At 62.7% G+C, this 55,014-nt stretch carries 58 protein-coding genes and 2 pseudogenes (1 of these 60 only partly in view); 26 read left to right on the top strand and 34 right to left on the bottom strand.

The features are described 5' to 3' along the window. Positions 1 to 39: 39 nt before the first annotated feature. Together GYA94_RS27840 and GYA94_RS27845 are read left to right on the top strand one after the other, a co-directional pair. A pseudogene (locus tag GYA94_RS27840) lies at positions 40 to 618 on the top strand (GNAT family N-acetyltransferase); the annotation flags it as partial. A 27-nt stretch (positions 619 to 645) separates the two neighbouring features. After that, positions 646 to 1,005, top strand: coding sequence for a cupin domain-containing protein (locus GYA94_RS27845; RefSeq protein WP_174824177.1), 360 nt, complete (start codon positions 646 to 648; stop codon positions 1,003 to 1,005). A 31-nt stretch (positions 1,006 to 1,036) separates the two neighbouring features. Here the strand turns inward: GYA94_RS27845 and GYA94_RS08685 are convergent, their stop codons facing one another. The 3 genes and pseudogenes from GYA94_RS08685 to GYA94_RS08695 all read right to left on the bottom strand — a co-directional run bounded on the left by GYA94_RS08685 (position 1,037) and on the right by GYA94_RS08695 (position 2,848). Next, a complete protein-coding gene (locus GYA94_RS08685) occupies positions 1,037 to 1,453 on the bottom strand; it encodes a DUF6691 family protein (RefSeq protein ID WP_110677190.1) in 417 nt (138 codons plus the stop codon). 1 nt (position 1,454) lies between these two features. Further along, positions 1,455 to 1,880: a YeeE/YedE family protein gene (locus GYA94_RS08690; protein ID WP_110677192.1), complete on the bottom strand. Its 426-nt coding sequence runs from the start codon at positions 1,878 to 1,880 to the stop codon at positions 1,455 to 1,457. Positions 1,881 to 2,027: 147 nt separating this feature from the next. Beyond that, a pseudogene (locus GYA94_RS08695) lies at positions 2,028 to 2,848 on the bottom strand (universal stress protein). Positions 2,849 to 3,206: 358 nt separating this feature from the next. Here GYA94_RS08695 and GYA94_RS08700 point away from each other — a divergent pair. Continuing rightward, entirely contained in the window at positions 3,207 to 3,443 is a 237-nt protein-coding gene (locus tag GYA94_RS08700) for a hypothetical protein (protein WP_110677194.1), read from the top strand. 187 nt (positions 3,444 to 3,630) lie between these two features. Then, positions 3,631 to 4,323 (top strand): DUF421 domain-containing protein, encoded by a 693-nt coding sequence (locus GYA94_RS08705; protein WP_110677196.1) that lies wholly within the window; start codon positions 3,631 to 3,633, stop codon positions 4,321 to 4,323. A gap of 24 nt (positions 4,324 to 4,347) precedes the next feature. Here the strand turns inward: GYA94_RS08705 and GYA94_RS08710 are convergent, their stop codons facing one another. Next, on the bottom strand, positions 4,348 to 5,895 hold the full coding sequence (locus GYA94_RS08710) for a sensor histidine kinase (RefSeq protein WP_161892138.1): 1,548 nt from the start codon (positions 5,893 to 5,895) through the stop codon (positions 4,348 to 4,350). 248 nt (positions 5,896 to 6,143) lie between these two features. Then, entirely contained in the window at positions 6,144 to 6,326 is a 183-nt protein-coding gene (locus tag GYA94_RS08715; RefSeq protein WP_009685512.1) for a hypothetical protein, read from the bottom strand. 368 nt (positions 6,327 to 6,694) lie between these two features. Here GYA94_RS08715 and GYA94_RS08720 point away from each other — a divergent pair, with 368 nt between their 5' ends. After that, positions 6,695 to 7,702, top strand: coding sequence for a zinc-binding alcohol dehydrogenase family protein (locus GYA94_RS08720; RefSeq protein WP_110677200.1), 1,008 nt, complete (start codon positions 6,695 to 6,697; stop codon positions 7,700 to 7,702). Positions 7,703 to 7,841: 139 nt separating this feature from the next. Beyond that, the gene (locus GYA94_RS08725; RefSeq protein WP_161892139.1) at positions 7,842 to 8,699 is read left to right on the top strand and encodes an SDR family oxidoreductase; all 858 of its coding nucleotides are present in this window, start codon (positions 7,842 to 7,844) and stop codon (positions 8,697 to 8,699) included. A gap of 28 nt (positions 8,700 to 8,727) precedes the next feature. Here the strand turns inward: GYA94_RS08725 and GYA94_RS08730 are convergent, their stop codons facing one another. Continuing rightward, positions 8,728 to 10,800, bottom strand: a complete 2,073-nt coding sequence (locus GYA94_RS08730; RefSeq protein ID WP_167524217.1) for a hybrid sensor histidine kinase/response regulator — start codon at positions 10,798 to 10,800, stop codon at positions 8,728 to 8,730. A 206-nt stretch (positions 10,801 to 11,006) separates the two neighbouring features. Continuing rightward, positions 11,007 to 12,605, bottom strand: coding sequence for a histidine kinase famiy protein (locus tag GYA94_RS08735; protein ID WP_110677304.1), 1,599 nt, complete (start codon positions 12,603 to 12,605; stop codon positions 11,007 to 11,009). Positions 12,606 to 12,817: 212 nt separating this feature from the next. Between GYA94_RS08735 and GYA94_RS08740 the strand changes: the two genes are divergently transcribed. After that, a complete protein-coding gene (locus GYA94_RS08740; protein ID WP_161892141.1) occupies positions 12,818 to 14,041 on the top strand; it encodes a zinc-dependent alcohol dehydrogenase in 1,224 nt (407 codons plus the stop codon). Positions 14,042 to 14,068: 27 nt separating this feature from the next. Here the strand turns inward: GYA94_RS08740 and GYA94_RS08745 are convergent, their stop codons facing one another. The 3 genes from GYA94_RS08745 to GYA94_RS08750 form a co-directional block, all read right to left on the bottom strand. After that, entirely contained in the window at positions 14,069 to 14,593 is a 525-nt protein-coding gene (locus GYA94_RS08745) for a hypothetical protein (RefSeq protein ID WP_110677204.1), read from the bottom strand. A 59-nt stretch (positions 14,594 to 14,652) separates the two neighbouring features. Beyond that, entirely contained in the window at positions 14,653 to 14,811 is a 159-nt protein-coding gene (locus tag GYA94_RS27640; protein ID WP_167524218.1) for a hypothetical protein, read from the bottom strand. A 119-nt stretch (positions 14,812 to 14,930) separates the two neighbouring features. Continuing rightward, positions 14,931 to 15,227, bottom strand: coding sequence for a DUF6555 family protein (locus tag GYA94_RS08750; RefSeq protein ID WP_009685521.1), 297 nt, complete (start codon positions 15,225 to 15,227; stop codon positions 14,931 to 14,933). A gap of 188 nt (positions 15,228 to 15,415) precedes the next feature. Here GYA94_RS08750 and GYA94_RS08755 point away from each other — a divergent pair, with 188 nt between their 5' ends. After that, complete coding sequence (locus tag GYA94_RS08755; protein ID WP_009685522.1) at positions 15,416 to 15,880, top strand: PA2171 family ribosome-binding persister protein; 465 nt, start codon at positions 15,416 to 15,418, stop codon at positions 15,878 to 15,880. 41 nt (positions 15,881 to 15,921) lie between these two features. On the opposite strand, the gene GYA94_RS08760 is transcribed toward GYA94_RS08755, so the two are convergent. Then, entirely contained in the window at positions 15,922 to 17,031 is a 1,110-nt protein-coding gene (locus GYA94_RS08760) for a Gfo/Idh/MocA family protein (protein ID WP_110677206.1), read from the bottom strand. A 138-nt stretch (positions 17,032 to 17,169) separates the two neighbouring features. Beyond that, a complete protein-coding gene (locus GYA94_RS08765; protein ID WP_110677208.1) occupies positions 17,170 to 17,394 on the bottom strand; it encodes a hypothetical protein in 225 nt (74 codons plus the stop codon). 193 nt (positions 17,395 to 17,587) lie between these two features. On the opposite strand from GYA94_RS08765, the gene GYA94_RS08770 reads away from it, so the two are divergent. From GYA94_RS08770 to GYA94_RS08780, 3 genes are all read left to right on the top strand, one after another. After that, on the top strand, positions 17,588 to 17,737 hold the full coding sequence (locus GYA94_RS08770) for a hypothetical protein (RefSeq protein ID WP_156089064.1): 150 nt from the start codon (positions 17,588 to 17,590) through the stop codon (positions 17,735 to 17,737). A gap of 91 nt (positions 17,738 to 17,828) precedes the next feature. Further along, the gene (locus GYA94_RS08775) at positions 17,829 to 18,170 is read left to right on the top strand and encodes a hypothetical protein (RefSeq protein WP_110677210.1); all 342 of its coding nucleotides are present in this window, start codon (positions 17,829 to 17,831) and stop codon (positions 18,168 to 18,170) included. A 116-nt stretch (positions 18,171 to 18,286) separates the two neighbouring features. Beyond that, positions 18,287 to 20,074: a thiamine pyrophosphate-requiring protein gene (locus tag GYA94_RS08780; RefSeq protein ID WP_161892142.1), complete on the top strand. Its 1,788-nt coding sequence runs from the start codon at positions 18,287 to 18,289 to the stop codon at positions 20,072 to 20,074. A gap of 78 nt (positions 20,075 to 20,152) precedes the next feature. Here the strand turns inward: GYA94_RS08780 and xth are convergent, their stop codons facing one another. The 3 genes from xth to GYA94_RS08795 form a co-directional block, all read right to left on the bottom strand. Further along, on the bottom strand, positions 20,153 to 20,947 hold the full coding sequence (gene xth, locus GYA94_RS08785) for an exodeoxyribonuclease III (protein ID WP_161892143.1): 795 nt from the start codon (positions 20,945 to 20,947) through the stop codon (positions 20,153 to 20,155). Further along, positions 20,944 to 21,186: a hypothetical protein gene (locus GYA94_RS08790; RefSeq protein ID WP_009685528.1), complete on the bottom strand. Its 243-nt coding sequence runs from the start codon at positions 21,184 to 21,186 to the stop codon at positions 20,944 to 20,946. Before GYA94_RS08790 ends, xth begins: the two co-directional genes overlap by 4 nt. Positions 21,187 to 21,364: 178 nt before the next feature. After that, positions 21,365 to 21,637: a PepSY domain-containing protein gene (locus tag GYA94_RS08795; RefSeq protein ID WP_047149911.1), complete on the bottom strand. Its 273-nt coding sequence runs from the start codon at positions 21,635 to 21,637 to the stop codon at positions 21,365 to 21,367. 178 nt (positions 21,638 to 21,815) lie between these two features. Here GYA94_RS08795 and GYA94_RS08800 point away from each other — a divergent pair, with 178 nt between their 5' ends. Continuing rightward, a complete protein-coding gene (locus GYA94_RS08800; RefSeq protein ID WP_054903842.1) occupies positions 21,816 to 22,355 on the top strand; it encodes a type 1 glutamine amidotransferase domain-containing protein in 540 nt (179 codons plus the stop codon). 73 nt (positions 22,356 to 22,428) lie between these two features. Here the strand turns inward: GYA94_RS08800 and GYA94_RS08805 are convergent, their stop codons facing one another. After that, positions 22,429 to 23,316 (bottom strand): MerR family transcriptional regulator, encoded by an 888-nt coding sequence (locus GYA94_RS08805; protein WP_110677219.1) that lies wholly within the window; start codon positions 23,314 to 23,316, stop codon positions 22,429 to 22,431. A 153-nt stretch (positions 23,317 to 23,469) separates the two neighbouring features. Between GYA94_RS08805 and GYA94_RS08810 the strand changes: the two genes are divergently transcribed. From GYA94_RS08810 to GYA94_RS08840, 7 genes are all read left to right on the top strand, one after another. Then, positions 23,470 to 23,916: a PAS sensor domain-containing protein gene (locus GYA94_RS08810; protein WP_054903840.1), complete on the top strand. Its 447-nt coding sequence runs from the start codon at positions 23,470 to 23,472 to the stop codon at positions 23,914 to 23,916. A gap of 100 nt (positions 23,917 to 24,016) precedes the next feature. Further along, positions 24,017 to 24,439: a nuclear transport factor 2 family protein gene (locus tag GYA94_RS08815; protein WP_029887149.1), complete on the top strand. Its 423-nt coding sequence runs from the start codon at positions 24,017 to 24,019 to the stop codon at positions 24,437 to 24,439. Next, on the top strand, positions 24,436 to 25,188 hold the full coding sequence (locus GYA94_RS08820) for an SDR family NAD(P)-dependent oxidoreductase (protein WP_009685534.1): 753 nt from the start codon (positions 24,436 to 24,438) through the stop codon (positions 25,186 to 25,188). Before GYA94_RS08815 ends, GYA94_RS08820 begins: the two co-directional genes overlap by 4 nt. Positions 25,189 to 25,191: 3 nt before the next feature. Then, positions 25,192 to 26,439 (top strand): NAD(P)/FAD-dependent oxidoreductase, encoded by a 1,248-nt coding sequence (locus GYA94_RS08825; protein WP_161892144.1) that lies wholly within the window; start codon positions 25,192 to 25,194, stop codon positions 26,437 to 26,439. Further along, complete coding sequence (locus GYA94_RS08830; protein ID WP_161892145.1) at positions 26,436 to 27,245, top strand: DUF1365 domain-containing protein; 810 nt, start codon at positions 26,436 to 26,438, stop codon at positions 27,243 to 27,245. The genes GYA94_RS08825 and GYA94_RS08830 overlap by 4 nt, the downstream gene beginning before the upstream one ends. Next, a complete protein-coding gene (locus GYA94_RS08835) occupies positions 27,220 to 28,482 on the top strand; it encodes an SAM-dependent methyltransferase (protein WP_054914215.1) in 1,263 nt (420 codons plus the stop codon). The genes GYA94_RS08830 and GYA94_RS08835 overlap by 26 nt, the downstream gene beginning before the upstream one ends. Next, the gene (locus GYA94_RS08840; protein ID WP_161892165.1) at positions 28,482 to 28,970 is read left to right on the top strand and encodes a DUF2878 domain-containing protein; all 489 of its coding nucleotides are present in this window, start codon (positions 28,482 to 28,484) and stop codon (positions 28,968 to 28,970) included. The genes GYA94_RS08835 and GYA94_RS08840 overlap by 1 nt, the downstream gene beginning before the upstream one ends. Here the strand turns inward: GYA94_RS08840 and GYA94_RS08845 are convergent. The 12 genes from GYA94_RS08845 to GYA94_RS08900 form a co-directional block, all read right to left on the bottom strand. Next, positions 28,911 to 29,090, bottom strand: coding sequence for a DUF2256 domain-containing protein (locus GYA94_RS08845; protein WP_080709259.1), 180 nt, complete (start codon positions 29,088 to 29,090; stop codon positions 28,911 to 28,913). The two genes, GYA94_RS08840 and GYA94_RS08845, sit on opposite strands and share 60 nt — an antisense overlap. Next, positions 29,087 to 30,613 carry a cryptochrome/photolyase family protein gene (locus GYA94_RS08850; RefSeq protein WP_161892164.1) on the bottom strand — a complete coding sequence of 509 codons (1,527 nt, stop codon included), beginning with the start codon at positions 30,611 to 30,613 and terminating at the stop codon, positions 29,087 to 29,089. Before GYA94_RS08850 ends, GYA94_RS08845 begins: the two co-directional genes overlap by 4 nt. Before the next feature lie 8 nt (positions 30,614 to 30,621). After that, positions 30,622 to 30,927: a DUF6482 family protein gene (locus GYA94_RS08855; RefSeq protein ID WP_161892146.1), complete on the bottom strand. Its 306-nt coding sequence runs from the start codon at positions 30,925 to 30,927 to the stop codon at positions 30,622 to 30,624. Next, positions 30,924 to 31,466, bottom strand: coding sequence for a DUF3833 domain-containing protein (locus GYA94_RS08860; RefSeq protein WP_029887143.1), 543 nt, complete (start codon positions 31,464 to 31,466; stop codon positions 30,924 to 30,926). Before GYA94_RS08860 ends, GYA94_RS08855 begins: the two co-directional genes overlap by 4 nt. A 1-nt stretch (position 31,467) precedes the next feature. Then, positions 31,468 to 32,010, bottom strand: coding sequence for a chalcone isomerase family protein (locus GYA94_RS08865; RefSeq protein WP_054912790.1), 543 nt, complete (start codon positions 32,008 to 32,010; stop codon positions 31,468 to 31,470). A gap of 83 nt (positions 32,011 to 32,093) precedes the next feature. Then, positions 32,094 to 33,458, bottom strand: coding sequence for a sensor histidine kinase (locus GYA94_RS08870; RefSeq protein ID WP_161892147.1), 1,365 nt, complete (start codon positions 33,456 to 33,458; stop codon positions 32,094 to 32,096). Continuing rightward, complete coding sequence (locus GYA94_RS08875) at positions 33,455 to 34,117, bottom strand: response regulator (RefSeq protein WP_009685546.1); 663 nt, start codon at positions 34,115 to 34,117, stop codon at positions 33,455 to 33,457. Before GYA94_RS08875 ends, GYA94_RS08870 begins: the two co-directional genes overlap by 4 nt. Positions 34,118 to 34,119: 2 nt before the next feature. Beyond that, positions 34,120 to 34,761 carry a tetratricopeptide repeat protein gene (locus GYA94_RS08880; RefSeq protein ID WP_029887140.1) on the bottom strand — a complete coding sequence of 214 codons (642 nt, stop codon included), beginning with the start codon at positions 34,759 to 34,761 and terminating at the stop codon, positions 34,120 to 34,122. After that, positions 34,758 to 35,564 carry an SDR family oxidoreductase gene (locus GYA94_RS08885; RefSeq protein ID WP_029887139.1) on the bottom strand — a complete coding sequence of 269 codons (807 nt, stop codon included), beginning with the start codon at positions 35,562 to 35,564 and terminating at the stop codon, positions 34,758 to 34,760. Before GYA94_RS08885 ends, GYA94_RS08880 begins: the two co-directional genes overlap by 4 nt. Continuing rightward, positions 35,551 to 36,231, bottom strand: a complete 681-nt coding sequence (locus GYA94_RS08890) for an iron-containing redox enzyme family protein (protein WP_161892148.1) — start codon at positions 36,229 to 36,231, stop codon at positions 35,551 to 35,553. The genes GYA94_RS08885 and GYA94_RS08890 overlap by 14 nt, the downstream gene beginning before the upstream one ends. Positions 36,232 to 36,239: 8 nt before the next feature. After that, the gene (locus GYA94_RS08895; protein ID WP_161892149.1) at positions 36,240 to 37,691 is read right to left on the bottom strand and encodes an AMP-binding protein; all 1,452 of its coding nucleotides are present in this window, start codon (positions 37,689 to 37,691) and stop codon (positions 36,240 to 36,242) included. Then, complete coding sequence (locus GYA94_RS08900; protein ID WP_009685551.1) at positions 37,681 to 38,358, bottom strand: thermostable hemolysin; 678 nt, start codon at positions 38,356 to 38,358, stop codon at positions 37,681 to 37,683. Before GYA94_RS08900 ends, GYA94_RS08895 begins: the two co-directional genes overlap by 11 nt. A 168-nt stretch (positions 38,359 to 38,526) precedes the next feature. Here GYA94_RS08900 and GYA94_RS08905 point away from each other — a divergent pair, with 168 nt between their 5' ends. Both GYA94_RS08905 and GYA94_RS08910 read left to right on the top strand, forming a co-directional pair. Beyond that, the gene (locus GYA94_RS08905; RefSeq protein ID WP_161892150.1) at positions 38,527 to 39,582 is read left to right on the top strand and encodes a HEAT repeat domain-containing protein; all 1,056 of its coding nucleotides are present in this window, start codon (positions 38,527 to 38,529) and stop codon (positions 39,580 to 39,582) included. 77 nt (positions 39,583 to 39,659) lie between these two features. After that, positions 39,660 to 41,276, top strand: a complete 1,617-nt coding sequence (locus GYA94_RS08910; protein WP_161892151.1) for an ATP-binding protein — start codon at positions 39,660 to 39,662, stop codon at positions 41,274 to 41,276. A gap of 5 nt (positions 41,277 to 41,281) precedes the next feature. On the opposite strand, the gene GYA94_RS08915 is transcribed toward GYA94_RS08910, so the two are convergent. Continuing rightward, positions 41,282 to 43,354 carry an ATP-binding protein gene (locus tag GYA94_RS08915; protein WP_161892152.1) on the bottom strand — a complete coding sequence of 691 codons (2,073 nt, stop codon included), beginning with the start codon at positions 43,352 to 43,354 and terminating at the stop codon, positions 41,282 to 41,284. 240 nt (positions 43,355 to 43,594) lie between these two features. Here GYA94_RS08915 and GYA94_RS08920 point away from each other — a divergent pair, with 240 nt between their 5' ends. Then, complete coding sequence (locus GYA94_RS08920; protein ID WP_161892153.1) at positions 43,595 to 44,401, top strand: CSS-motif domain-containing protein; 807 nt, start codon at positions 43,595 to 43,597, stop codon at positions 44,399 to 44,401. Positions 44,402 to 44,423: 22 nt separating this feature from the next. On the opposite strand, the gene hppD is transcribed toward GYA94_RS08920, so the two are convergent. Further along, positions 44,424 to 45,500 (bottom strand): 4-hydroxyphenylpyruvate dioxygenase, encoded by a 1,077-nt coding sequence (hppD, locus tag GYA94_RS08925; protein ID WP_161892154.1) that lies wholly within the window; start codon positions 45,498 to 45,500, stop codon positions 44,424 to 44,426. A 311-nt stretch (positions 45,501 to 45,811) separates the two neighbouring features. Here hppD and GYA94_RS08930 point away from each other — a divergent pair, with 311 nt between their 5' ends. Further along, entirely contained in the window at positions 45,812 to 47,398 is a 1,587-nt protein-coding gene (locus GYA94_RS08930; RefSeq protein ID WP_110677242.1) for an EAL domain-containing protein, read from the top strand. A gap of 33 nt (positions 47,399 to 47,431) precedes the next feature. Next, positions 47,432 to 48,319, top strand: a complete 888-nt coding sequence (rarD, locus tag GYA94_RS08935; RefSeq protein WP_029887129.1) for an EamA family transporter RarD — start codon at positions 47,432 to 47,434, stop codon at positions 48,317 to 48,319. Here rarD and GYA94_RS08940 read toward each other — a convergent pair. Then, positions 48,282 to 49,853, bottom strand: coding sequence for a TerC family protein (locus GYA94_RS08940; RefSeq protein WP_054903822.1), 1,572 nt, complete (start codon positions 49,851 to 49,853; stop codon positions 48,282 to 48,284). The two genes, rarD and GYA94_RS08940, sit on opposite strands and share 38 nt — an antisense overlap. Before the next feature lie 309 nt (positions 49,854 to 50,162). On the opposite strand from GYA94_RS08940, the gene GYA94_RS08945 reads away from it, so the two are divergent. Then, positions 50,163 to 50,744 (top strand): LysE family translocator, encoded by a 582-nt coding sequence (locus GYA94_RS08945; protein WP_110677244.1) that lies wholly within the window; start codon positions 50,163 to 50,165, stop codon positions 50,742 to 50,744. A 37-nt stretch (positions 50,745 to 50,781) separates the two neighbouring features. On the opposite strand, the gene GYA94_RS08950 is transcribed toward GYA94_RS08945, so the two are convergent. The 3 genes from GYA94_RS08950 to GYA94_RS08960 form a co-directional block, all read right to left on the bottom strand. Continuing rightward, complete coding sequence (locus GYA94_RS08950) at positions 50,782 to 51,582, bottom strand: AraC family transcriptional regulator (RefSeq protein ID WP_161892155.1); 801 nt, start codon at positions 51,580 to 51,582, stop codon at positions 50,782 to 50,784. A 38-nt stretch (positions 51,583 to 51,620) separates the two neighbouring features. After that, positions 51,621 to 52,739: a glycosyltransferase 61 family protein gene (locus GYA94_RS08955; RefSeq protein WP_110677246.1), complete on the bottom strand. Its 1,119-nt coding sequence runs from the start codon at positions 52,737 to 52,739 to the stop codon at positions 51,621 to 51,623. A gap of 70 nt (positions 52,740 to 52,809) precedes the next feature. Continuing rightward, complete coding sequence (locus tag GYA94_RS08960; RefSeq protein ID WP_161892156.1) at positions 52,810 to 53,964, bottom strand: GNAT family N-acetyltransferase; 1,155 nt, start codon at positions 53,962 to 53,964, stop codon at positions 52,810 to 52,812. A gap of 323 nt (positions 53,965 to 54,287) precedes the next feature. Here GYA94_RS08960 and GYA94_RS08965 point away from each other — a divergent pair, with 323 nt between their 5' ends. Continuing rightward, positions 54,288 to 55,014 carry the 5' portion of a dermonecrotic toxin domain-containing protein gene (locus tag GYA94_RS08965; protein WP_161892157.1) on the top strand. The gene runs 3,098 nt beyond the window's last position, so the window shows 727 of its 3,825 coding nt (coding positions 1–727); the start codon lies at positions 54,288 to 54,290; the stop codon falls past the right edge of the window.

Raw genomic sequence — 55,014 nt, forward strand, 5'->3', positions numbered from 1 at the left:
GGTCAACGGTGTAAACCCGCCACCCCGCCACCCGATCCCATGGAAGCCCTGGACATGCTTACCCACTTCAGACCTGCCGAGGCCTCGGACGCGCCCGATATCGCGCGCTTCTTTCAACTGACATCAGAAGGCATGGCCGATTACATATGGAGCAAGCTGGCCGCGCCGGGAGAAGCATTGCTGAGTGTGGGCGCGGCTCGCTATGCCAGGGAACAGGGCGATTTTTCATACAGGAACTGCCTGATGGCCACCTGCGAAGGTCGCGTCATCGGCATGATGCACAGCTATGCACTGCATGCGGCCCCTGACCGGCAGGTCGAGACAGACCCGGTACTCGCGCCTTACGCCGACATGGAAATACCCGACACCCTGTACATCTCCAGCCTGGCCCTGGATGAGGCCTGGCGCAGCCAGGGCCTGGGCGTGCAGTTCCTTCGCCACGCCCAGCAACGCGCCGAGGACCTGGGCTTGCAGGGCCTGTGCCTGATCGACTACGCGGAAAACCACGGTGCACGGCGCTTCTACGAACGCCATGGCTTCAAGATCGTGAAAACCTGCCAGATCGTGCCGCACCCGATGCTCGCCGTCACCGGCGAAGCCTATTTGATGTATCGCCCTAACCCCCAACCCGCACGAGAAGTAACCATGACCCAGAAACTGACCGTGTTCCGCGAAATGGATATCCAACCGGTGCGCGACCTGCCCTTCTTCGAAGAGGTGGTGGAAGGCGACCCGCACACGCTGACGTCCAAGTACTACCACGATGAACAGCAAGGTCGTATTTCCGGCGAATGGGAGGCCAGTACCGGAGCGTGGCGTATCGACTACAAAGTCTGGGAATTCTGCCATGTGTTGAGCGGGCGCTGCGTGATCGAGCTCGACGGCTGTGCGCCGGCCACCCTCGCCGCTGGCGACACGTTCATCATCGAGCCCGGCGCCAAAGGCAAGTGGACTGTGCTGGAGGACATGAAAAAGAACTTCGTGATCCTCGTTCCCGCAAACTAGTCGGCGCAGGCGCGTGGGCGCGCCTGTCAATTCAGCGGCGTGACGCTTCCACGGCGCTGAATACCACCATGCCCACGAGCATGGCCGCCACGAACAGCCAGGCTTGCCAGTAGCCGCCAACCAGCAGCACCAGTGCCGGGCCCGGGCAGATGCCAGCGATCCCCCAGCCGACCCCAAACATGAGGCTGCCGCCCACCAGCCGCCGGTCGATGTCGCGCCGCGTCGGCAACTGCATCCGGCCACCCAGCAACGCCACGCTGTGCCGCCGCGCCCAGGTCATGGGCAGCAAAGCGATGCCGATGGCGCCAACCATGACCAGCGCCAGCGAGGCATCCCAGCGCCCGGCCAGGTCGAGAAACCCGAGCACTTTCGCGGGGTTTGCCATGCCGGATAGCAACAACCCCAGGCCGAACAACACGCCAGCCAGAAAACCACTGAGCCGCTGCATGTCAGTTACCTGCCAGCACATGACGAAGGATATAGACGGTGGCAAACCCGGCCACCATGAAACTCAGCGTTGCTACTGCCGAGCGCGGCGACAATCGGGAAAGGCCACACACACCATGGCCGCTGGTGCAGCCTGCGGCGTAACGGGTGCCGAGGCCGACCAGCAACCCGGCGACCACCAGCCACCCGGGCGAAACCGTAAAGTGCGCAGTCGGCAGGGCCGTAAACAGTTGCCACAGCAACGGCGCGGCGAAGATGCCAAGCAGGAATGACGCTTTCTCGCCACGCCCCTCCCCGCCACGTTGCAGCAACGACCCGAGCAGGCCGCTGATACCCGCGATACGCCCATTGGCCACGGCAAACAGCGCAGCAGCCAGGCCGATCAAGGCGCCGCCTGCCAGCGCCGTCCAAGGGGTGAAATCGTTCATGCACAGCGCCTCGAAGAATGCCACGTAAGGGAAACACCGACGTCGACATTATGGCATTGCTGGCATGCAGCCTCCATTGACGGTCGCCAACAGTGTCTGTGCCAACGCACCGCAGGTGCTGTCGTGCAGCCCATCACAACTGCCAAGTCAACCTTGAGAACGCTCGGGCGAGATCACCAGCACACTGGACGACAAGCGATGCAGTACCCGTTCGGCCGTACTGCCAATGAACCAGCCAATACCGCGGTGGTGATAGCTGCCCATCACCAGCACGTCGGTGTCATGGTTGTCCATGAACAGGGCCAGCGCCTTGGCCGGGTCACCGATGCGCATATGGCGGTGCTCGGCCGCTATGCCGTTGCGCTCGGCCAGCGCCTGGAAGGCATCGCTCTGGGCTTCATGAAGTGTGTGCGCCAAGTTGGAGTCGAAGATGATCTGGTCATTGAAACCCTCGATCTGATCCTCTGGCCTGGACAAGTCCACCGCCGCCAGGATGGTGCGGGGCAACGCATGGCTTGCCTTGTGCACCAGGTGCAGCGGGATGCGGGTTTCGCGCAGCAGTTGTATATCCAAGTTGTATATCCAGGGAAGTGAACATGGCGCGTGCCCACCAAGGCTCATGCTCGAAGGCCTTGATCAGCATGGCGAACGGCTGTTCGCGCAGGTGCACCAGGATCTCGTCGAGCGGGTGCTGCACCCACAGCACTTCGGTGGTCACGGTGACACCGCTGCGGCGCATCGGTTGCGCCTGGGCTTCGAGCCAGTCGCGGTGCTGCTGCACATAGCTTTCGCGCATTGCCGCCAGGTTCATTGACCAGGCCTGGGGTTGCAAGGCCTTCCACATAGTCGAACGCCACGATATGCAGCGCCCTGCCCTTGGCCTTGGCCAGCGCGGCGGCGCGGTCGTAGACGGGGGTCCGGCGCATCAGCGGCGATGCTATCAACAGCAGTCTTTGCGGGGTTTGCATGGCCCACCTCGGCGGTTGCGTTACGTGCTCGCAGCATCGTTCAGCCATGCTCGGCAGACTTGACGTTTGTCAACTGACGCGCTCACGACAACGGCATTCATCACAACGCGGGTATTTGACGCAGATCAACCGGTTGCCGGACGCCAGGCACAACCTGATCCCATCGCAACGCCCTCACCGTCAGGCAAGGTATCGTCAACCTGCGCGGCAAGCTGGTGGAAACACTCGACATGCCGGCCCTGCTGGCGCTGGAGAAAGGCGAGCCTGCCAATGGAAGACTGCAAGCCCTGACCGTGCCATGCTAGATACGCTGATGGCAGCAGCACCGCTGCTGCGCAATCGATAGAGGTTCACTAGCATGGACGACCCGCTCGCCAAACTCGACCACTACATCGAAACCCTCGGCCCCATCGCCGATGCCCTCGAGCAGCAGGTTGGCCCCTGCCCCGGTACGCGCCCAGCGCTGATCGCGTGGCTGATGGAATGGAAGGGCAGCCACCCGGCACACAGTAAAATCGAGGGTGATCCGCCCTGCTTGCCTGCCAGCCTGAAAGCGGCCTACCGCCAATGGGCGAAACTGGAGGCCAGCGAATAAAGGTAATCAGCCCGCTGAACGATTGCCGCGGGCCGCTGCGCACGGAGCATTGCGAGGTTACCTGCGGTCGAACGCCTGACAGACCTCTGGCACTGCGCTGGGCGGCGGTTCATGCCAGCCGCCGATAAGCGCGTGCCAGGCGTGATTCGGCCCACATTGAGGGCTTAACGGACGGGAAAAGACAAGTATGGTCACATTCGATCTGCACAGGATGTTGCTCGGCGAACTTCCGGTCACCTTTCTCCTGGAAGTCGCCGCTCGGGTATTGGCCGCCTTTCTCGCTGTGTTCTGCTTTCTCAAGTTCAGCGGGCGCCGCGGGATCAAGCAGCTATCGCGCTTTGAACTGGTGGTGATTCTGACCCTGGGGTCTGCGGCGGGCGACGTGACATTCTACGAGGATGTGCCGCTTCTGCCGGTAGCCCTGGTGTTCATTACCCTGCTCGTGCTGTACCGCGGCACCATCTACCTCATGAAGCGAAGCAAGACCTGCGAGGCGTGGATTGATGGCCTGCCCATCACCGTGGTCAAGGACGGCATGTACGAGGTCCATTCGCTGCGTAACCTGAACATTTCAGCCAGTGAACTGTTCATGGAGCTGCGCCAACAAGGCGTGGAGCACCTGGGGCAAGTCCGTTTGGGCCTGCTGGAGACCGATGGCGACCTCAGCCTGTATTTCTACACTGCCGAGGATACCCGCCCGGGCTTGTCCGTGCTGCCTGCCGAACACCGGCCCGAATACAGCTCGCCGCCCGCGGCCGGGCTATACAGCTGCGTAGGCTGCGGCTTTGCGACCTACCATGAGGCTGAAGATACGCGCTGCTGCGAACGTTGTGGCCATGGCGTCTGGTCGCCGGCCCTGGACACCTTGCGCAGTCGATAAAGCAGGCTGCCAACACCGGCAAGGCTAGAGTTTGAAGCGGACATGAATACAGCTCTTGCTGGCCTGGCGATCAATGGTCACCGCGGCGCTACCATACCCGGAATAGCTTTTGACCAAGCGCATACCCAGGCCAGTGCCCGTCGGCTTGGGGTAGTTGTCCGGGAAGCCATCACCTTCATCGCGAACAGTGAGCAGTGCATGGTCACCTGCATGCTTGACCAGCACGTCAATGGTGCCTTTGCCGTACTTTAGCGCGTTGGTGATCAGCTCGGAGATGACCAGGCCCAGGGGCGCCATACGTTCAGGCGGCAGCACGAAATCATCTGCCTCCAGAACGATCTTGCGGTCTGCCAAGGCCTTGCCCAAATCGCCGAGCAATGCATTCAGATATTCTTCAGCATGCACGCCTTGGTCTTCAGCGGTCTGGTACAGCCGCTCGTGAACACTGGCAATGGTGACTACCCGGCCAGCCGCGGTTTCAAGCTGCAGCTTGACCGCCGCGTCGGCTGCCAGGTTTGCCTGCAGCAGCAGCAGTGTGTTCACCAGGTGCAAACTGTTCTTGACCCGATGATGAATCTCCTCCAGATAGAGGTCGCTGCGGTCTTGCCTGGTGTTCTGCGCCTCGATCAGGGACAGCAGTTGGGCCTCGTACTGATGCCGTGCGGTGATGTCGCGCGATACGGCGATCACTCGCTCAACCTGGCCATTCACGCCCATGATCGGCGCCACCGTCACATCCCACCATTTCGGCTCAGTAGCCGATAACGGGCAATACGCTTCGAACCGAATGGTCTCGCCAGCGCCGACTTTACCCAGCGCCTCCCACACAATCGACCTGGATTCCCCTGGCCACAGCTCATGCCAGCGCTGGCCTGTGACTTCGGCAGCGCTGGTGTTCATGAAGGTCAGGCCAGCTTCGTTCATGAATTCGATGTGCCCGTCGGCAGACATGATCTCCACCCAGTCAGGGCTGGCATTGAGGATCGTCTCGGAATAGGGGTCGGGGTGAGGCGCCTCGACCCCTGCGGCAATCCGTTCGGCAGCCAGTGAAATGACGGTAGCGATCCCTTCCAGGAACACCAGGTCGCTTTCCACGAAATCCTCACCATTGCTGCTGTCGGCCTCAAGCACGCCGAATGGGCCGAGTACACCGCGAATCGGTACATTGATCGCGCGCTCGATACCGTATTTTTTCAGCAGCTCAGGGGTGCGGAACCTATTTTCCATGCCCAGATGGTTCGACAGTACCGGCCTGTAGGTGGCCAGCGCATACCCTGCCGGGCTGGCTTCATCTGCACCCACGGTAGCCCTGCCGATGTCTGCAGCATCCCAGCCAACCCCATGGGACAGGACGAAACCGTCGCCGTCCAATTCAGGCTGGAGCACCTTGGCGTAGCGCGTATTCATGCCCTCGGCAACCACTTCACAGGCGCGCGTCAGCAGCAGGTCGAGTTCTGTGACCTGCAACGACACCACGCCAAACTCGACAACCAGCTCATGTTGTCGGTGAAGGCGTGCATGGGTTCGATTCAAGGCTGCACGGATCGTTTCGTCCGTAGGTAGCTGCTGCATAGGGTTCCCTTTGTAGTGTGCAGGAACGCGTCCAGCCTCCATACGCAGCGAAGGCGGTTCGCTTACCGCCCTCCTACGATAGCCGCTAATCGATATACGCGCGCCAGTGCTCGCCCCGCTGCGCCAGCGTAGGGCTGGACTTCAATGGTCACTTTACGCGGTAAATTCAGGGGGCGGTGCATATTATGACGAGGCGTGCAGCAGCGCTGTGCCTGTTCAGCCGGTGGGTGGCGCCCCCTGCAGCGTTGCTACAGCTCATACGGGGTGGCCATGGGCCGCGTAGCACGCTGGCTCAAACCTTCCACCGCGGTAACCCGGGCAATTTCAATACCATTGCGCACGATGACAACCACCGTGCCATAGATGACTTGTTCGAGGATGTACTCAAGGCTGGTCTGGGCTTCGGACAGGTCATATTTGACGTGGTGCACGATGGCGTTCCTTTTGGGAGGTTCGATTGGGGTGAGGTTCACCCCGCAGGCAAGCGGCCCGTGTAAGGCCACATGCTGGTCAATATGATGATGCGCCCGCCGGGGAATGTGCTGCCTAAAAACGCCACCGCTGAAAAGATTTTCGATTATTTATTCTGATTCTCCAGAATTCGCACATTATCTATTCAGTGAAGTGAATGTCTGATCACTTCACAGCCCCATCAGGGCAAGTGCAAACCGGGGCCGGGTCGCGAGGCCCTCAATGCATTTTCACGCCTGCAGAGAAAGTCTTGCTTCATGCAGGCTGTTTTTCCAATCAATTGAAAGGCTTAGCCTGCACCCACTTTCCCAGCCTCTGGATACAAACCATGAAAGCCGTCGTCTATACCCAACCCGGTTTGCCCATTCAGGACCCACAATCGCTCTACGACACAGAATTGCCCCCGCCCCAGGCGGGTGCCAGGGATCTGCTGGTCGAGGTCAAGGCCATTGCGGTAAACCCGGTCGATACGAAAATACGGGCAAGCCGTGGCGGCCAACAGCCACAGGTGCTCGGCTGGGACGCTGTAGGGGTTGTGCGCGAGGTGGGCCCTGAAGTGACGTTGTTCCGGCCCGGCGACGAAGTGTTCTACGCCGGCGCCATCGACCGCCCGGGCAGCTACAGCGAGCTGCATGTAGTTGACGAGCGTATCGTCGGGCACAAGCCCCGTAGTCTGAATAACGCTGATGCTGCGGCGTTGCCGTTGACCTCCATCACCGCCTGGGAGTTGCTGTTCGACCGCCTGGGCATCGCAGAGCAGGCTGGCCAAGGGCAAAGCCTGCTGGTGGTCGGCGCTGCCGGCGGGGTGGGCTCCATCCTGATCCAGCTTGCCAGCAAGCTTACGCAATTGACGGTGATCGGTACCGCCTCCAGGGCTGAAAGCCAACAGTGGATCGAGGAACTGGGTGCGGATCATGTCATCGACCACACCCGGCCGATCGCCGCTCAGCTTGCAGCGCATGAACTCGAGTGCGTGGATTATGTGATCAGCCTGACGCACACCGATACCTACCTGGACCAGTTGGTAGAAGTGCTTCGCCCACAAGGCAAGCTGGCGCTGATCGACGATCCGGCGCAGCTGGATGTGGTGCCCCTCAAGCGCAAGTCACTGTCGCTGCACTGGGAGCTCATGTTCACCCGCTCGCTGTACCAGACCGACGACATGATCAAGCAACATCATCTGCTCGAACGTGTCTCCAGCCTGGTCGACAAGGGCGTGCTGCGGACAACCCTGGGCGAGCACTTCGGTGCAATCAACGCCGAGAACCTCCGGCGTGCGCACGCCGTCATCGAGAGCGGCAAGGCCCGGGGCAAGATCGTGCTGGAAAGCTTCTGACCGGAGCGCGAAGCAATCGCGCCTTGGTTCACGAGCAGGGGTGGCACCGCTCGTCGCTTCCTCGGCGCATTGGAACCAACGCGCAGGTACCAGCCTCCTCGAACCGGTATGAGCATTCTCAACTGCAGGAGCTTTTACCATGCGCGACTACCCTACCCCGCCGTTCCCGTCTCAACCGCAGAGCGTTCCTGGTACGCAGCGCAAGATGGAGCCATACCCGGATTGCGGCGAGCAGTCCTATACCGGCCATGGCCGGCTTACAGGCAAGATCGCCCTGATTACAGGGGCCGACAGTGGCATCGGCCGGGCGGTGGCCATCGCTTATGCCCGGGAAGGTGCAGATGTTGCCATCAGCTACCTCGACGAGCATGAGGATGCGCAGGAAACCGCACGCTGGGTCGAGGCGGCAGGCCGCCAATGCCTGCTGCTGCCTGGTGACTTGGCGCACAAGCAACACTGCCACGCCATCGTGGCCAAGACCGTCGAGCGGTTTGGCCGCATCGATGTCCTGGTGAACAATGCCGCGTTCCAGATGGCCCACGAAACCCTGGAGGAAATTGACGATGATGAATGGGTGAAAACCTTCGATATCAACATCACCGCCATTTTCCGCATTTGCAAGGCGGCGTTGCCTTCCATGCCCAAGGGCAGCTCGATCATCAATACCAGTTCGGTGAACTCCGACGACCCCTCCCCCAGCTTGCTGCCGTATGCGGCGACCAAAGGTGCCATTGCCAACTTCACGGCCGGCCTGGCGCAGTTGCTGGGCAAAAAGGGCATTCGCGTGAACAGCGTAGCCCCGGGGCCCATCTGGACCCCGTTGATTCCGGCGACCATGCCCGATGAGGCGGTCCGGAACTTCGGCTCCGGCTACCCCATGGGGCGCCCTGGGCAACCCGTCGAGGTTGCGCCGATCTACGTGCTGCTGGCATCTGACGAAGCCAGCTACATCAGCGGGTCGCGCTATGCCGTGACAGGTGGTAAACCGATTCTTTGAGGGCAGAGCCGCCCTGCCAACCCCGGCATTATCGTTCGGGCTGCGCGCCCAGCATCGCATGTACCCTGGCCACCAGCTCGTCTACGGCGAAAGGCTTGGTCAGTAAAGCCGATGGGTCGCGCAGGAGCTCGTGCTCGAACAATCCCGGGTTGGTGAAACCCGTCATGAAGATAACGGGCAGCGCCTTGCGAATCTGGCGGCTGGACGACGCCATCTGAAGACCGTCAATGCCGCCAGGCAGCCCGACATCCGTTACCAGCAAATCGATGCGCGTGTCGGAAGACAACAGCTGCAAGCCAGCCTGGCTATCAGCCGCCTCGATGACCGTACACCCCAAACCACCGAGCACATCACTGACGAACAGGCGCACGGAGGGTTCATCGTCAACGACCAGTACAGTACGGTCAGACCACCGGCCACACAGGCCATGCTCGAGTGCTGCGCGGCCCGCCAACTGCGGCTGGCCCCTCACTGCCGGCAGGGACAATTCAACCCGCGTCCCTACCCCCTCCTCAGAACTGATCCTTACCTGGCCACCCGACTGCTTGGCAAAACCGTAGACCATCGACAAGCCCAGCCCAGTGCCTTCGCCTATCGACTTGGTGGTGAAGAACGGCTCGCACGCCTTGGCGAGCGTATCTGCACACATGCCCATGCCGTCGTCGGTGACGCTGATGGTCAGATACTCGCCTGGCTGCAGTTCGGTATCCAGCCCAGGGCCTGCCTCCAAGGTATGGTTGGCTGTGGCGATCGTGATCGTGCCAGGCTTCTGCGCCAGGGCATCGCGGGCATTGATGCAAAGGTTCAACAGGGAGTTTTCGACCTGTACCGGGTCAACCAGGCACGTGGCCAACTGCGCGTTCAGATTGACCTTGAGGGCAATCGACGGTCCGACCGTGCGGCTGATAAGGTCCTTCAAACCCTCGACCAGCTCATTGACATCGGTGCGCACGGGCAGCAACGGCTGCCGACGGGAAAACGCCAGTAACCGGTGGGTCAACGCTGCGGCCTTCTGCGCCGCCCGGTGCGCGACTTCGAGGTAGCGCTCAACGTCTGCAGTGCGCCCAGCCTTGCCGCGCATCCGGGCAAGGTCAAGGCTGCCAATGATGCCTGCCAGCAGGTTGTTGAAATCGTGGGCGATGCCACCAGTGAGCTGACCGATGGCTTCCATTTTTTGCGCCTGGCGCAGTGCCTCCTGCGCCGCCTCACGCTCGGCAACCGCTTCGCTGACCCGCTTTTCCAGCGTGCGGTTCAGCTCCAGCAGTTCAGCTTCCGCCTGCTTGCGCCCGGAAACGTCAATCGATGAGCCGATCAGGCCGATGATCTGCCCGGCTTCATCGACCAGCGGGGCCTTGACTGACAACCAGGTGGTTGCCGAGCCATCGGGCATGTCGACCCGCTCTTCAACCTGCACGGTCTTGCCGCTGCCCATCACCAGCCGATCCGTTTCCATCACCTGGCGCGCCTGGTCCTTGTCTTCCAGGAATTCCAGGTCGGTCTTGCCCAGGTAGAATTCGGGCGGTTTGCCAATCAGCTGCGTCGCGCCGTGGTTGGCAATCAGCATCCTGCCGTCGAGATCCTTGGCGTAGACCACACCCGGCACGGCGGCCGTGAATGTGCGCAACAGCGCCGAGACCCGATCGCGTTCCGCTTCGGCGGCCCTGCGCGCTTCGATGTCCATGAGCACACCCGGGAACCGCACGGCTCGCCCGCTATGGTCCAGCTCGGCATGGCCGTTGGCTTCGATCCAGTGGTAGACACCGTCCTCGTTACGCACGCGGTATTCACAGCGAAACGCGCCGCCGTTGGCCACTGCCCGCTGGATATCCTGATGCACCCGCTCACGGTCATCGGGGTAAATCGCCGAAAACGCTTCAGCCAAGGGGATACCGGCCTGACACTGCTGCGCAGGAATGCCGAACGAACGGGAGAAACGCTCGTCTGCAGTGACCCGATCGTTGGGAATATCCCAGACCCAGGTACCGACGATAGCGGCTGCCTCCAGCACAAGTCGCAATTTTTCCGAGGAATCATCTGCAATAGAGAGTAATTCAGAACGGGTATTCAATGCCGACGGTGCGGCAACCCCCTCTTTATTCATGATCCACCTCTGTGGGAGCGTCATAATCCTGGCAATGTCGGCAGCCGCTGCTCACCGACATGTGACGCTGGTACAGGTCACGGACCAGGCTGTAGACGAAGGTGTACAGAGCCTATGACCCTAGCGCAAGTGTTGGACCACAAGCAGGGGCAAACAATTCAATAACTTGCAAGGGCTTGCTCAGTCGTGCAGCCGCTGACCGCGGCTCAGGTGACGCCGGTAGGCCCATCCAGCACCTGCCTGACCCGCCGAGCCAGGTCATGGGGCTGGCAAGGCTTGGATATCACCTCGAACTCCGAGCCGCCGATGTCGGTGCGCTCGATCGAATTTTCAGCATAGCCAGTCGTGAGCAATACCTTGATCTGCGGTTGCAGCCTGCGCACCTCCCGGGCAAGCATGACGCCGTTCATGCCGCCTGGCATGATCAGGTCGGTGAACAACAGGTCGTACCGCTCGCCAGCCTGGATAAGCTTCAACGCTTCCCGCGCATTGAGCACCATGTCGGCAGCGTAGCCGTAGTCCTCGAGCACCATTTTTGCCAGCTCTGCCACATCCGGGCGGTCTTCCACGATGAGGATACGCTCTGAGCCCCCACCGCGTTCGGCGGTCTTCACGGCGGGCTGCTGGACGACCTTGGCGTCGTCGACGGGGAAGTACAGGCGCAGGGTCGTGCCTTCCCCCTCTTCGGTGTAGATGCGCGCAGCACCCCCGGATTGCCTGGCGAAGCCGTAGACCATCGACAGGCCCAGCCCCGAGCCCTTGCCCTCTTCCTTGGTGGTGAAAAACGGGTCCATGACGCGGTCACGGATGCTGGCCGGCATGCCTATACCATTGTCGGTCACGGACAGGCTGACATAGTTGCCGGGCAAAAGGCCGTCGAAGGAATGGTTGATGTCGGTGACCAGCACATTGCGGGTTTCAATGAACACGTGCGGGCGCTTGCGCCCTATCAGCGCGTCGCGCGCGTTCATGAAGATATTGAGCAGTGCCACTTCGGCCTGCGTGGGGTCGATGCGGCAATTGCGCAGGTCTGCCTCGAAGTCGAATTCCACCAGAACATCGGCGCCGAAGGTCCGCTCCATCATGGGCCGCAGGTCCTCGACCAGGTGGTTGAGGTTGAGCACGCGCCCATGCAGTTTCTGCTTGCGGGCGAAGGCCAGCAACTGCTTGGTCAGCGTGCTGGCGCGCTCCACCGCCGTCTGCGCGTGCCCCACACTGCGGCGGATGCGATTGAGGTCGACCTGAGTCTTGTCAGCCTCATTGGCGATCAGCCCCAGGTACCCACCCATCACCTGCAACAGGTTGTTGAAATCGTGGGCGATACCGCCTGTGAGCTGGCCCAGCGCCTCCATTTTCTGGGCCTGGCGCAAGGCGTCCTCGGCATCGCGACGGCGGCTGACGTCCAGTTGCGAGGCAAAGTGATAGATCAGGTCGCCGCGCTCATTGAAGATCGGCGAGATGAACAGCGCGTTCCAGAAGCTGGAGCCATCCTTGCGATAATTGAGAATTTCCGTGGCGATATCCACACGCTGTTCGATGCTAGCGCGCAAGGTTGCGACCACCTCGGTATCGGTTTCCGGGCCTTGCAGGAACCGGCAATTGCGCCCGAGGATCTCTGCCAGCTCATAGCCGGTCATGTCGAGGAACGCCCGGTTGGCGAAAATGATGGGGTTATCGTCACGGTTGGGATCGGTGACGATCATGGGCATCCGCGTGGTTTCCACGGCCGCGAAGAACATGTCGTGGGGCAGCTCGGAAATATCCCCTGAAGCCTGGTTACTGACGCGGGCCTTTTTACTGCTCACGGAAAACTCCTCGATCATTACCGATGCAGGTCCAATCTGGACAACAACAGCGGGCAGATTGCTCAATGCAGACAGCAGTGCTGCCAGGCCTGCGCTGCCGGCGCATGTGGCCCACCGAATTTGCCAATGAATTGCCGTTTCTGAACGTTGCCGACTTGCCGAGTTCCCCGGCATGGACCATCTTGAAAGCAGCCACCGCAGGAGTCGTATCCATGAGAGCACTGACTTACCACGGGCCACAGGACGTTCGCGTCGACAATGTTCCGGATCCCATCCTCGAGCACGACGACGACGTCATCTTGCGAGTCACCGCCACAGCCATTTGCGGCTCTGACTTGCACCTGTACCACGGCAGGATCCCGGAGACCAAACCTGGCGACATTTTCGGCCACGAATTCATGGGCATCGTCGAAGAAACCGGGCGCGGGGTTACCCACTTGCAGGTCGGTGACCGCGTGGTGATCCCGTTCGTGATCGCCTGTGGTAGCTGCTTCTTCTGCCAGCTCGACCAGTTCGCCGCCTGCGAAACCACCAACCGAGGCCGCGGCGCCATCGTCGACAAGAAAAGCATCCCACCCGGCGCCGCCCTGTTCGGTTACAGCCACCTCTACGGTGGCGTGCCCGGCGGCCAGGCCGAGTATGTGCGCGTGCCGAAGGCAAATGTCGGCCCGTTCAAGGTGCCGACAGCGCTGCCCGACGACAAGGTGTTGTTCCTCTCCGATATCCTGCCCACCGCCTGGCAGGCGGTTACCAACGCCCAGGTGGGCCAGGGTTCGACGCTGGCGATCTACGGTGCCGGGCCGGTCGGGCTGCTGAGTGCCGCCTGTGCGCGGATGCTGGGTGCCCAGACCATCTTCATGGTCGATGCCAACCGGCACCGCCTGGCCTTCGCCCACGACGCCTATGGCGTAGTGCCGATCAATATCGAGGACGACGACCAACCGGCCGACAGCATCATCCGCCTCACCCCGGGTATGCGTGGGGTAGATGCCGTGATTGACGCGGTGGGTTTCGAAGCCAAAGGCAGTACCGCCGAAGCAGTGTTGACCGCACTGAAGATCGAGGGCAGTAACGGCAAGGCGCTGCGCCAGAGCATTGCCGCCGTACGCCGCGGGGGCATCGTGAGTGTGCCGGGGGTATACGCCGGGCACGTACACGGGTTCATGTTCGGCGATGCCTTCGACAAAGGCCTGACCTTCAAGATGGGCCAGACCCATGTGCAGAAGTTCCTGCCCGAACTGCTCACCTGTATCGAGAACGGGCGCCTGCAACCCGAACTCATCGTGACCCATCGCATGCCCCTCGAGGAGGCGGCCTTCGCCTATAAGATGTTCGATCAGAAGAGCTACGACTGCCGTAAGGTCATACTGGTTCCAGGTGCTGCGCCAAGTAACCTGGCCGCGAGCGTTGGCACATGGTTACCACGCCATCATTGAGGCGAGGTCTGCTACCGGCGGCGTTGCTCAGGCCAGCTGGATGAACACCGCATAGGCACCCAGGATCAGCCAGAACACCAGGAATATCCACGGTGTACGCAGCGAGAACAACAGCGACTTACGGTGTCCGGCCTGTGATGTTTCCGTCTCACTGAACAGAGGCGACTCGTCATAGGCCAGGCCCATCAACGGCTCGCTGCGCAGCAAATGGCTCTGTTTGAGTTGCCAGTGCTCGATGATGCGATAGGCCGCATGGATACCGGGCCAGGCATTGAGCGAGCTGAGTATGCCAAGCAGGGCCAGAAACGGCGGCACCACCAGGGTGAACATTTCGCCCCAGCTCTGGTTGAGGTTACCCATCGATGACACGAACGCGATGACCAGAAATGACTGTGCGGCCAGGTAGGCGTCGGTGCGGTTGGCAAGAATACTGGTCTCATACTGGATTTCACCGCGATAGAAATCCAGCCGCTCCTTGGGTGAGCCGAACATATGGGCGTTGTGCGCGCTGACCTCATGCTCCGGCGTGGTGGGGGTTATGATGCGCGGCACAGGTCGGCTCCTGATGGGTGAGATCTGATGAACCCTAGCGGTTGCAAGCACGCCCAGCCTCAGGCGCCGTGCTCACCCTGCTCGCGCGCTTCCTTCTGGGCGGTGGAGTCATGCGAAGTGCCCCCGGAGCCATCCGGGCGCTGGGCATCGTTGTCGCGCTCCTGCTCGCCGGTGGATTCGGCCTGCTCGGTGGCTTTGTCCTTCTCTGACGCTGTCATGGTGCGTATCCTCTGCTGTGTGGTGGTAATTGGGGCTAGTAACATGAATCTGTAGCCCCCGACGAAGTTCAGCGGGTCTTGCCAAAGCAGGATCAACGGCAGGCGGCGTGCAGGCGGTATCAGCTTTTGCCCGGCCCGCCATTCGAGAACTTCTTCACATCAATGGGCTGGGCAACGAACTCCGGGCCATCCCCCGACGCGCGCCAGCGCACATTCCCGATGCCATAGCGCTCAGCCATGGGGCGGCTGACCTTCTTGATCGTGTGCTGGCCAAAGCGGGGAATGATTCCTACGCCTGCATCACAGCTCGCCCAGTGCCAGGCCTCGGCGTTGTCCATACGCCCCAAGCGGATGATGAAGGTGCGGAATTCACCGTGAAGCTCATACTCGATCACATACAACTGCTGCCCTGCCATTGGACTCTCCTCCATCGATTCAAGCTAATGGAGTGAACCGACGCTAGAAAATTCAGAAATTTTTGACCACTTGGTCATTCCCCTGCTCAGTACGCCGGTTCGCTGATCAACCGCATTGAACCTTGCCGCTTGGCGCTGGCTCAACACTTCGCGACCGTGACCTTTTTCCCGCCTATGAGGGGTACCACATGAACGCAATCGAACTGTTGATCCAGGACCACCAGTTGGTGAAGAAACTGCTCGAAGAACTGTCCTCGACCACCGAGCGCGCGGTAAAGAAGCGTGCCGAGCTGCTTGCACGGATCAAGCAGGAAGTCGACATCCACACGGCCCTGGAAGAAGAGATCCTGTACCCGGCGATCAAGCAGGCCGGCGGCAAGGAAGAGGCCAAGATGTATTACGAGGCCAAAGAGGAACACCGCACTGTCGACTCGCTGGTCATCCCGGACTTGCTGCACACCGAAACCGGCACTGTAGAGTTCGCCGGCAGGGTCAAAGTGATGAAGGAGCTGCTCGAACACCATATTGAGGAGGAAGAAAGCGAGCTGTTCCCCACTGCCCGTAAGCTGTTGGGCAAGCAGGAGCTGGAGGAAATGGGGCTGGCCATGGAGGCGCAGAAGAAATTGCTCAAGGAAGAGCAGCGAGCGGCCTGACCTTGGCCTGCGCGCCCTCCTCGGGCGCGCAGCCACCGGCTTTATTCAGTAGGCGATTCAGTGTTGATCATCGGTGCCGCCTCTGCCAGCGCAAAGGCCCGGCGCTGCTCACGCCGACGTGCAAACGCACGCGCAGGCAACGGCTCCAGGCATTGAGGCTGGCCAGTCAGCAAGGCGCGCTCGATTGCCGCCACCACCCGCACGTCGCGCCAGCCTTCCTCACCGTCAGGTTCCGGCATTTCGTTGCGCAGGATGCAGTCGGAGAAATAAGCGGTCTCCCCGGCAAACTGGTCGACAATCGGGTTGACGTGCACACGCGTTTCGCCACCGATCGTGGCACGGTAACTGATAGCGACCCCTTCCCCGTAGCCGAAGCAGGGCGAAGCTTCGATCTCGCCTTCTGTACCCAACAGCTGGAAGCGTTCGGTGTCTGGCAACGTGTAGCTGACGGTGAACTGCGCCAGCCGCTCTTCGGGAAAGCGCAGGCTGACAGTGACCGTGTCCCAGGTTTGCAGGATGCTGCCCGGCGAGTGGACCCCCACTGCGCTGACTTCGATCGGTTCGGCATTGAACAACTGGCGGACCATGTTCAGCGGATAAGGGCCCATGTCGGGCACCGGCCCGGCAGCAAAACCGTTCTGTGCCCGGTGGTTGCCAGGTTTGACCCTTTGGGTGAAGGTCGAGGTAAACAACCGCGGGTCGCCGAAATGGCCAGCATGCACACGCTCGATCATGTCCAGCGTGCCAGGCTCGCAGTGCAAGCGGTAGGCGATCATCAGCTTTGCCCCCGAGCGCTTCGCCGCCTCGATCATCGCTTTGCAATCCGCCTCGCTGGTGCCCATCGGCTTTTCCAGCAGCACATGGATACCGGCCTCCAGTGCGGGGATCACAAACTCGCGATGGCGAAAATTAGGTGTAGCAACATACACCGCGTCCACCTCACCGGCGCTTAACAGCGTCGCATACTCCTCGTAGGCATAGGCTTTGAGCCCATATTGGGCGGCCAGGTGAGTGGCCTTCTGCGCATCGCCGGTGACCAGTGCAGTGATAACCGAGTTGTCGGTCTGGCCGATGCCGGGCATGAACGCGCCTTGGGAAATCGAACCACCTGCCACTACGCCATAGCGGATCTTGCCTGCTGCGGTAGGCATTGAGCTGTTCCTTTTCATCGGGATGGTTGAGCGCTTGAGTCATCAATTCGGGCGAGCCGATAGGTGGAGAAAATCCCGATATCGGCCTACCCCAGGGCTGGATACGTGGTTCTGATCAGAACCGTGACGTGCGTTTGATCATTCGCGCAGCTTTCCATCGACCTGCGCCAACTGCCGCTTGATGGCCTCGGTTTCTGCTTCCTGCTCTTTGATGGACGTGGGCGTAATCACCTTGTCTACCGCTTCGGTCTTGGGGTCGGGTTTCTCGAGCACAGGTCCAGGCACCTGCTCGCCACGTTGTGCCTCTTCCGAGGAAACGGGGCGTGGAACCTTGTCGCCGGTATTGCCATCGGTGTGTTTCATGAGTTTCTCCTCAGCTACGTCAGGTCTATTCAGAAGAGCATGCAGGCTGGCAAAAGTTTGATTTGCCTTCCCTCAAGGCCCAGTGCCGGCGTTGCCGAGTGGTCAGTTCGTGTACCCCTGGGCGGATTGAATGGAACGGTCAACGCGGCCACACCGCCTAACGCCATACCCACTCACCCACAGGAGAACCACCATGATCGACCCTTCTCATCCCGACCCCTATGTTGACGAGATACCCCACAACCCCGGCGAGCCGGTACTCGAACCCGAACCCGAGCCACCGAAGCAGGCGCCCGATTGGCCGGAAGACCAGGTTCCGCCTGAGGAACAGTCCGACGGTTGAACCCAGCGTTGCGCCATCCGTCGGCAGCAAAGCACGGGAGGTGCGCTGACCAGGACCAAATAAAGGTGATCAACCTCGATGGAGACTCACCATGAAGACTTACAAGCCCCACACGCTGTTTTTGGCGCTATGCCTTGGAGCCAGTGCGCCGCTGGCCCTGGCCGCCACCGACACGAACGACCAGCGTGCCCCTGCTACCCACACGGATGACAGCGGCCACATGAACGGCAACGGCGGCGCTACCGGGTCCGGCACACCAAGCGATGGCATGGGTACCGGGGCCGGCGGTACCGACAGCAATGACACGGATAAAACAGGTGGAGATGGCACCACCCAGGGCTCGGGTAGTGGCGGGACAGGGAACGGCCCCGGAACGGGTCAGGGTGGCGGATCTGGCACAGGTGGCAGCGGCGGGAATGGCGCCGGTGGTTGAGCCAGCCAGCCCTAGCGCGGTATATGCCCACTCGGGTGGCCCGCGCGCACTCACTTGAAACTTTACCGCCAGCTGCTCAGTCCAGACCCCTATCGATCACGCCTAGGGGTAACATGATGAGCAGCACAGTAGGTGACTTTCTGGTGGAGCGTCTGTACCAATGGGGTGTGCGGCGTATTTTTGGCTACCCTGGCGACGGTATCAACGGGGTGTTCGGTGCCTTGCGGCGGGCTGAGGGCAAGATCCAGTTCGTGCAGGCACGCCATGAGGAAATGGCTGCATTCATGGCCAGTGCACACGCCAAGTTCACCGGTGAACTTGGCGTGTGCATCGCAACTTCCGGCCCAGGCGCTTCGCACCTGCTGACGGGCTTGTATGACGCGCGCATGGATCACCAGCCGGTTCTGGCGATTGTCGGCCAGCAGGCGCGCGCCGCGCTCGGCGGGCACTATCAGCAGGAGCTCGACCTGTTGTCGATGTTCAAGGACGTTGCCGGGGCCTTCGTGCAGCAGGCGTCTACCCCAGCGCAAGTGCGGCACCTGCTTGACCGCGCGGTACGCACTGCCGTCGGCGAGCGCCGGGTTACCGCTGTCATTCTTCCCAATGACTTGCAGGACCTGCCTTATGAGGACCCACCGCGGGCCCACGGCACCGTGCACTCCGGCGTTGGCTACAGCAAGCCCAAGGTGGTGCCGTTCGCAGCCGACCTGCAGCGCGCCGCCGAGGTGCTGAACGCGGGGCGCAAGGTGGCGATACTGGTGGGGGCAGGCGCGCTGCAGGCCAGCGAACAGGTGGTGGCGGTGGCTGAAGCACTGGGCGCTGGCGTGGCCAAGGCGCTGTTGGGCAAGGCGGTATTGCCCGACGACCTGCCGTGGGTGACCGGGGCGATAGGCCTGCTAGGCACCGAGCCCAGTGCGCACCTGATGAACGAATGCGACACTTTGCTGATGATCGGTTCCGGCTTCCCCTACGCCGAATTCATGCCCAAGGAAGGCCAGGCCCGTGGCGTGCAGATCGACCTGCAGCCGGACATGCTCAGCTTGCGCTACCCGATGGAAGTCAACCTGGTGGGGGATGCCAGCGAAACACTGCAGGCCCTGCTGCCGCTACTGGAGCACAAGACCGATCGGCGCTGGCGGGCCAAGGTCGAAGGCTGGCGCGGCAAGTGGGACAAGACCTTGGCCAAGCGGGCCATGGCCAAGGCAGACCCCATCAACCCGCAGCGGGTCGTGCACGAACTCTCCCCGCGCCTGCCCGACCATGCCATCGTCACCAGCGACTCGGGTTCCTGCGCCAACTGGTATGCCCGCGACCTCATGGTGCGCCAAGGCATGCAGTGTTCGTTGTCAGGTGGCCTGGCGAGCATGGGCGCGGCGGTACCTTATGCCATCGCCGCCAAGTTCGCCCACCCGCAGCGTGGCGTGATCGCGCTGGTAGGTGACGGCGCGATGCAGATGAGCAACCTGGCCGAGCTGATTACCGTTGCCAAGTACTGGCAGCAATGGGACAACCCCCAGTGGATCTGCGCGGTGTTCAACAACGAAGACCTCAACCAGGTCACCTGGGAACAACGGGTCATGGAAGGCGACCCGAAGTTCGAGGCTTCACAGTCAATTCCTGATGTGCCTTATCACCTGTTCGCCATCTCCATCGGCCTGCAGGGTATCTACGTGGAGCGGGAGGAGGATATCGCCGACGCGTGGGAGCGGGCGCTGGCGGCTGACCGGCCTGTGCTGATCGAGTTCAAGACCGACCCGAATGTGCCTCCCCTGCCCCCGCACATCAAGTTGGAGCAGGCCAGGAACTTCGCCAGCAGCCTGCTCAAGGGCGACCCTGACCAGGCCGGGGTCATCGTGCAGGCGGCCAAACAGGTGCTCAGCACGGTGCTGCCGGGCAAGAAGTAACGCACCACGTGACTGCGCTACCGGAATAGGCCTCGGCTGTTCCGGTAGCCACCGAGGCAGAGCGCTTTGCCCGTTGCCTCAGTTGCGGCGGCGGCCGCCCAATTCGACCCACACAGGGGCGTGATCGCTGGCCTTGGCCTCATTGCGCACCCAGGCATCTACCCCCGCCCCTTTCAGGTAAGGGGCGAGCTCGCGGTTGAGCAGCAGGTGGTCGATGCGCAGCCCGGCGTTACGTGCCCAGTGGTTGCGGAAGTAATCCCAGAAGGTGTACACGCGCTCGTCCGGGTACAGGTGGCGAACGGCATCCGTCCAACCTTGCGTCAGCAGACGCTCGAAACAGGCACGGGACTCTGGCTGCAACAAGGCATCCTTGAGCCAGGAACGTGTGTCGTAAATGTCCAGGTCCGTGGGCACCACGTTGAAATCACCCGCCAGGAGCGCTGGGTGCCCATTGGCATACAGCGTTTGCGCATGCTGGATCAGGCATTCGAACCAGCGCAACTTGTAATCGAATTTCGGCCCAGGCTGCGGATTACCGTTGGGCAGATACAAGCACCCGATCAGCACCCCATGCGCCGCTGCTTCCAAGTAACGGCTCTGGGTGTCGTCCTCCATGCCTGGCAAGCCACGTCGCACCTCCAGCGGCTCGCTGTCACGCGCCAGAATGGCCACGCCGTTCCAGGCGGGCTGGCCCTGATAAAGACTGCCGTAACCTGCAGCCTCGATCTCCTGACGCGGAAACTTGTGATCAGCAGCCTTCAATTCCTGCAGGCAGGCGATGTCGGGCCGTTCGCGCTTCAACCACTCCAGCAATGCGGGCAAGCGGCTGCTGATACCATTGATATTGAAGGTGGCGATGCGGAGGTTTTTCATGCGTCAGGGTCATTCACGTGGGCCTGAACTGCGTCTTCCAGCGCTCGCACATGGGCTTCGTCGGCCAGTGCCTTGAGCGCCAGCCAGTCGTCCCAGTCGAGGGTGCCATCGTCGCGCAGGGCCTCGGCGGTGCGCAGCAGTTCATGGTGGTAGGCGTCTGGCGATTCGCTGCGGTAACTGACGTCGTCGTACTGCGCGTACCACGCTGCCAGTTCGGGAATGCTGCGTTCGATACTCATGGCGGTGCCCTCGCTCAATCATTATGGGTGAGAGCACCTCGAGCGCGCGATGTTCAGTCCGGGTACATCGGCGGTAGAGCGCGGCCGGCCACTGCACAACAGAACGGCGCAGGAACCAGCCCCAAAAAAAACCCGTGCTCCAGGCACGGGCCGCTCAGTGAGCAACACCCGCTCTGGATCAGTTATCCAGTTCGTCCTTGACGACCTTGCCGTCGCGCGGATCGACCTTGAACTCGTACTGCTTGCCATCGGCTTTGATGCCCTCACCTTCCCAATGGCCGTCATCGGCCTCGATCTTGGTGATTTGCGTGTAGCCAGCGCCCTTCAGCGTCGCTTCCGCCTGGTCTTTGCTCACCTTCCAGTCAGCACCAGGCTGGTCCGCCCACGCCGCCGTACTGCCCAGCGCGGTCGCCAGCGCCAGGCCAGTGAACAGTCGAGTCATCGTCTTCATCGCCAACATCCTTTTTCATGAAAGTTAGCGGTACGACTGGCGGCCGCACCTCAGCGTTCAGTTTTGTTTCGGGGGCATGGATGCGATGTCATCAGCCAGCACCGCCGGTGAATTGCGTTGGAACTTCGCGGCGGGACGATGGCCTCCTTCTCAGGCCTATCGAAAACGGAGAATCACGATGTACGACAAACTGAATGGCAAACGCGTGGCATTCCTGGTGACTGACGGTTTTGAACAGGTCGAGTTGACCGGCCCACGTGAAGCCCTGGAACAAACAGGCGCGGTGGTCGATATCCTGAGCGAAAAGGACGGCACGGTACGCGGCTGGAACCATGACAAACCGGCTGACGAGTTTACCGTGGATGCCACCTTCGACAGCGCGCAGGTGGACCTGTACGACGCCATTGTGTTGCCGGGCGGGGTGCAGAACTCCGATACCATCCGCCTGATCGAGGGCGCGCAAGCGCTGGTGAAAAGCCACGCTGCGGCAAACAAGCCACTGGCAGTGATCTGCCACGGGGCCTGGCTGCTGATATCGGCGGGCCTGGTAAAGGGCAAGCGGATGACCAGCTACCAGACCTTGCAGGACGATATTCGCAACGCCGGGGGCGAGTGGGTGGATGAGAAGGTGGTGGTAGACGGCCACCTTATCAGCAGCCGCAAGCCGGACGATATCCCGGCCTTCAACGATCAGTTGATCAAAGCACTGAGCGAATGAACCGCGTCAGCCAAGGCAGGCTGAGGTCGCGTTGATGCTGTGAGTTTTGCGCACCCGGTCCTGCAGCGGGTGCTCAAAGCTCCAACCGGCCTGCCAGCAAGGCACTCAGCACCCCGGCAAGGTCATCGCCATGTTCATCCAGCAGCCGCAAGGGTATGCCTTGCAAGACCGATTGTGACCCGGCGAGGTCCGCACCGACCAACGCCAGCGGGCACGCGACATCCATCTGCAAGGCGCGCAGTTGGCGGGCCAGTGTTGCGCTCACCGAGCCCTGTACGGCAATCACCAACGCTGCAGGCTGCACGGCGGCGCAGACCAGCGCCAGCTCTTCCAGTGGCTGATCACAGCCAAGCACGTCAATGCGCTGTTGCTCGCTGCTCAGCAACAGACCGGTGCACAGCAACTGCGCTTCAGCATGCCCTTCAGTGCCCGCCATGATCACGCGCGGCGCATTGGCCTGGTTCATCTGCAGGCGCATCAGGAGGCGCGCACGCAAGAAATTATCGAAGAACACCCATTGGCTGCGTTGGCCGAAGGCTCGCCCGGCGGCCAGTTGCTGCCAGACCGGCATCAGCACTTCGCGCAGCACCGTCGCCTTGGGCAACAACGTGAACAACTGGCCATGCAGCGCATCCAGCGCTTGGGCATCGAACGCCTGGGTAGCACGCAGCAGCGCTGCGCGCCATTCGGCAAAGGCCGAATCCGACTGCATGGCGGCTTTCGGCTGGGCGGCGAGGCGCTCACCGACCTTGCTGATCGGCAGCCCATGGTTGGTCCAGTGCAGAATGTCGCGGATACGCTGCACATCCTCGGCCGTGTACAGCCGGTGACCACCGTCGGTGCGCTGCGGGCGGAGCAAGCCGTGGCGCCGCTCCCAGGCGCGCAGGGTCACCGGGTTGATGCCCGTCAGGGTAACCACATCGCGCATGGGCAGCAGGTCGGCTTGAGTAGTATCAGTCATTGCACGGGTCGTCCGGGAAGTGCCCCATTCTAAACCGATACACACCTTCTGCGCAGTGCCGAACTGGGTCATCATGCAGCAAACTGCGCGCGAAGCCCTGCACAGAGGCTACGCTGCGCTTACTGAACATGACATTTGCGTAGGTAGCGCTACATGATCACTGCAAAACTCCTGCAACTGATGGTCGAGCAATCCAACGACGGCATCGTCGTAGCCGAGCAGGAAGGCGAAGACAGCATCCTCATCTATGCCAACACAGCTTTCGAGCGGCTGACGGGCTACCAGGCCAGGGACATCCTGTACCAGGACTGCCGCTTCTTGCAGGGCGCCGACCATGACCAGGAAGCCGTACAGCGCATCCGCGAGGCGATACGTGACGGCAAGCCGTGCCGGGAAGTCCTGCGCAACTACCGCAAGGATGGCAGCCCGTTCTGGAACGAATTGTCCATCAGCCCAGTGTTCAACCAGGCGGATCAACTGACCTACTACATCGGCATTCAGCACGATGTTTCCCGGCAGGTAGAGGCCGAGGCGCGGATCAAGGCGCTGGAAGCCGAGGTCGCTGAACTGCGGCAGCAGTTGGCGCAACGCGAAAGCTGAAATAGCTATACAAAAACTTTGACTTGTACAATTTTTGTCGTAGGCTTCGAGTATACCTGTACAACAATCGGGTGTTGTACAGGATTGTCCGGAGCCGAGCATGTCCGCTTACCTGCAGCAGTTCGCCGAACGCTTTGCCCACCTTGACGTGGACAGCCTCGATTCACTGAACACCCTGTACAGCGAAGACGTTGTCTTCCGCGACCCCCTGCATCAAATTCACGGGCTCGACGCCCTGCAGGCCTATTTCGCCCAGTTGTACGCCAATGCCCGCGATATCCGCTATGCCTTCGCCGCGGCGGACGAGGTGCTACCTGGCCAGGGTTACCTGCGCTGGACCCTCGAGTTTCGTCACCCACGGCTGGCACGGGGGGCACCGATAACGGTGCAAGGCTGCAGTTTTCTGCAGTGGCGTGACCGCGTCCATTTCCACCAGGATTTCTTCGACGCAGGCGCCCTGTTGTATGAGCACGTTCCACTGATGGGCGGGGCCATTCGCTGGCTCAAAGGCAGGCTGGCATGAGCCGCTGCTGGTTGACAGGCGCTAGCAGCGGCCTTGGCGCAGCCCTTGCGCAAGCGCTGCTCGAACAAGGGCACCAGGTCGCGTTGGGTGGCCGTCGCAGCCAGGCACTGCTGCCGTTGGCCGAGCGGTATCCGGGGCAGGTGCTGTTGGCCGAGGGCGACATTGCCGACGCTGCACAAGTGGCACAAATGGCCGCCCGCATCGAGCAAGCCTGGGGTGGGCTGGACATGGCGGTCTTCAATGCAGGCACTTGTGAATACCTGGAGCCCGGCCACTTCGACCCGGCGCTTGTCGAACGCGTGGTACGCACCAACCTGCTGGGCGTGAGCAACTGCCTGGCCGCCGCCCTGCCCTTGCTGCGGGCAGGCGTGCGCCCGCACTTGGTGGTGGTCGGCAGTTCGGTAACCTGGCTGGCCTTGCCCCGTGCCGGGGCCTACGGGGCGTCCAAGGCAGCCGTGCGTTACCTGGTGGAGTCGCAGCGGATCGACCTGGCACGCGAGGGTATCGACGTGACGTTGGTCAGCCCGGGCTTTGTCGATACGCCGTTGACCCGCCGCAACGACTTCCCCATGCCGCAACTGTGGTCTGCCGAGCGCGCGGCACAACATATTGCCAAGCGCTTGCCCCGGCGCCCGCTTGAAATCAACTTCCCGAGCCTTTTCACCTGGGGCCTGCGTGTGCTCGGGGCCCTGCCCCCGCGTCTGCGCCTGGCCCTGGGCCTGCGCTTGGCCCGCCACGAACAGGACTGACCCATGCGCATCGCCATTATTGGAAGCGGCATTGCCGGCCTCACCTGCGCCTACCTGCTCTCCCGTCGCCACGCGGTCACGGTGTTCGAAGCCGCGAGCTGGGTCGGCGGCCACACCCACACCGTGGACGTGGACTGGGCAGGCGAGCGCTATGCCATCGATACTGGCTTCATCGTGTTCAACGACTGGACCTACCCGAACTTCATTCGCTTGCTCGAGCAACTGGATGTGGGCTCACAACCCACGCAGATGAGCTTCTCCGTAAACGACCCACTCAGCGGCCTGGAATACAATGGTCATAGCCTCGACACCCTGTTCGCACAACGCAGCAACCTGCTGTCACCGGGTTTCTGGGGGATGCTGCGCGAAATCCTGCGCTTCAACCGGCAGGCTATCGCCGACCTGGATGCAGGGCGAATAGACGATCACACCACGCTGGGCAGCTATCTTCAGGCGCAAGGCTACGGGCAACGTTTTGTCGATCACTACGTGGTGCCCATGGGCTCGGCGATCTGGTCGATGTCCCGGGCCGACATGCTGGCTTTTCCGTTGCAGTTCTTCGTGCGCTTTTGCCGCAACCACGGCCTGCTGTCGGTCAATCAGCGGCCGCAATGGCGGGTGATAGAAGGTGGTTCGCGCAGCTATATCGGCCCGCTGAGCCGGCGGTTTGCCGAACAGGTACGGCTTGACTGCAAGGTTCACCGGGTCGACCGAGACCAGGGTGGGGTGACCCTGCACAGCGCTGCCGGCACCGAGCGCTTCGACAAAGTGGTATTCGCCTGTCACAGCGACCAGGCCCTTGCCCTGCTGCAGGCACCGAGTACACAGGAGCAGGCAGTACTGGGCGCCATCGGCTACGCCGACAATGATGTGGTGCTGCACACCGACACCCGCCTGCTGCCCCGCCGGCGCAAAGCCTGGGCCAGTTGGAACTACCGCCTGGCCGGCGACGGTCAGGCACCGGCCGCGCTGACCTACAACATGAATATCCTGCAAGGCCTGCAGGCGCCGGTGACGTTCTGCGTGAGCCTGAACCAGACCGCCCTGATCGACCCCGCCCAGATCATCGCCCGCTTCAGTTACGCCCACCCGCAATACAGCCTGGCGGCGCTGGCCGCACAGGCCCGGCATGCGCAGCTGCAAGGCGGTCAGCACAGCTATTTCTGCGGGGCCTACTGGGGCAACGGCTTTCACGAGGACGGCGTCACCAGCGCGCTGCAGGTGGCCAGCCATTTCGGGGAACAGCTATGAACAGCGGTCTGTGCCTGGGCTGGCTCAGCCACCGGCGCCTGAGCCCGCGGCCGCACGCCTTCCGCTACCAAGTCGGCATGTTCTACCTGGACCTGGACGAGCAAGCCTGGCTGATGACCCTGTCGCGCTGGTTACGGCGCTCGCGCCTGGCGCCGCTGAGCTTCCGTGAAACCGATTACCTGCCGGCCTTTACCGGCCAAGGGCAATCGCTGGCCGGCGCCGCGCGGCGGTTGGTGGGCCGAGCCACGGGCCAGGTGCCGGAAGGGCCGGTACGCCTGCTGACCCAGATGCGTTGCTGGGGACTGGCGTTCAACCCGGTGAGTTTCTACTTCTGCCACGACCGCGATGGGCACCTGGCGGCAATCCTGCTGGAAGTACGCAACACCCCTTGGCGAGAGCGCTTCCACTATGTGCTGCCCGTACAGGGCGGGCTGGCGCAGCCGTTCGCGGTGAACAAGGCCTTTCACGTGTCGCCGTTCATGCCGCTGGACATGGACTACCGCTTGCGCTTCCACCTCGACGAGAGCCGGGTGCGCATCCACATGGAAAACTGGCAAAGCGGCCACAAGGTCTTCGAAGCCGACCTGGCACTACGGCGCCAACCCTTGGACCGTCCCGCCTTGCACCGCTACATCCTGGCCTTCCCCTGGATGAGCCTGCGCACCCTGACGGGCATCTACTGGCAAGCCCTGCGCCTGTTCTGCAAGCGCACGCCTATTCACGACCACACCGCCAGCCAGGGCGACCTGGCACTTGGCCAACCTTGCGAGGACTCCGATCATGTCCAATCCCACCCTGAGCGTTAGCAAGTCAGCAGGCATCGCCCCTTGGTTGGGCGCGCTGGCGCGCAACGCTGTGCTGGCACAGCTGGGCAAGTTGCGCCATGGCCACCTGCGTGTGCTCTGCCATGGGCAACAATGGGCCTTCGGTGATGCCGCCAGTGCCCTGCAGGCGGAGGTGGAAATTCTCGATGATGCTGCCTGGAACCTGCTGGCGAGCAATGGTTCGATCGGTGCCGGTGAGGGCTATATCCATGGTTACTGGCGCAGCCCGGACCTGGCCCTGGTCACGCGGTTGTTCGTCGCCAACCTCGAGGTGCTCGACGCCCTGGAAGGGGGCCTGGCGCGGTTGGGCCGGCCCGCCCTGCGCCTGCTGCACCGGCTCAACCGCAACAGCAAGCGCGGTGCGCGACGCAACATACTGGCCCACTATGACTTGGGCAACGCACTGTTCGAACAGCTGCTGGACCCGACCATGATGTACTCGGCTGCCCAGTTCGAGCACCCCGACCAACCCCTTGAACAGGCCCAGCTTCGCAAGCTGCAACGCATCTGCGAGAAGCTTGAACTGGGCCCGGAAGACCACCTGCTGGAGATCGGCACTGGCTGGGGCAGCCTTGCCATCCATGCTGCCAGCCATCATGGTTGCCGGGTCACCACCACCACCCTGTCCCAGGCGCAATACAGCCATACCCTGCAACGGGTCAAAGACCTGGGGCTGGAGCGGCAGATCACCGTGCTGCAGGAGGACTACCGCGACCTGCGCGGGACATTCGACAAGCTGGTCTCGATCGAGATGATCGAGGCTGTAGGCCACCGCTACCTGCCCACGTACTTCCGCCAGTGTGGAGCGTTGCTCAAGCCTGATGGCCTGATGCTGATCCAGGCGATCACCATTCGCGATCAACGCTATACCCAGGCACGGCGCTCGGTAGACTTCATCCAGCGCTATATTTTCCCCGGCGGCGCCCTGCCCTCGCTCAGCGTGCTGGTCGATACGGCTAGCCGCCAGACAGCGCTGAACCTGGTTCACATGGAGGATTTCGGTGTCGACTACGCCCTGACGCTGCGGCACTGGCACGACAACCTGAAGCAGTCGCGCGCGGCGCTCGCGGCGTTGGGTTATGACGAGACGTTCCAGCGCCTGTGGGAGTTTTATCTGTGCTACTGCCAGGGCGGTTTCGAGGAGCGTGCCATTGGCGTGGCGCAGCTGTTGTGGGCGGCGCCGAACGCGCGTCGCGCGCCACTGCCTGTACCAGCGTGATGGTTACCCGCGGCCAGATTACCAATGCGCTGTGGCTGCAATTGGGCTGGTGGTTGTGCATATGGGGTGCCAGCACACCTTGGGTGCTGATGTTGGTGCCTTTGGGGCTGGCGCTGCACCTATGGATATGCACACAACCGCGGGCAGAAGCTTGGGCGCTGTTACGCGTGACCATGGCTGGGTGCCTGCTGGACAGCCTGCTAGGCAGCCTTGGTGTATTTGATTTTCACGCCTGGCCGCTGCCCCTATGGCTGGCATCGATGTGGTTGGTGCTGGCCAGCGGTTTGCGCCATAGCCTGGCTTGGGCAGGCCGGCCGTTTTTGCGCGGTGCCGTGGTCGGCGCGGTTGCCGGCCCCCTGGCGTATCTGGGCGGCGCCAGGCTGGCCGATGTCGCGCTGCCCCTGGGGCCTTTGGCAACCACCCTGCTTCTAGTGCCGATCTGGGCCTTGGCCTTGCCCTTGCTGGTGCGCCTGGCTGCGTGGCGCTGAGCGGCGACAGCGCTCGGAACAATAACGCACCTCGTCCCAGCAACGCGCCCAGCGCTTGCGCCAGGTGAATGGCCGGCCACACACCACGCACACCTTGCTTGGCAGGTTTTGCTTCTTCACAGCGGCCTGCCTGCATCCAGCTCGGCGAGCAACTGCTCGCCACGTTGCCACACACCATCACGGCGCGCGGCAGCCATCCGGTCGAGGTTGCGGTAGACCATTGCCAGGCGCGGGTTGGCCGACAGGCGTTGACGGTGGCGCATAAGAAAATGCCAGTACAGCGCATTGAACGGGCAGGCATCGGCTTCCACCACCTTGTCTACCCGATAGCTGCAGGCCTTGCAGTGGTCGGACATCCGCTGGATGTAGCGCCCACTGGCGCAATACGGTTTGGAGCCCAGGTAGCCACCGTCGGCATGCATCACCATGCCAAGCGTGTTGGGCAGTTCGACCCAGTCGAATGCGTCGATGTAGACCGCCAGGTACCATTCACAGATGGCGGCAGGCGCGATGCCTGCCAACAGCGCGAAGTTGCCGGTCACCATCAGCCGCTGCACGTGGTGCGCGTACCCAAGCCGCAGCGTTTGCCCTATCGCTTGCGCCATGCAGCGCATGCGGGTGTTGCCGGTCCAGTAGAACTCGGGCAAGGCGCGGGCGTTGCCGAAGTGGTTCAATGTGGCGTAGTCGGGCATGCGCAGCCAATACACACCGCGGACATATTCACGCCAACCGATCAGTTGGCGGATGAAGCCTTCGGCGGCGTTGAGCGGCACCCTGCCTTCGCGCCAGGCCTGTTGCACGTCTTCGCACAACTGCCGCACATCGAGCAAGCCTATGTTCAGGGCCGCGCTGATGCGTGAATGGAAAAGATACGGCTCACCTTCGGCCATGGCGTCCTGGTAGTCACCGAATGCCGCCAGACCGAAGTCGAGAAAGTGCTGCCACAGCTCAAGCGCCTGCTGCTGGGTGACGGGGTACTCGAACCCGTCTATCTCGCCGTAGTGGTCGCCGAAGCGCTGGCGTACCAGCGCCATCACCGCCAGGGTAATGGCATCGGGCGTAAAGCGCGCCGCGAACGGAGCGCCCAGGTTGCGAGGCAGTGGTTTACGGTTTTCACTGTCGAAGTTCCAGGTGCCCCCGGCAGGGCTGCCATCGGGCTCCAGCAGCAGGCCGCACCGCTTGCGCATACCGCGATAGAAATGCTCCATGCGCAACTGCCGGCGACCCTCGGCCCAGCGCGCGAAGGCCTCACGCGAGCACAGGAAGCGAGTGTCGCGGTGCCACGTCAAGGGCAGCCCGGACTCGCGCAACGCGTGCTCCAGCCGCCACTCGCCACATTCGGTCAGGTCGATCTGCGCCGCGCCAAGCCGTTCGCGCCAGCGGCGCAGCTCACCGACGATGGTGCCGCTGTTTTCGCTGTCATCGATCGGTACGTAGTGCACTTGCCAGCCGCGCTCGCGCAGCGCCTGGGCAAAGTGGCGCATGGCACTGAAAACGAGCACGATCTTTTGCGGGTGATGGGGCACATAGCGCGCCTCGCCCTCCACCTCTGCCATCAGGATAGCGTCCTGGGCAGGGTCCAGTGCCTTCAGGCTTGGCAGCTCCAGCGATAACTGGTCACCCAGCACCAGGCCCAGGCGCACGGGGCGGCCTACCACTGGCTGGCCAGGGTAATCGGCACGCGCAACGGCGCAATGGGGAAGTCACGTTGCCCGCACATCTCATCATGCACCGACTGCTGCACCAGCACGCATGGCACCTCGGCCATGTCAGCCAGCAAATCGCGCAGTTCGGTAGTGGAGCGCAGGCGCACAGGCTGCCCCTGCGCATCGCTCAAGGTAACCGGGCCGGTTGCGGTAATTGCACGCAAAACGTAGAAGCCACCTTCCAGCGACAGCACTTCAAGCTCTTCGATCTCGCCAGCATCCACGTGCTGGGCCAATGCATTCAGGTTCATGGCGTAGCCTCCGGCAGGCGGCGGAAGAACAGCGTGATCTGGCCGATCTCCACGCCTAGTTTGCTCATGCTCGAGCGGTTGATCAGCGTGTCGTCATCCATCAGGTACATCCAGTCGTCCAGGTCCACCTCCCAGTGCTTGCCGTCCACCGGCAAGTCCAGCCGGTAGCGCCAGCGCAGCGCATTGCCCGCCACTTCGCCACGGGCCTCGCCGATCACGTCGCCGGCCGTGCCCCGCCAGCGCCCAGGCCCGTCCGGCACCAAGGTCCAAGTGCGCTGTTGGCGCGTGCCGTCGCTGTACACGAAGTGCTCGTCGAGAATCAGCCGCTCACCTTCTCGGCGGCTGTCGATGCGCACATGAAACCGCTTGACCACCTCGCCGGAACGCTTCTGGAACATGCCCCAGGCCTGAACCGGCCGGGAGAAGAACGCCGCCAGGTCGAGCTTGGGTTGCTCACCGGCATAATGCTCGACCCCCACGTTGCCGCAACTGCCCAACAGCAGGCAGCCAACCAGTAACAGCGCTTTGCCAACGTTCATGTCACGGCTCTCCATCGGTGCCGGCCAGCCCGAGCAAGCGCTGCCGTAATTGTGGGTCCCTGGCATTCGGGCCGAGCCAGATGGCGAAGAATGCCCGGGCAAAGACAGGGTCGGTGATTTCGCGGCTGAGTTTGCCGTCAACGTAAAAACGGCAGCCTTGGCCCGGCAGGTAAACACCTGTTATGCGCATGCCAGGGCTTACGTCGACGAATGCCTGTTGCAGCAGCCCGGTCAGTTGCGCGCTGCGTTGTGCCGTCATGCCGCCCCCGTCGAGCCTGCGCATTTCTGCAAGGCTGGCTTCGACCAAGGTGTCTCTGGACAGCGAGCGGTGGTAACGCAGCTCCAGCGCGAACGGCTCATCCCAGCGCTGCACGGGGCCGGCCGCCCACAGCCGCGCACTGTACAAACGCAGGCCCCACCAGCTGAAATCGCCTTCACCCAGCCGTTGTGCGGCCGGCACATCCGCACGCCAGTCCGCCACAGCCGCCGTGGCCAGGGCGGTCAGCAACAGACACAGGGATGTGAATCGGGCTGGGACTGCCATGCTGGCCTCGGCTGCCATGACTAATATTGTACAAACATAGCAGCTTGTACAGGTTTGTCACCCGCAATGTACAGATTTTTGCATCAGTTCAAAGGCAGCCGCAGGGTTGCCGCCAAGCCACCGCTCGGTCGGTTCTCAAGGTGAACATGCCCGCCCAGGCGGTCAATGATGGTGGCGACAATGGACAGCCCCAGCCCGGCACCGTTGGGGCTGTTACGGCTGTAGAAGCGCTCGAACACGCGCGCTATGTCAGCCGGCTCGATACCTGGCCCTTCATCCTCCACGATCAGCTCGAAACGGTTTTCCAGGCGCCTGAGCAGTACGCTGATGCGCCCTCCCGGGGGCGAATGCTCGACGGCGTTGGAAACCAGGTTCTGGAACGCGATGGTCAACGCACCGGCGTCGATGCCCAGGTGGTGATCACCCTCACCAATATCCAGCGATGGCTCCAGGCCGCGGTCGAGTATCCAGGGAGTCAGCTCGGCCATGGTGTCGGTGACCACCTCACCCAGGTCGACCTTGACCGCGGCGTGCTGGCCCAGGCGCGGCTCGACACGGGCCAGGGTCAGCAACTGGTTGACCACCCGAGTCAGCCGGTCCACACCGCCAATCAGAAAGCCCAGCGCCTTGTGCCGTTCGGCCTCGCTCGCGGCCTCGAGTGCGTTCTGGGCATGCAGGCGCAACACCGCCAGCGGCGTGCGCATTTCATGGGCGGCGTCGGCAATGAAGCGGTGCTCGCGCCGCAGCATGTCTTCGATCTGCGCCAGCAGGCGGTTGATGGCCGCTTGCATGGGTTCCAGCTCCGAGGGCAATGGCGCCAGGCGCAAGGGTTCGAGTGAATCGGCGTGGCGTGCGCGAATGACCGTGGCCATGTTCTGCAAGGGGCGCAGCCCCCAGCCGATCGCCACCCAGACCAGCAACACCAGAGCCAGGCTGCCGAGCAGGAAGGGGAACAAGGTATGGCGCACGATCCGGTCGATCAGGTCGTAGCGCACATCATCACGTTCACCCACCCAGATGACCCAGTGCTTTTCCGGCACCGGTAACACGAAGCCGCGCCATTGCCGGTCACCACTGGAAAAGTCGTAGAACCCGGGTTCGGACGGCGGCAGCGACAGCTGCGGGGCACTGGGTGTATGCACCAGCAACACGCCCCCCTCACCCCATACCTGGAATGCCAGCTTGCTTTCGTAGGGGTGGCCAACCCGGTGGTGGCCGGCCTGGGCCAAGGCGTCGTTGAACGCCTGGTACATGGCCTCGCGCGAGCCGCCCTGGACCGGCAGGCTCATGACCCCCTGCAGCAGGCGGGCGTTCTGCGCCAGGTGGGCGTCGTACACTTCGTTGATCTCGTGGCGACTGTCATGATAGTTGTACAGCGTCAGCAGGCCTGTACCCAGCAGCAACAGCAGCATGACCCGCCACAACGTCCTTCGCCGCAACGAGGTCATGCCTTGCCCTCGACCAGGTAGCCAATGCCCCGCACCGTGCGGATCAGGCCGTTGTTGAGCTTTTTGCGCAGGTGGTAGATGTGCACTTCCAGGGTATTGCTCTCGGGTTCTTCATCCCAGCCATACAGCAGCTGGGTCAGGCGTTCGCGGGTGAACACCTTGCCCGGCTGCGCCAGCAATTCATGCAGCAAGCGGTACTCCTTGGGGGTCAGTATCACTTCCAGCCCTTGGTAATGTACCTGCTGGGTAGCGGGGTCGAGCATGACCCCGGCATGCTCGATCAATACCTTGGCACGCCCGGCGCTGCGCCTGAGCAAAGCCCGCAAGCGGGCCTTCAGCTCGTTGAGGTCGAACGGCTTGACCAGGTAGTCGTCAGCGCCAGCATCCAGCCCGGCGATGCGATCATCCAGGGCGTCCCGCGCGGTGAGGATCAGTACCGGCAAGCTATTGCCAGCGCCTCTCACGCGCCGAAGCACCTCGATGCCATCCAGGCGCGGCAAGCCCAGGTCCAGGATGGCCAGGTCGAATGTTTCATGCAGCAGCGCGTGCACGCCATTCTGGCCGTCGCGCAACCAGTCGAGCGTATAACCCTCCTGGCGCAAGCCATCGCAGATCCCCTCCCCCAGTGCGGTATCGTCCTCAACCAGCAGTAGCCGCATGTTCAGTCCTGTTTGTCCTTGATTGCCTTGAGTAAAGCCGCGATATCCGCTCGCCGGCCTTGGTCCGCCAGTTCACGCCCCGGCCGCGGCGGCGCCTGCATGGCCTTGTGCAAGGCAGCAGTGGCTTCAGCGTAGCGCTTTTGCCGGTACAAGTGGTCGGCCCAGAAATAGTTGCTGTCGATGCCGTTGGGGTTGATCTTGAGGGCTTCGCGCAACAGCTGGTCCGCCTTATCGCCGTCACCGAACCCTATCGGCCAGCCCGGCACCTGGTCGTAAAGCGTGCCAAGGCTGGTATAGGCCGAGCCCTGCAGGGCATCAGGGTCCAGCTTCATGGCCTGCTCCAGGCTGGCCTTGGCGGACTTGACCTTGCCCAGCGCACCGAGCCCACCCACGGCGCCAGCCCAGCTGCTGTTGATGATGCCTTCCCAGATCAGCGGCTCGGGGGTGCCGGGGTGCTGCCTGACGAATGCCGCCGCCTCACCGGACAACTTCTCGAAAGCATCAGCGCGCTGGGCCTTGGGCGTCTGATACTGGATTTGTGCCCAACGCTGTTGCAGCGCGCTGAGCTGCTGGTTTCCGGCTGGGTCCAGTGCCCAGGTGAACGGGGTGAACGCCAGCAGGCTGACGAAGGCCAGTCGCTTCATTTGCTCGACTCCTTGATATGGCCACCAATGTAGCGGCGAATGACAGGCAATTGCTTGCGCAGGGCACGGTCGACCACCCCTGGCAACATGCCGTTGATGCGTACGAAGAGCTTTTCCGGCCACCCCAGGTACAGCTCGCTGCGCTCCGACTGGACGGCCACGAGCACGGCGCGGGCGACATCGGCCGGGTCGTCCATGCCGACCTTCAGCGCCTGGTTGAGCGCGGTGGCGGCGCTGCTGTTCATGGTGGTGCGGGTGGCCCGCGGGGCGGCATACAGCACATTCACCGTGGTATCGGCCAACTCACGGCGCAACGCCTCGGAGAAACCGCGCAGGGCGAACTTGCTGGCACAGTACGTGGCGTAGCCGGGGTAGCCGATCGAGCCGTAAGTGGAACCGACATTCACCACCAGCGCCTTGGGTTGCTCGCGCAGCAGGGGCAGGCAGGCACGGGTCAGCTGCAGGGGCGCCTTGATGTTGATGTCGAGCAATTCATCCAGCGCGTACTCGTCCAGCTGGTCCAGCAAGGCAAAACGGTTTACACCGGCGGCATTGATCAGCACATTGACCCCGCCCATTTCGCGGGCGCGGCTGACCACCTGTTCACGCCCGGTCGGCGTACGCAGGTCGGCCGTTTGCCAACGCAGGCGCCCAGGGTAGCGGTTCATCAGCCCCGCCAGCTTGCCCATGTGCCGGCTTACCGCGAGTACCCGGGCACCGGCTGCACACAATTGCTCGGCCAGTTCCAGGCCGATGCCGCCACTGGCCCCGGTCAGCACCACCACCGACTCATGCAAGCGCATGCTGCACCTCGGCATGCTCAGTGCGTGGCAAACCTTCGAACATGGCGGTATACAGCGGGTACACCACCTTGGCGGCGTGCAGCACCGCCTGCTGGTCGGCCACGTCGTCCAGCCGGTCCATCAGGCTTTTGTAGGTGACCATGTGGTCCTGGTCCAGCGCGCCGTGGGAACTGAGGTAGCTGAAGGCCTGGTTGGGCAACCCGAGGGTGCTCTGGATCGCCCCGGCAGCATGGGTGGCCAAGGCGATGCTGGTGCCCTCCAGCACGTTGACCATGCCGAACAACCCCACCGGGTTGCCCCGTGCGATAAGGTCGTACAGATAGGCAACCATCAACTCGATGGGCAAGGCAGGCCGGCCGTCGCGTACCGCCTCCCAGTCACCGCCACAGGCCTTGATATCGTTGAGGATCCACTGCTCGTGGCCGTACTCCTCCTGGATGTACTCGCACACCGCGCCGCGCAACCACTCCAGCCGCGCCGGCAGCCGCGCGCCGCACGCCATCATCAGCGGTACGGTATGGCGCACGTGGTAATAGGCCTGGGTGAGGAAGGCGATGTAGCTGGCCCGGCTGACCTGGCCGGCCAGCGCCTCGCGAATGACCGGCACCGCGAACAAAGCCTGACGTTCGTGGCTGGTTTGCAGCTGCAGGGTGTCGAAAAATGACATGGTAGACCTCATGACGGAATGTCGGACAACAAGGGTTGATAACGCTGCAGGATCGCCTCACGGCGTGGGCGGCCATTGGCGGTCAGGGTGTGCTCGGCGACCGAGAATGGCGCTGGCAAACGCCGCCAGGCATGCACCCTGGCGTAGTCGGGCAAACTGGCATTACTGTGCTGCACGGCCTGCCCGATAGCCGCGTCCGTGGTGCCCGGGTCGAGCGGCCAGAGCAAGGCCACGTTGCGCGGCATGCCCTCGCCATGAACGAACGCCTGGGCGATCACCCCGCTCTGGGTCAGCTCGGCTTCTACCCATTCAGGGTTGACGTTGCGCCCGAAGCTGGTGATGAACTGGTGTTTCTTGCGCCCGTTCAGGTGCAGGTAGCCTTCATCATCGAAAAAGCCCAGGTCGCCGGTAGCCCACCACGCGGTTTGGCTGGGCGTGTCGCCCAGATAGCCAAGCAGCAGGGTCCCGGCAACCAGCACCTCACCGTCTTCGGCGATGCGCACCTGCACATGCGGCAAAGGCCGGCCGACACTGCCTGGGCGCACCGCACCGGGGCGGTTCAGCGCCACCACAGAGGCACATTCCGACAGCCCGTAGCCCTCGAATACCGGCAAGCCTACGGCCTCGGCCCGCGCCAGCAGGCTGGGCGCCACACGGGCGCCACCCACCGCAACGAAACGCAGCATGCCAACCCCCATCAGCCCGCGCTCGATTGCCGTGACCAGCCCCAGCAGCAGTTGCGGAACCAGAATCAGGCTTTGTGCGCCGCTCAAGGCGATGGCCCCGAGCAGCCGCTTGAAATCGACCTGGCTGGCCCCCCCCATGCCCAACTGGGCCTGTGGGTACAGCATGACACTGGCCCCTGCCAGCAAGGCGGCGTAAACGCCCAGGTTCTCCAGCAACACGCCCAGCGGAAGCACAGCGAGGTAGCGCCGAGGCTGCGTAGGCCGGCTGGCCTGTTCCAGTTCGTGTGCGACCCGCAACATGGCCTGCGCGCTCAGGCACACGCCTTTGGGGTTGCCGGTGCTGCCAGAGGTGTAGGTGACCTTGGCGGTGCCTTCAGGCAGGGCCACCGCAGGCAGCGCTGGCCGCGACCAGAAGCCTTGCTGGTCGACGAAACCCAGCCGCCCGAGCAAGCTCTCCCAGGCGGGCGGGCCGAGCACCAGGCTGGCGCCGCTCTGTTGCAGGCAATGCTCCAACTGGGTTGGGCTGAAGAAGGTGGGCACCGTCACGCAGGCGCGCCCCGAGACCAGCGCGGCCAGGTCCCACAACAGCAGTTCGGGACCGTTATCCAGCCCCAGCACCAGCACACCGGCCTGACGCTGGCGCAGGGCCTCGGCACGCTGTAGCACCTCGGCAAGCAACTGCTTGTAGGTGTAGCGTGCACTGGCCCCTTCCAGCGCGGGCGCATCACCATGGGCCAGCAATGCCTGCCAGAAACGTTCAAGTTCAAGCGGCATGGCCGGTCTCCTCGTCCAGCACCGGAAAGCCCAGGCGGCGAAACACACCAGCGCTACGCAGCAAGTCGAAGCCTTGGCCGATTTCGCCCGCGTACACCTGCGGATGCTGGGCGTAATAGCTGCCCCATTGCGCAACGGGCTCGTCCAGGCGTGCCGGGTCGGCCTGCGCCAGCACGGTAGGTGCCAGGCCCAGGCGCTGGAAACTGTTGATCAAGGTGGAGGCACCGGTGAACGCCACCCACTTCAACCCACGGGTAGCAAGCAGCCAGGTCACGGCGGTGATCATGATGCGTGCGCTGCCGGCGCTCAGCGACGCCAGGTTGCCGACCTCGACCATGCACTCGCGGGCAACGGGCAGGCTGGTCAGGCGCGAAACCGCGGTTTCCAGGGGCACGTCCAGGTAACGCTCGAGAAACAGCGGCCCACTGCTGGCCGGGCGCAGACCCGCCGCCGCGATCAAGTGCCCGTGGCTATCACGCAAGGCCAGCAACTCGGGCAGGTAATGGTGTACATCGGCGTGGTGAACTTCAGCGAAACAGCGATGAATGAACTGCTCGAGCGCCTCCCGGTCAGGGTCGTCCGGCAGGTGCAGGGACAAACAGCCGTGATGCGCTGCATGGGTGCCTATCGGCAATGGGAGCAGGTGGCTCCAAAGGGTATGGGTCATGGAACTCCCCCCTGGTTAATGGGTTGGGCGAAGTATCAGTGACGAATCTGAAGGGAATCTGAAGCCGGCTGAACAAACGCCCGGAAACCGAACGGTCGATAGCCAAGCCGTTGCTTTTATCTACCGCCTGGCCCAAGCTCAGCCCTTCTTGCCGCCATGGACCCCCCGATGCCCAGACGCAACCGCTACCTGATCGCCATGCTGCTGTTGATCCTGGTATCGGCCCTGTTCGGGTACCTGTGGCGCGATACTCCGCCAGCCCAGCCGGCCTTGCCGGCGCATAGCTATGCCAAGGCCCTGCGCCAGGCCCACGACGGTCGGCCTGGCGCTGCCAGGGTGCTTTACCAGCAGTTGCAACGCACCGACTTGCCCGCCATCCGGCGCGCAGCCCTGTACGCCGAGCTGCCCAACTACCCTTCGCCACTGGCCTTGAAAATCGCCCGGCAAGACCTGGAACACGCCGAGCCACTGGTGCGCCGTGCCGCCATCGCAGGTATCCGCCGGCTGCTGCCTGCGGCGCAGCGCAGCCTGGTGCTTGGCCCGCTGCTGGACGATGACGACCAAAGCGTGCGCTTCGCTGCCGTGGACGCCTTGCTTGGCCTTTCCCCGGATGACATAGGCCTGTATTTCGGCCCGCTGCAGGCGGCCCTGGAGCAATACCAGCAAGCGCTGGCGCAACAACCCGAGGAAGCAGACGCGCAAGTGCACCTGGCGCGCTTGTACATGCACGAAAATGACTACACCCAAGCTGCGGTAGCCCTGCAACGTGCATTGACCGTCGCCCCAGGCAACCTCGATGCGCTGGCCACCCAGGTGCGCCTGCTGGAACGTCAAGGCCAGCACGATGCCTCACGCCAAGTGCTCGGCAAGGCATTGGCCCTGAGCCCGGACTCGGCCTTCCTGCAATACCAGCTGGGGCGCTGGCTGATCCGCCACCAGCAACGTGAGTACGCCTTGCTGGCACTGTCCCGCGCGGTTGAACTGGACCCGGACAACGTCGATTACCGCTATACCCTGGCGGTGACCCTGCATGCGCTGGAGCAACTTGATGCGGCGCAGAAGCAGCTGGAAACCGTGCTCAGCCAGCAACCGGCCAACCGTCGCGCGCGGGTGTTGCTGATCCAGTACTGGAAAGAATCCGGCCAACTTCAGAACGTGCAGGTGCTGCTGGCCGAGCTGGAGCAGCAAAACCCGGATGACCCCGCACTGCAGCAAGGCCTCTAGGCCTGCCTGAAACCTGTTGAACCCTGAGCCCGTGCCCAGGGTCCAGTGGTTATCAGGCCACTCTGCAGGAGAATGCCTTGGCCAGTTCGTTGGCGCTGGATGAACGTGCGTTGATCCTCGCCCCACCGCCGTTGGCGGCGCAAACCTCGCACCTGCTGTCGGCGGCCGGCATCGATTGCCTGTGTGCCACCGACCTGGCGCACCTGCATGCGCGCCTGGCAGAAGGCGCCGGCCTGGCGATCATCGCCGAGCAGGTGTTCAACGCAGGCCCTAGTGCCCTGCTGCAGGCCTTTATCGACCAGCAACCGCACTGGTCGGATCTGCCCATCGTGCTGGTGACCCAGGGGGCATGGTCGGCCACCCGCGTGCACAATCACCCGGTCGGCAACCTGACCCTGCTGGTGCCCCCTTTCGGCGACGACCAACTGCTGCACATGACCCAGTCCGCGCTGCGCCACAGGCGTCGGCAATACCTGACCCGCGACCAGCTTGAAAACCTGCAGCAGCGGCTGGATAACGGGCTCGCCCAGCCTGATGAGCCGACGGAGCGCTACGCCCAGGCCCGCTTCCAGGCGCGCAAGATGGAAGCTATCGGCCAACTCGCTGGCGGCGTGGCCCACGATTTCAACAACCTGCTCACCAGTATTGGCGGCAGTTTCGAGCTGATCGACCGGCGCCTCAAGCAAGGCCGCGCCGACGGCCTGGACAGTGTGTTGCGCCTGGGCCGCGAAGCGGTGTCACGCGCCGCCCGCCTCACCCACCGTCTGCTGGCCTTCTCATGCAGGCAGTCGTTGCATAGCCGATGCGTCAACCTGCATACCCTGTTGCAGACCAAGCAGCTGAAGGCTCAACTCAAGCCAGGGATAAAGCTGCAGGTGAGCATCGCCAAAGGCCTGTGGAACGCGGAAGCTGACGACCAACAATTGCGCGAGGCCCTCGACAATCTGATCCTCAATGCCTGTGAAGCCATGCCCAGCGGTGGCCTGCTGCGGATCGAGGCAACCAACCAGCCTATCTACAGCAGCCCCATGGTCGACGGCCCCCTGACCGCCGGCGATTACCTGCGCCTGAGCGTGATCGATAACGGTCAGGGCATGGCGCCAAGTACACTGGAGCACGCATTCGAACCCTTCTTCAGCACCAAAGCGACCAGCCAAGGCATCGGCCTGGGCTTGTCGATGGTGTACGGGTTCAGCAAGCAATCCCATGGCCATGTCACCCTGCACAGCCAAATTGGCAAGGGCACGCGGGTAGACCTGTACCTGCCGCGTCACATCGACCAGGCACCCTCGCCCGCCCAACCGCTGGTACCTGCGCAAGCCACACACGGCCACCGGGTGCTGTTGGTCGAGGACGACCTGCATGTTCGCGAACTGCTGTGCCAGGCCCTGCGTGACAATGGCTTCACGTGCCTGAGTGCGGCCAACGCCGAGGAGGGGCTTGAGGTGCTACGCGCCTCGCACCCCATCGACCTGCTGATCAGCGACGTAGGTTTACCCGGCATGAACGGTCGGCAACTGGCGGAGATTGCACGTAGCTTGCGCCCCCGGTTACCGGTGCTGTTCATTACCGGCTACGCGGAAACCGCGATGGCGCGCGAGGGCTTTCTGGGGTGCGATATGCACCTGATCTGCAAGCCATTCGAACTGCGACAGCTGCAGGAACAGGTGGCCATGATCCTTGGCCAACCCTGAGGGGCTCACTGTTCAAGCATGCGCAACGCCTGGTCTGCCAGGTCTGCCAGCGAAAACGGCTTGTTCATCAACGCTGTGCCAGGCTGTTCGAGCAACTGGGGCTCCACCGGTTGCCCCGCATAGCCCGTGATGAACAGGATGTTCTGCTGCGGCAGTTGCATGCGCATGGCCTTGGCCACCTGGCGCCCGCTGAAGCCGCCCGGCAAACCGATATCGGTGATCACCAGGTCGAACGGACCGTCATGGCGAAACCGCTCCAATGCGGTATTGGCGTCGCTTGCGTCAACCACCTGGAAGCCGCGCTCAACCAGGTATTCACGCATCACCGCGCGCAGATTGAGTTCGTCATCCACCAGCAGCAGCCGCTCGCCCTGGGCCATGCGTTGCGTCCTTTGCACCGGTTTGCACTCATCAGGAAGCGGCTCGAACGTTCTGGGGAACAACATCGACACCTTGGTGCCCTGGTTCGGCGCAGACTCGATCCACGCATAGCCCCCCGACTGGCCGACAAAACCGTAGACCATCGACAGCCCCAGGCCGGAGCCACGGCCGATGGGCTTGGTGGTGAAAAAAGGCTCGAACGCCTTGGCGATTTCCGCAGCCGACATGCCGTGGCCATCGTCCTCAACATGCAAGGCCACATAGTCACCCGGCGGCAGCCCGTTCTCGTCCGGGAACGCCGCGGTCAAGCGTTCGTTGACGCTGCGGATCGTAACATTGCCCCGCTCCAGGCACGCCTCGCGGGCGTTGGTACACAGGTTGATCAATGCATTTTCGAGCTGGGTGACATCCAGGTTGACCACCCACGGGGCGACGTCCAGTTGCCAGTGCAAGCACAACTCCGGACCCAAGGTCCTGCGCAACAACGGCTCGCACAGGCGCAACTGCCGGTTGAAATCCAGCGGCTTTGGCGCCAAGGGTTGGTGGCGGGAAAAGGCCAGCAAACGGTGGGTCAGCTCCATGGCCCGCATCACCGAATCGCGGGCAACATCCACATAAGCAGCGATCCGCTCCGGGCGCCCCTCCTGGAGGCGGCGCTGGAGCAGCTCAAGGCTACCGCCGATACCAGAAAGCAGGTTATTCAACTCATGGCCCATGCCCCCGGCCAGTTGCCCCACGACTTCCATCCGTTCAGTGTTGCGCATCAGCGCTTCGGACTGGCGCGCCGCCTCTTCGCGGTCCTCGCTGATATCCTGGCCGACTACGGTGAGCAAGCGCCCGTCGAAGCGCGCGCTCCAGCGGAAGGTATGATAATGCCCATCGCGGTGCCGCAAGCGGGTCTCGATCGAGTCTGCGCTGCTGGCTTGCAGTAACGCCGACACCACCACCTGCACCTCGGTCCGATCTGCCGGGTGCACCAGTTCCAGTACCGACACCCCCTGGATCTGCTGTTCGTCCCAACCCAGCACCCGGTGCCAGGCGGGGTTGGCGGCATGCACCTTCAGCTCCGGGGTAACCCTCATCATCGCATCGCGTGACATCTGCCAGATCTGCTCGCGCTCCAGCACATGCCGCTCGATCTGCTGCTCGAAGCCTTGCGCCTGCTCGCGCCAATGCCGGTGTGCCTCGACGCTGGCAGTGGTCTCGATCACCGTGTGCAGAAAGCCCGCGACATTGCCTTGCTCATCGTGCAGGGGCGCGTAACCGAATGCGCACCACAGTGGCTCGCCGCACAGGTCACTGCCGATGCGCAAGGGAGGGTCCTCGACAAAGTTCGACTGCCCTTCCAGGGCCTTGAAAACCCACGGCCCCACTGTCGGCCAGATTTCGCGCCACAGCGTGTCGAACGCCTGGCCGAGCCCATCCGCAGCGCCGCCGCGCAATGCACGGTAGGCATCATTGTGCACCACAGTCAGGTCTGGCCCCCAGACCACGGCACAGGGGAACGGCGACAGGTGCATCATATCCACCGCGATGCGCAACGAAGCCGGCCAGCGCGGCAGCGGCCCTAGGGAGGTGCGGCTCCAGTCCAGCTGCACGATCCGGTCGTCAACCGGCCTGCGGGCTGCGACAGCAGGCGGGTGAAGGCGGATCTGTGGCTCAAGGCCAAGTGATGATTTTTTGGCGACCAATGTCATGGCTCCAGCATGGCCAAGGGGGCTGCGGGTAATGCTATTGAAGTTAGCACAGCACGTTCGGCCCACCATGGCGGAGTTCAAGGTGCTGGCCCGGCTGGCAGGCCGATAGGGCTTACGCAGGTTTGCGCAATTACTGTCACGCGCGCTTTCTTCGGCCTACAGCCGAACGACCATCGAACACCTAGGCTTTGGGCTCGGCTGTTCAACTGGAACAGCGTTGCAGCGGAGCGCAATAGGTCTATGTCGTACATCGTCAACGCCGGGCGTAGCATGCTGGAGTTGCTGTTGCTGATCGTGGTGGGGCTGGTACCCGTGGTATCCGGGTTGCTGGTGATGATCCTGCAACTGCAAACGAAACTTGCGGAGAATGCGGCTGTTTCCGTGAAGGAAGCGGTTTACAGTGTCGATCAGGCATTCAACCGCATGCAGGAAACCGCGTTGCGTTCACTACCGCTGGCCGGGCAGCCTTGTGCCAGCGCCCTTAACACCTTGCAGGATCATGTCACCAGCCTGTCCATGCTCAGGTCCCTCACGCTGGTAGAGGGCGAGCAGGCCTATTGCAGTACCACGCCGGACCCGCTGGAGGATTTGACCGCATTTGCCACGTCTGGCCGCCAGGTCGAGATTTCCTATGGGCTCGCCGACACCCGCCGCAAACTGCTGGTGAACCTGTATACGGCCGACAATAATCAGGGTGTCATTGTGACGGCGTATGCCTCGCAGCTTCGCAGCGAGCTGGACGCTTTCCAGGACGGGTTGACGCTGCTGCTGGAATTCGACGACCGCTACCTGTGGAGTGGCGGCGACAGCCGCGCCGGCGCACGCCCCTCGCAGGACGAGTTTTCGACCAGCATGCTTTCGCAGAAATACGGCTACCGGGTCGTAGGGGGCTATGCCGAAGGTTTCACCGCGCGGGAGATTCGCCAGTCGATGCGCCAGACCCTGCCCTCCTTGCTGCTGGTGGGGGTTCTGACCGCCTCGGTGGTTTTCCTGGCGCTGATGAAAGGGCGCGCGAACAGGCGTAGCCGCGCCGCCGAAGGGACATGACGGCGGCGCCACTACCAGCGTGTCAGTCGGTGCTCAGCACGCCGCGACGCACCTGGTCACGCTCGATGGATTCGAACAGGGCCTTGAAGTTGCCTTCACCAAACCCGTCGTCGCCTTTACGCTGGATGAACTCGAAGAACACCGGCCCGAGCAGGGTTTCCGAGAAAATCTGCAGCAGCAGGCGCTTGTCTTCCGGCTGCGAGGCACCATCGAGCAGGATACCCCGCGCCTGCAACTGATCGACCGGCTCGCCATGGCCGGGCAGGCGCTCTTCGAGCATTTCGTAATAGGTTTGTGGCGGCGCCGTCATGAAGCGCATGCCGAACCCCTTCAGCGCGTCCCAGGTCTTGAGCAGGTCATCGGTCAGGAAGGCAACGTGCTGGATGCCCTCACCGTTGAACTGCATCAGGAACTCCTCGATCTGCCCGGCACCTTTCGACGACTCTTCGTTGAGCGGAATGCGGATCATGCCATCCGGGGCGGTCATCGCCTTGGAGGTCAGGCCGGTGTACTCACCCTTGATGTCGAAGTAGCGGATTTCACGGAAGTTGAACAGCTTCTCGTAGAAGCCCGCCCAGTAGGCCATGCGCCCGCGGTAAACGTTGTGGGTGAGGTGGTCGATGACCTTGAGGCCGGCACCGACCGGGTGGCGGTCGACACCCTCGATGAAGTTGAAGTCGATGTCGTAGATCGAGCTGCCTTCCTCGAAACGGTCGATCAGGTACAGCGGCGCACCGCCAATGCCCTTGATCGCCGGCAGGCGCAGTTCCATCGGGCCAGTTTCGATTTCTACCGGCTGCGCGCCCAGCTCCAGCGCACGGGCATAGGCCTCATGGGCATTGCGCACACGGAAGGCCATGCCACATACCGATGGGCCATGCTCCGCGGCAAAATACGATGCGATGCTTTTGGGTTCGTTGTTCAGAATCAGGTTGATGCCACCCTGCCGATACAGGTGCACATTCTTGGAACGGTGGGTCGCGACCTTGGTGAAGCCCAGCATCTGGAATACCGGCTCCAGTACGCCAGGGGCCGGGGCCGCCAGTTCGATGAATTCGAAGCCCAACAGGCCCATTGGATTTTCGAAGATATCAGCCATGTTCGTGTCCTCATCTGCAGCTAAAAATTAGTGATTGCGTGGGATGCGGAACAGAAATGGCGGGGCGCACGGGATACCTCGCACGCTGCGGGCGAGGAAGTCACCTATGATCAGCTTGAACCCATGGTATGTCATATGGACCCATTCTCGGCGGGCTTGATCCTTCGGCACTGAAGGACCTTATTGTTTTATTCGTAAACCGATTCTACATTGCGTAAATGCCTTTGTCGCGTTTTTGTTAAGGCCCCTGCCCGACTAACGGCTATGCTCTGTTAACCCTTCAGCGTAGCCTTTCAACGTAGCCACCCAGCATGCCCCTTACAGCCAAACACCGCAGCGTCTTCAGTTGGCGCACCCTGTTACCGCTGGTGGTCGGTATGGTGCCGGTAGTGAGCGGCCTGGCGATCATGCACTGGCAGATCGAACGGGAAATGAAGGCCAGCAGCCACACCACCACGCAGCAGGTGCTCGGCCATATCGAACATATCCTCGACAACCTGTCGAGCGCCGCCGACAGCTTGCTGGCGCACACCGATGTCCCCTGCGAGCAAGCCCAGTTGCTGTTGCGCACCCAGGTCACGCGCAACGCCTTCGTGCGCTCCACCAACCTGTTCAGGCACAACAGCATTTATTGCACGTCGCTGTTCGGCGCATTCGATGAGCCAGTCAATCCCGCCGACTATGTCGATGGCAAACTGTGGCTGATGGATGGCAACTCGGTCACCCCCGGCCACCCACTGTTGGTGTACAGGGCCAGCCAAGGGGACCACGGTGCGATCAGCACGGTCGACGGCGATCACCTGCTGACGGCGCTGCGCCTGATAGGCGCCGACGAAGCGCTGTACATCCGCGTCGGCGACGCCTGGATGGGCAAGGACGGCATCGTGCACCATGGCCAGCCGCCGGCCGCTGATCACGCCAATGTGCTGCTGGCCTCCACGCGTTATCCGCTGAGCGTACAGGGCGGGTACAGCGCCGCCGAGCAAAGCCGCCTGTGGCGCAGCCATTACCCTGCCCTGCTCGGCATGCTGCTGGTGCTGGGCGTGATCGCAGGCCTGGTATGCCACTGGCAGGTGCGCCGCGCCAACTCACCCCGCGCCGAGCTGAGGCGGGCGCTGGAGGCCGACGAATTCCTGCCGTACTTTCAGCCGGTGGTGCGCAAGGGTGATTACCGCTGGGCCGGCGTCGAAGTGTTGATGCGCTGGAACCACCCTCAAGAGGGGCTGGTACGCCCAGACCTGTTCATCCCCTACGCAGAGCACAGCGGGCAGATCGTGGCCATGACCCGGGCACTGATGATGCACACTGCGCAAGCCCTGGCGCCCTATGCAACGCTGCTGGAGGACGGCTTCCACGTCGGCATCAACATCACGGCCGACCACTGCCGCGACCTGACTTTGCTGGAGGACTGCCGCACGTTCCTGCAGCACTTTCCCCCAGGCCGGGTGGTGCTGACCCTGGAGCTGACCGAGCGCAAGCTCATCGAACCCACGCCCGTGGCGCTCGAGCTGTTCGAAAAGCTCGATGCCATGGGGGTGAAGATCGCACTGGACGACTTTGGTACCGGCCAGTCCAGCCTCAACTACCTGCTTCAGTTCAAGGTCGATTACCTGAAGATCGACCAGCGCTTCGTGGCCATGATCGGTGCCGATGCGCTGTCGGTGCATATCCTGGAAACCATCATCGAATTGTCAGCCAAACTGGGCCTGGGCATTGTCGCCGAAGGCGTGGAAACCGAAACGCAGCGCGATTACCTGGCTAGCCATGGCGTGGACTATCAGCAAGGCTACCTGTTCGCCAGGCCCATGCCTGCACAGCAGTTTCTCGAAGCGCTGGCCACCCGCCCCGGCGCCTCGCGGTTGCCGCAAGCCGCGCCCCCTGAGATCATTGGCGGCTGACCTTACCGCTCCACTCCTGTATTCGAGGCATTCGTGTCAAAAGGCATTGTTTCATCCGTCGTGGCGTCCTGCATGTTCGCCGTGATGTACTTCTATACCTCGTTGCTCAGGCCACTCGATGGCGAAGAGATATTCGGCTGGCGCACGCTGCTGACCCTGCCCTGCCTGACCTTGTTCATGCTGGTTTCGAAAGACTGGAAACGCGTCGGCCAATTGCTGGGGCGCGTGCGCCGCACGCCGGTGCTACTGCTCGGCATGCTCGGCACTTCGTGGCTGATGGGGGTGCAATTGTGGCTGTTCCTGTGGGCGCCCCTGCACGGGCGCAGCCTGGAAGTGTCGATGGGCTACTTCCTGCTGCCGCTGGCCATGGTCCTGACCGGGCGGCTGGTGTACGGCGAGCGCCTGTCACGCCTGCAGGCAGTGGCCGTGGCCTGCGCCGCACTGGGTGTGGGCCACGAACTCTACCAGCATGGCAGTTTCGCCTGGGAAACCCTGGTGGTGGTGACCGGCTACCCCGTCTATTTCGTACTGCGCCGGCGCTGCGGCACCGACCACCTGGGTGGCTTGTGGTGCGACATGTGCCTGCTGCTGCCCTGGGCGCTGTATTTCGTGATGCAGGGGCCGCTTTCCAGCGCTGACCTGCAGGCGCACCCAGGGCTGTATGCGCTGATTCCGCTGCTGGGGGCGATCAGCGCCTGCGCCCTGATCGCCTACGTGCTGGCCAGCCGCTTGTTGCCGTTCAGCCTGTTCGGCCTGCTCAGCTACGTCGAGCCCGTGCTGCTGGTGGGCGTGGCGTTGCTGCTGGGCGAAACCATCGGCCCGGACCAGTGGTTGACATACCTGCCGATCTGGGCCGCCGTGCTGGTGCTGGTGCTCGAAGGTTTCAAGCACCTGCTGCGTCAGCGTCGCCGTTCGGTGTAAGGCGCACCTGCCTTACCCGCCGTTCTTCGATCGCCTCCACGGTCAGCGTCCAACCATTCCAGCGCAACTGATCACCCACCATTGGCAGGCGGTCAAGCAGGCTCATCACCAGCCCGGCGAGGGTCTGATAGTCCTCGGTGGCCCGGGCGCTGAAGCCGGTACGCGCCTGCACCTGGCTGAGGTTCAAGGCACCACTGACTACGAAACCCTCACCTTCCTGCACGATGCCAGGGCCGTCAACCTCGCTGGCATCCGGCAATTCGCCAGCGATCGACTCCAGGATGTCGGTCATGGTCAGCAGGCCGGTGAAGTCACCGAACTCGTTGACCACGAAGGCAATGTGCGTGGACTGGCCGCGCATCTGCTCCAGGGCGTTGAGGATACTGAAGCTTTCCAGCAGGTTCAGCGGTACCCGGGCCATGCCTTCCAGGTCGGGCTGGTTACCCGACAGCACCTCCTTGAGCAGCTCTTTCTTGTGCACGAAGCCCAACGGCTCGTCGATTCGGCCGCCGCGTATCAGCGGCAGGCGCGAATACGGCGAGTTGGCCAAGGCCTGGGCAATGGCCTCGGGCGGCTGCGCCAGGTCAATCACATCGACCTCGGTACGTGCGGTCATCACCGTGCGAATCGGCCGCTCGGCCAGGTTCAGCACGCCGCTGATCATCACCCGCTCGCGACGGTCGAACAGCACCTGTTCTTCGCCACCCTCGACCAGGTCGGCGATTTCCTCGCCCACCTCGTCAGCTTCGACGCGGCGGCCGCCCAGCAGGCGCAGCACGGCATGCGCAGTGCGCTCACGCAGCGGCTTGTGCTGCTGCAGGCTGCGCTTGCGCCGGGCGCGCGCCAGCTGGTTGAACAGCTCGATCAGGATCGAGAAGCCAATGGCCGCGTACAGATAGCCTTTGGGTATGTGGAAGCCCAGGCCTTCGGCGGTCAGGCTGAAACCGATCATCATCAGGAAGCCCAGGCACAGCATGATCACCGTGGGGTGGGCGTTGACGAAGCGGGTCAGCGGCTTGCTGGCAACGATCATGATGCCGATCGAGAAAATCACCGCGATCATCATCACCGACAGGTGCTCGACCATACCCACCGCAGTGATCACGGCGTCCAGCGAGAACACCGCATCCAGCACCACGATTTGCGCGACGATTGGCCAGAACGCAGCATGACGCAAGGTGCCGCTGGCTTGGGTCACATGCCCTTCCAGGCGTTCATGCAACTCCATGGTGGCCTTGAACAGCAGGAACACACCACCGAACAGCATGATCAGGTCACGGCCGGAGAAGCTCTTGCCGAACACCTCGAACAGCGGTGCCGTGAGGGTGACCATCCAGGAAATGCTGGCCAGCAGGCCCAGACGCATGATCAGCGCCAGGCTCAGGCCAATGACCCGGGCACGGTCGCGTTGATGCGGGGGCAGCTTGTCCGCCAGGATGGCGATGAACACCAGGTTGTCGATACCCAGCACCAGCTCGAGGACGATAAGCGTCAACAGGCCTAGCCAGGCAGTAGGATCGGCTAGCCATTCCATTAGCGGGTACTCACGAGGGCAGCGTCACGAGGACGGGGAAGGTTTGGCCAGGACGGCCACGAACTGGGGGGCTCCGCGAAGGTGCTCATATAGACCTTGATAACAATTAGGGAGAATGATGCTACAAGGACATCAGGATTGTCCGACAGCGTAAAACTATTACAAAACCTGTAACAGGCCGGCGGGCGGAATGAGGCCGGCCGCTGGGCGCGCATTTCGACGGGTCGCCTGGTGCGGGTACTTTCGTTCAATACACCCCACCGCGCGACCGGCCAGCATAGCCGCCTCACAACAAAATGGATCGCCTTCATGAGCTTGTCCCTCTCCATGGCCGCCTTCGCACTGGCGGCTTCCATCTCCCCTGGCCCGGTCAACATCGTCGCGCTCGGCAGCGGTGCCCGCCATGGCCTGCGGGCCAGCCTGGGCCATGTGACCGGCGCCACGCTGGGCTTCTGTGTGTTGCTGGTGCTGGTCGGCCTGGGCCTGCACCAACTGCTGGTGCGCTGGCCGGTGCTGGGCCTGCTGTTGCACTGGGGCGGTGTGGCGTTCCTGCTGTACATGGCATGGAAACTGGCCAGTGACAGCGGCGAGCTGGGCAGCACGCACCCCGAGCAGGCACCGTCGGCCTGGCACGGCGCCGCCATGCAGTGGCTCAACCCCAAGGCCTGGTTGGCAGCGGTGGCCGGGGTTGGCGCCTACACGGGCGGCGAGCAGCAGCTGCTGTGGCTGTTCACCTGGATCTACGGGCCTATCTGTTTCATTTCGGTAGCCTGCTGGGCCTGGGCCGGCAGCGTTATCCGCCAGTACCTGGGCAACCCGCGGCATATGCGCCTGCTCAACCGAGGGTTGGCCGTGCTGCTGGTCGGCAGTGCGCTTTACCTGGTGATCTGAGACCGGCCCGGGCCCGCCTTTGGCGGCAGACGCTGGCCTATGCAGGCGTGCAACCGCGGGCGCCAGCATTGCGGTAATGCCCCGGTGTTGCCGCCAGGTGCTGCTTGAAGGCGCGCTGCAAGTGCGCCTGGTCGGCGAAACCGGCTGCTTGTGCCACCTCGGCGATAGCCCGCCCTTGGCGCAGCTGCGCCCGCGCCAGTTGCACGCGCTGGTCGAGCAGATAGCCGTGGGGGGTCAGCCCGAAGTGTCGGCCAAACGCGCGGATCAGGTAGGAACGCGAAAGGCCACAGGCAGCACAGATATCCTCAAGCCGCAGTGCATCGCAGCGATGGGCACGGATGAACGCGGCTGCGGCCTCCAGCCGTGGGTTACGCACTTCGGCGGCCTGCGCGCTGCCCTGCAGCAGGGCGGGCAATTCACGGAACAGCGTGGCCAGGCGCGCCTCGCGGTCCGGCACACTGGCATCGAACAGCTCGGCAAAAGCCTGCAACAGCCGCTGGTACAGCACGGCAGAGGTGCTGAGTGTCTGCACCGGCAAGGTGAACCCCAGCGCCTGCAGCCACGGCCAGTCGACGAACAGCATCAGATAGGACCACGGCTCCCCTGCAATCGGGTTGCAGGTATGCACGACCCCAGGGTTCATCAGGACGGTAGTGCCCGCCGCAACCTCATGGCGCTGATCGCCATTGAGGTAAGTGCTACGCCCACCGGTGATCACCCCAATGGAAAAACTTTCGTGGGAGTGCGCGGCGTAGCACACCTGGCGCCCGTCGCCTACCTTGCGGGCCTCGACAAAGGGTAGCGCAGGGTCGCGCCAGAACCGTGATACCTCGAGCATTGCCATCCCCAGTTGCCGTGTGCCTGGATACTACACAGTTATTGCGGGAACAGGTCCAGGGTGCGTTCCACTTCACCGATATCGACCCTGAACCCGTCGCCTTCCGGCAGGCCGACCACGAAGCCGAAGTGTTGCTGATCACGGTCGGTCAGGTACTTGTAGTAGCTGACGAAGCGGTTCGGCGGCTGCAGCGTCAGCAGGCAGCCACCGGGCTGCAGCACATTCACGCCATGCACCAGTTGGCTACCCTCCACCCCAATCACCACCTTGGCCCCGGCACAGGCGGCGATGATGCTCGGCACATCCGACTTGAGCGGGTTGACGATGCGAAAACCCCGTGTAACCCGCAGGTGCTCGGCAAGCGCCAGCTCGTTGCGCAGCAGGCGCAGGTCACCATCACCGCCGCGCAGCAGGAACACCCCCGGGTGCGGCGCATGGGCGACATGCGCCAACAGCTTGTCGCCCATGGCACGGTAGCGGGCATGCCGGCTGCGGTTGTTGCTCTGATCGTCGAACAGCACCAGCTCCCGGAAAAACGCACTGCGCAAGCGCAGCGGCTGCATGTCCAACCAGTCTTCGTAGGCCGGTGCCTGGGTGAACAAGGGGTACCTGGCCGACGGTGCCGTGGTCACCGGCACACCCTCGTTGCAGGCCAGCGCATACGTGGGGCAATCCTCCATCAGCCAGGTACCGAACCACGAGTTGCCATTCTGCGTGCAGTAGATGGCAGCGCGGTCGATTTCATGGTCCACCACAATGCGCGGGAAGGTGTTCGGCTTCTGCGACAGCCAGTGGCTGGCCTTACCCTTGTACAACGCCCCGTCGACCAGCCAGACATCCTTGATCAGGTAGCCACGGGTCGGCCCTTGCAGCGCACTGATGCCACCCTCCATGGTGCGCGCCGGGTGCACGTAGGGGTAGAACCGCTTGCCTTCCCATCCGGTGACCCGCTCCAACTGCCCCGGCAGGTAAATGGCCGGTGGCGACACCGTGGTCTCGCCCGGGGCGATGTCCCAACTTTTGCTGGCAAGGCTCTTGACGTCGATTGGCGGGGTTCTGCCCAGCCGTTTGCGGGCGATGTAACGGTAGGCAGCCAGGGTCCAGCTGCGTGGCGCAGCGGCCGGCGAAGCATTGAACTGCGAGATGTCGCTTGTCATGAAGCGTCCCCTTGATGGCGAGGTTCAGCGCATGGCGCAATAGGATGACTCAACGCATCCGTGCGCCCCTTCAACTGCACATGACGCGCTGCATGATGGGGGGAGACTGCTGGTTGGCGTAGCGGTTGCGCAGGGCCTGCACGAAGGGTTCGCCAATGGCGTTGTCGCCGTAGAGGTAGATCTTGTGCAGGCCGCCGAACACCATCTCATGGTAGCGGCTGGCAACTTCCTCATCGCTGGGGCCTGCTGGCAGGCCCAGATGCAGGGTCAGTTTGTCGCCTTCCATTGCAAACATCGGCGTGTCCCAGAGAAACTTCGCCGTGCCGGTCTTTGGCAGCCGCACGAACAGGTAAGCATGGTTGCCCAACGAATCGATGTCGCCCCCACGCCGCCGCTTCCACTTCAGCAAGCCGTCGTCCGGGCGCGCCAGGCACAGGCCGATGTCGTAATAATCGAAGCCGTGTTCCAGTGCCCATTCCAAGGCCATGAAGGTGGTGATCGAGTTTACTTCGCGCAACTTCCTGGCGTCTGAAAACACCGCTTCGCAATAGCCGAAGCGCAAGGTGCTCCAGTAACGCTTGCCATCGCGCACCACTTCGCAGCCAAGGTGGCAACCGATCACTTCATCGCCGCAGGTGATCAGGTCGAGCCGCCCGACACTCTGGGCAATGCGGAACACGTCGTCGGTGGGAAACTGCGCCGCATGTATGCCTTGCCTGGCAGTCGCGTACGGCCGCAACAGCTCACGGTCAGCCATGGCAATCTCGTCATCGGCAAGTGCCTGACGCATCTGATAAAGCGGGCGGTTCTTGCGAATGCTGCGCCGCAGTTCACTGTCGTAGCGCGCGGTGATGTCTTCCAGGGGGCGCCCCAGTGGCACCACGGCGCTCAGATAGTGCGGCACCGATAGCGCGCCGGTAGTGGGCATTTCGCTGATCAGCACCACATGGTCGGCAGGTGCGCTGGCACTGGCGCTTTCCACGATCGCCGCACTGCCCTGCCCCTTGCCGCCAATCAGCAGCTTGGCCATTTCCCGTTGGTGCTTGCGGCCGATGTAAAGGATCTCGTAAGGGCTTTCCTGTTGCAGCCGAAACCTGGCAACTTCCCAGCGCCACAAACAGGCGCGCGCCATTACCTCACGCACTTGGCTGCCCAACTGTCTGATTTCGTAACGGGTGGAGGGCGATATGAATTTTCGCGCCGCTGCGGTCAAGGTCGCTTTCATTTCTTCTTCCACGTCCTTTGAAGTGCCAGGGTGTATCGGAACAAGACAGATAAACAGCGAAAAAACATCTAACCCATTGATATTCAAAGGTTAGGTCGCACAGTAACTTCACATTCAGTAACAATTTAAGGTGGGCGAAATCACTTTGGCAAGTGGCACTTGGCTGGTATTTGTCTGAATTATTCTGGCGTCAAATTTCCTGCCGCCACTGCGTTAATTTGCGACAGATTGCTATAAGCGTGCCGACATCACGATAACCGGTTACCACTTCGCTATCGATAACTGGCGTTTGATGCCTTCTTTGCATAAAGAGGTGCATCATCATGATAGGCAACAATCCACACCACGCCCTGCTCGCGGCACAACTGCCGCATTGGGCACGCCGTGCCAACCCCGGGCAATGGGGCGCTTTACAGGCCAGTCAACATGCCCCGTGGCAGTTGGAGGACTGGTTCGACAATGCCGCACCCGACCTGCGCGAGGCGGTTTGCGCCAGCCAGAACCAGTTGCTGCATGCGCAAGCGGCGTTGGCAAAGGCGCTTAAAGGGCTCAAGCAGATCAGTGAGTTTGCCGAGCCACTGCTAAAAGGCCGCCTGGCAGAACATGGGCTGGACACGCCCTTGCTCGATACCCAACTACTGCGGGTCGAGCATGATTGGCATTGGCTGGGGCTGCGTCATCTTTACAGCCATCGTCGCGATAGCCTGCTGCAGGCTGCCCTGCAGAACTTCGCCGATGATGAAACCTTCAGACCCGAAAGTGCCATTGCCCTGGGTAGTGATATACAGGTGGTTGCAGTTGAAGTACCCGGCACGGTACCGATTGGCATGCAAGCGCCCCCAGCACACTTCACCCTGCGGTCCGAGCGCTACCTGGTGAAGCGCCTGCCGCTGGCACCCCAGGCATTCGCGACGCTGTGCCGGGAGCTGGACCTGGGCGGCGCCTACCAGACCCACCTGGACCAGCAGCTGGCCCGGCCCGAAACCCGGGCACTGGCTGTGCGCGCGCAGCAAGCACGCTTGCGCCTGGCCGCCGACCTGGCCTACCTGC

The organism is Pseudomonas juntendi (genome assembly GCF_009932375.1).
GTDB lineage: Bacteria > Pseudomonadota > Gammaproteobacteria > Pseudomonadales > Pseudomonadaceae > Aquipseudomonas > Aquipseudomonas juntendi.

Excerpts from the sequence above, each read along its gene's own strand:
- GYA94_RS27845 (WP_174824177.1), top strand. The coding sequence starts at position 646 with ATGACCCAGAAACTGACCGTGTTCCGCGAAATGGATATCCAACCGGTG.
- GYA94_RS08685 (WP_110677190.1), bottom strand. The coding sequence starts at position 1,453 with ATGCAGCGGCTCAGTGGTTTTCTGGCTGGCGTGTTGTTCGGCCTGGGG.
- GYA94_RS08690 (WP_110677192.1), bottom strand. The coding sequence starts at position 1,880 with ATGAACGATTTCACCCCTTGGACGGCGCTGGCAGGCGGCGCCTTGATC.
- GYA94_RS08700 (WP_110677194.1), top strand. The coding sequence starts at position 3,207 with ATGGACGACCCGCTCGCCAAACTCGACCACTACATCGAAACCCTCGGC.
- GYA94_RS08705 (WP_110677196.1), top strand. The coding sequence starts at position 3,631 with ATGGTCACATTCGATCTGCACAGGATGTTGCTCGGCGAACTTCCGGTC.
- GYA94_RS08710 (WP_161892138.1), bottom strand. The coding sequence starts at position 5,895 with ATGCAGCAGCTACCTACGGACGAAACGATCCGTGCAGCCTTGAATCGA.
- GYA94_RS08720 (WP_110677200.1), top strand. The coding sequence starts at position 6,695 with ATGAAAGCCGTCGTCTATACCCAACCCGGTTTGCCCATTCAGGACCCA.
- GYA94_RS08725 (WP_161892139.1), top strand. The coding sequence starts at position 7,842 with ATGCGCGACTACCCTACCCCGCCGTTCCCGTCTCAACCGCAGAGCGTT.
- GYA94_RS08730 (WP_167524217.1), bottom strand. The coding sequence starts at position 10,800 with ATGAATAAAGAGGGGGTTGCCGCACCGTCGGCATTGAATACCCGTTCT.
- GYA94_RS08740 (WP_161892141.1), top strand. The coding sequence starts at position 12,818 with ATGAGAGCACTGACTTACCACGGGCCACAGGACGTTCGCGTCGACAAT.
- GYA94_RS27640 (WP_167524218.1), bottom strand. The coding sequence starts at position 14,811 with ATGACAGCGTCAGAGAAGGACAAAGCCACCGAGCAGGCCGAATCCACC.
- GYA94_RS08750 (WP_009685521.1), bottom strand. The coding sequence starts at position 15,227 with ATGGCAGGGCAGCAGTTGTATGTGATCGAGTATGAGCTTCACGGTGAA.
- GYA94_RS08755 (WP_009685522.1), top strand. The coding sequence starts at position 15,416 with ATGAACGCAATCGAACTGTTGATCCAGGACCACCAGTTGGTGAAGAAA.
- GYA94_RS08760 (WP_110677206.1), bottom strand. The coding sequence starts at position 17,031 with ATGCCTACCGCAGCAGGCAAGATCCGCTATGGCGTAGTGGCAGGTGGT.
- GYA94_RS08765 (WP_110677208.1), bottom strand. The coding sequence starts at position 17,394 with ATGAAACACACCGATGGCAATACCGGCGACAAGGTTCCACGCCCCGTT.
- GYA94_RS08770 (WP_156089064.1), top strand. The coding sequence starts at position 17,588 with ATGATCGACCCTTCTCATCCCGACCCCTATGTTGACGAGATACCCCAC.
- GYA94_RS08775 (WP_110677210.1), top strand. The coding sequence starts at position 17,829 with ATGAAGACTTACAAGCCCCACACGCTGTTTTTGGCGCTATGCCTTGGA.
- GYA94_RS08780 (WP_161892142.1), top strand. The coding sequence starts at position 18,287 with ATGAGCAGCACAGTAGGTGACTTTCTGGTGGAGCGTCTGTACCAATGG.
- xth (WP_161892143.1), bottom strand. The coding sequence starts at position 20,947 with ATGAAAAACCTCCGCATCGCCACCTTCAATATCAATGGTATCAGCAGC.
- GYA94_RS08790 (WP_009685528.1), bottom strand. The coding sequence starts at position 21,186 with ATGAGTATCGAACGCAGCATTCCCGAACTGGCAGCGTGGTACGCGCAG.
- GYA94_RS08795 (WP_047149911.1), bottom strand. The coding sequence starts at position 21,637 with ATGAAGACGATGACTCGACTGTTCACTGGCCTGGCGCTGGCGACCGCG.
- GYA94_RS08800 (WP_054903842.1), top strand. The coding sequence starts at position 21,816 with ATGTACGACAAACTGAATGGCAAACGCGTGGCATTCCTGGTGACTGAC.
- GYA94_RS08805 (WP_110677219.1), bottom strand. The coding sequence starts at position 23,316 with ATGACTGATACTACTCAAGCCGACCTGCTGCCCATGCGCGATGTGGTT.
- GYA94_RS08810 (WP_054903840.1), top strand. The coding sequence starts at position 23,470 with ATGATCACTGCAAAACTCCTGCAACTGATGGTCGAGCAATCCAACGAC.
- GYA94_RS08815 (WP_029887149.1), top strand. The coding sequence starts at position 24,017 with ATGTCCGCTTACCTGCAGCAGTTCGCCGAACGCTTTGCCCACCTTGAC.
- GYA94_RS08820 (WP_009685534.1), top strand. The coding sequence starts at position 24,436 with ATGAGCCGCTGCTGGTTGACAGGCGCTAGCAGCGGCCTTGGCGCAGCC.
- GYA94_RS08825 (WP_161892144.1), top strand. The coding sequence starts at position 25,192 with ATGCGCATCGCCATTATTGGAAGCGGCATTGCCGGCCTCACCTGCGCC.
- GYA94_RS08830 (WP_161892145.1), top strand. The coding sequence starts at position 26,436 with ATGAACAGCGGTCTGTGCCTGGGCTGGCTCAGCCACCGGCGCCTGAGC.
- GYA94_RS08835 (WP_054914215.1), top strand. The coding sequence starts at position 27,220 with ATGTCCAATCCCACCCTGAGCGTTAGCAAGTCAGCAGGCATCGCCCCT.
- GYA94_RS08840 (WP_161892165.1), top strand. The coding sequence starts at position 28,482 with ATGGTTACCCGCGGCCAGATTACCAATGCGCTGTGGCTGCAATTGGGC.
- GYA94_RS08855 (WP_161892146.1), bottom strand. The coding sequence starts at position 30,927 with ATGAACCTGAATGCATTGGCCCAGCACGTGGATGCTGGCGAGATCGAA.
- GYA94_RS08860 (WP_029887143.1), bottom strand. The coding sequence starts at position 31,466 with ATGAACGTTGGCAAAGCGCTGTTACTGGTTGGCTGCCTGCTGTTGGGC.
- GYA94_RS08865 (WP_054912790.1), bottom strand. The coding sequence starts at position 32,010 with ATGGCAGTCCCAGCCCGATTCACATCCCTGTGTCTGTTGCTGACCGCC.
- GYA94_RS08870 (WP_161892147.1), bottom strand. The coding sequence starts at position 33,458 with ATGACCTCGTTGCGGCGAAGGACGTTGTGGCGGGTCATGCTGCTGTTG.
- GYA94_RS08875 (WP_009685546.1), bottom strand. The coding sequence starts at position 34,117 with ATGCGGCTACTGCTGGTTGAGGACGATACCGCACTGGGGGAGGGGATC.
- GYA94_RS08880 (WP_029887140.1), bottom strand. The coding sequence starts at position 34,761 with ATGAAGCGACTGGCCTTCGTCAGCCTGCTGGCGTTCACCCCGTTCACC.
- GYA94_RS08885 (WP_029887139.1), bottom strand. The coding sequence starts at position 35,564 with ATGCGCTTGCATGAGTCGGTGGTGGTGCTGACCGGGGCCAGTGGCGGC.
- GYA94_RS08890 (WP_161892148.1), bottom strand. The coding sequence starts at position 36,231 with ATGTCATTTTTCGACACCCTGCAGCTGCAAACCAGCCACGAACGTCAG.
- GYA94_RS08895 (WP_161892149.1), bottom strand. The coding sequence starts at position 37,691 with ATGCCGCTTGAACTTGAACGTTTCTGGCAGGCATTGCTGGCCCATGGT.
- GYA94_RS08900 (WP_009685551.1), bottom strand. The coding sequence starts at position 38,358 with ATGACCCATACCCTTTGGAGCCACCTGCTCCCATTGCCGATAGGCACC.
- GYA94_RS08905 (WP_161892150.1), top strand. The coding sequence starts at position 38,527 with ATGCCCAGACGCAACCGCTACCTGATCGCCATGCTGCTGTTGATCCTG.
- GYA94_RS08915 (WP_161892152.1), bottom strand. The coding sequence starts at position 43,354 with ATGACATTGGTCGCCAAAAAATCATCACTTGGCCTTGAGCCACAGATC.
- GYA94_RS08920 (WP_161892153.1), top strand. The coding sequence starts at position 43,595 with ATGTCGTACATCGTCAACGCCGGGCGTAGCATGCTGGAGTTGCTGTTG.
- hppD (WP_161892154.1), bottom strand. The coding sequence starts at position 45,500 with ATGGCTGATATCTTCGAAAATCCAATGGGCCTGTTGGGCTTCGAATTC.
- GYA94_RS08930 (WP_110677242.1), top strand. The coding sequence starts at position 45,812 with ATGCCCCTTACAGCCAAACACCGCAGCGTCTTCAGTTGGCGCACCCTG.
- GYA94_RS08940 (WP_054903822.1), bottom strand. The coding sequence starts at position 49,853 with ATGGAATGGCTAGCCGATCCTACTGCCTGGCTAGGCCTGTTGACGCTT.
- GYA94_RS08945 (WP_110677244.1), top strand. The coding sequence starts at position 50,163 with ATGAGCTTGTCCCTCTCCATGGCCGCCTTCGCACTGGCGGCTTCCATC.
- GYA94_RS08950 (WP_161892155.1), bottom strand. The coding sequence starts at position 51,582 with ATGCTCGAGGTATCACGGTTCTGGCGCGACCCTGCGCTACCCTTTGTC.
- GYA94_RS08955 (WP_110677246.1), bottom strand. The coding sequence starts at position 52,739 with ATGACAAGCGACATCTCGCAGTTCAATGCTTCGCCGGCCGCTGCGCCA.
- GYA94_RS08960 (WP_161892156.1), bottom strand. The coding sequence starts at position 53,964 with ATGAAAGCGACCTTGACCGCAGCGGCGCGAAAATTCATATCGCCCTCC.